Source organism: Lysobacter sp. P5_B12 (genome assembly GCF_056400425.1).
On the sequence record NZ_JBFULG010000006.1, the window covers coordinates 163,675 to 218,812 of the forward strand.

A 55,138-nucleotide genomic window follows, 5' to 3' on the forward strand; every position below is an offset into this window, starting at 1 on the left:
CGCCCACAGGAAAACGAAGAACCCGAAGTACGCGGCGACCAGCACGCGCCCCAGGCCGTTCTCGACGGCAGCGACATTCGCGCCCTGCCCCATCACCGCCGCGATCGCCGGCGTGGCCGCACCCGCACCGATCGCACCGAGCAACACGAACGCCACTGCGAACATCCCCAGCGCGACCTTGTACCCAAGCCCGCGATACCGGATCGACCGCACCTTCCCGCGATCCAGCCACGGCATCGCGAACAGCGCACCGATCGCGCCGAACATCACCACGACGCCGAGCAGCTTGTGCGGGATCACCCGCAACATCGCGTAGAACGGTGTGAAGTACCACACCGGCTTGATGTGTTCGGGCGTGACCAGGCGATTGGCCTGCGCGAAGTTGTCGTGCTCGAGGAACCAGCCGCCGAAGGTCGGCACGAAGAAGATCACGAAGGCCGCGAAGACCAGGAACACGCTGGTGATCATCAGGTCTTCGAACGAGTAATACGGATGGAACGGAATGCCGTCGAGCGGGTTGCCGTCGGGGCCCGGCGTGTCGCCGATCTCCACGCCCTCGGGATTGTTCGATCCGACTTCGTGCAGCGCCAGGATATGCATCACCACCAACAGCAACAGCACCAGTGGCAAGGCGATGACATGCAGCGCGAAGAACCGGTTGAGTGTCGCGTCGCCCGGCAGGTAGTCGCCCATGATCCATTCGGTCAGTCCGTGGCCCACCACGGGAATGGCGCCGAACAAGGAGATGATCACCTTCGCCCCCCAGAACGACATCTGGCCCCAGGGCAGCACGTAACCGACGAAGGCCTCGGCCATGAGCACGAGGTACACCACCATCCCGAGGATCCACACCAGCTCACGCGGCTTCTTGTACGAGCCGTACAGCAGTCCGCGGAACATGTGCAGGTAGACCACGATGAAGAACAGCGACGCGCCCGTGGAGTGCATGTAGCGGATCAGCCAACCCCACTCCACGTCGCGCATGATGTGCTCGACCGAATCGAACGCGCCCGCCGCCGAGGGCGTGTAATGCATCGGCAGGAAGATGCCCGTCAGCAATTGATTGACGAGCACCACGCCCGACAGCACGCCGAAGTAGTACCAGAGGTTGAGGTTTTTCGGCGCGTAATAGTCGGTCGTGTGCGCCGCGGTGAAGGACAACAGCGGGAGGCGTTCCTCGATCCAGGCGAGCACGCGGTTGTTCGGGCGGATCTTCCTGTAATGCAAACTCATGGCGACACCTGGGGTTCGGGTGCCAGGACCACGGTGTGTTCGATGCCCTGGCGGAACATCTTTGCGTAGGGGCAGAAGCGCTCGGCCTGCCGCACGAGTTCGGCGGCCAGGCCGCGCTCGACGCCTGGAAGATGCGCGCGCAGCTCCGCCGACAACAGGAACAGGCCGTCGATCGGGTCGCGCGCGAAGGTCACAGACGCTTCCACGCTCGCCTCGTGCACCACCAGGCCGCAGCGCGTGGCGAGCAGGCTCATCACGCCGTGGAAGCAGGCCGCGTAGCCCGCGGCGAGCAACTCCTCGGGATTGCTGCCACCGCCCTCCCCGCCCAGTTCGACGGGCAGCCGCAGGTGCGCGAGCAATGCGCCGTCGCCGGTATGCACCACCCCCGACGCACGCCCATGCTCGGCCTCGCCACCGGTGACGACCACGCGCCCCGTGTACAACGGCTGCGCTTCATTACCGAAGAACTTTTCCAGCAGTTGCGTCGACGGGGGCGTGGGCCGGGTCATGCGTTGGCCGAGGGATTCCGCTTGCCGTAGTCGGATTGGGCGAACCAACGGTCGAAATCGAGCGCACCCTGCCACGCCTGTCCCGCGGGCACGAGCGTTTCGTCGGTCAGCTCGCCGCCGAAGTACAGCGCGTGCGGATCGGCGATGACGTCGCGCGAATCCTTCACGCGATCCATGAAGCGATGCGCCAGCTCCGACAGCGGTGCGCGTTCCGGGCCGGCGATGTCGAGGCTCGCATTCGCCGGTGGCTGCAAGGCCGTGCGCGCGACGGCATCGGCGACATCGTCCGCCGCGATCGGCTGCACGAGCGCCGACGGCAGGCGCACGCTGTCGCCTTCGGTCGCCGACTGGATGATGCCCGGCAGGAAGTCGAAGAACTGCGTGGAATGGACGATGGAGTACGGAATGCCCGATGCGCGGATCAATCCTTCCTGCGCATCCTTCGCGCGGAAGTAACCATTGGCGCGCGTGCTGGTGCCGACGACCGAGAGCGCAACGTGATGCGCGACGCCTGCGCGCTTCTCGGCGGCCAGGATGTTCTTCCCGGCCGTCTCGAAGAACGACGTCGCGGAAGCTTCATCGAATGCCGGCGAATTCGACAGATCGACGACGACGTTCGCCCCTTGCATCGCGGCCTCCAGGCCGTTGCCGGTGAGAATGTCGACGCCCGTCTGCGGCGAGGCTGCGATCACCTCGTGCCCCTGGTCGCGCAAGCGTTGCACGACCTTGCTGCCGATGCGTCCGGTGCCGCCGATGACGAGGATTTTCATGTGCGCACTCCGTGTGGTTCACAAAAGCCGATGCTAGGAATCGTTGGCGCTGGCGAGTAGCCCCGCGATCGGCGCCAGCGTGTTGCTTTCCGCGCACCAATCGCGCGGCAGCGTGTCGAGGTCGATCCGCCGGATCTCCGTCGTCATGAAGTCGATGAACGCGCGCACGCGCTTGGGCAACTGATCGCGGCTGAGATAGCAGAGGTAATGACCGCGATCGTCGGGTGCGAACTGGCGCAGGCAGCTCACCAGGCGGCCGTCGTGCAAGGCATCGCACGCCTGGTAAGCCGGCAGCTGGGCCAGGCCATCGCCGCGCAACACCGCTTCGAGCGACAGCTCGGCATCGTTGAAGGTCAGCGCGCCGTGCGGCGCGGCGCACGTGGCCTTGCCTTCCACCTTGAACCACCACGGCTGCAGGCGACCATTGGCCGCACGCTGGTTGATGCAGGGATGTTGCGCGAGATCGTCGATCGTCTCGGGCAAGCCGCGGCGCGCGGCGTACTCCGAAGAGGCGCACACCACCAGTTGCATCGGGATCAACTGTTTGGCGATCACCTGGCTGTCTTCGAGCGCGCCTTCGCGAAACGCGACGTCGATGCGATCGTTGACCAGGTCCTGGGGCCGCTCGTCCAGCACGAGTTCGACTTCGACCTCCGGATACAGCGCGCGAAACCGCGACAGCAACGGTGCAACGACCTTGCGACCGAAGCCGCACGTCGCCGCCACCCGCAGTTGCCCTCGCGGCGCGCCTTCGCGCAAATCGCGCATTTCCGCCATGGCCAGGAGGATGCGCTCCACGCCGGGACGGCAGCCGTCGTAGAAGCGTTCGCCTTCGGCGGTCAGCGAAGTCGAACGCGTGGTGCGCGAGAACAAGCGCGCACCCAACTGCCCTTCCAGTTTCTGCACGCTGCGGCTCACCGCCGACCGGCCGATGCCGAGCCGGTCGGCCGCGCGCGCAAAACTGCCTTCGGTCGCCACCGCGAGGAAAGCCACCACGCCTGCATAACTCGTCGACAGGCTGTGGGTGAGCAGATCGTGCGCCGGGTCGTGCGCCTGCAACAAAGGACTCATGGGGTCTCACCTTTCGAATCGGTTTCCGCGCGCGCAAATGCACGCACGACGCGTCGCGCCTCCGCCAGGTGCCGTGCGCAGTCGTCCCTGTGCACGCCGGTCAGGCGTTCGACTTCCGTATCGCTCGCATCGAACACCGCGTGCAGCAGGAACACCACGCGCGTCACCGGCGGCAATTGCGCCAGCACAGCGAGGAATTCGGACCACACGCGTGCTGAGGGAGGCTGGTCCATGCCGGGAAGACGATTGGGCGCACGCACCTGTGACAGGCGATTGATGCAACGTACGCAACAGCCCGTATCCGGACGAACGGCTACCGCGCGCGCCGTGCCGGGCCTAGATTGCATCCCATCTTCACGATGGAACCATCGCCATGTCCCTGCGCCTCGATTACAACGCCATCTCGCCGGAGCTGACCAAGAAGTTCGCCGAAGTCAGCCTGCTCGCCCACAAGGGCGCGATCGAAACGGCGATCATCGACCTCATCAATATCCGCGCCTCGCAGATCAACGGCTGCGCGTTCTGCGTCGACATGCACAGCAAGGAAGCGACCATCCACGGCGAACGGCCGCTGCGGCTGTACCACATCGCGGTGTGGCGCGAATCGCCGCTGTTCTCCCCGCGCGAGCGCGCCGCGCTGGAGTGGACCGAAGCCCTCACCACGCTGCCGCCGCACGGCGTGCCGCAGGCGACCTTCGACGCGGTGCGCGAGCACCTGACGGAGAAAGAATTGGCCGACCTGACCTACTGCATCGTGACGATCAACGCATGGAACCGCATCAGCGTCGGTTTCACCGCCGTGCCCGGATCGATGGACAAGGCCTACGGTTTGACGCGCGCCAACCTGTCCTGATCGGAGAGCCACCATGCGCACCCGCACCCTCGTCTCCCTGCTGCTGACGGCCGGCCTGGGGATCGGCGTCGTGTCCGCATCGCAATCGGCAAGTAACGGCGCGCCGCCCGGGCCCAAGGTCACGCCGCTCATGACTCAGCCGTTGCCCGACGCGCCCGGCAAGGAAGCGCTGATGCTGCTCGTCGAATATCCGCCGGGCGCCGTCGAACACAAGCATCGCCACGACGCGCACGCTTTCGTCTACGTGCTCGAAGGCAACATCGTGCTGGGCGTGCAAGGCCAGCCCGAAGTCCCGCTGGGGCCGGGCCAGACCTTCCACGAGGGCCCGAACGACATCCACACCGTCGGGCGCAACGCCAGCCAGGACAAGCCGGCGAAGTTCGTCGTGACCCTGATCAAGGACAAAGGCAAGCCGGCGCTCATTCCCGTGGAATGAGGGCGCGCCGGCCCGGCGCCGCGGATGTCACAATGCGTCTTTCCAGATCGTCGATTCGAAATGGAAGACGCCACCGAACTATTCGGCCAACTGCGGCCGCGCCTGGTGGGCGCGGCCTATCGCATGCTCGGCTCTTCGGCGGAAGCCGAAGACATCGTGCAGGACGTCTGGCTGCGCTGGCACGAAGCCGACAAGGCTGCAATCGACAACCCCGAAGCCTGGCTGATCGCCGCCACGACGCGCCGCGCCATCGACCGCCTGCGCGCGGCGCACGTGCAACGCGAACAATACGTCGGCATGTGGTTGCCCGAGCCGGTCCTCACCGACGGCCCCGCTACGCCCGAACAGGTGAACGAGATCTCCCACGACCTGTCGATCGCCTTCCTCACCGTGCTCGAACGCCTCGCGCCCGACGCGCGCGCCGCGTTCCTGCTGCATGAAGTCTTCGAGGCCGACTACGCGGACATCGCGAAAACCCTCGGCAAGACCGAAGCGGCGACGCGCCAGATCGTGCATCGCGCCAAGCGGCAACTGGCCGAAGACCGCAAGCGTTACCTGGTGACCGACCAGGCCCACCAGAGCCTGATGCGCCGCTTCGCCGATGCGCTCTCGCGCGGCGACTTCACCGGCTTGAAGGACATGATGTCCGAATCGGCGGTGCTCGTCGGCGACGGCGGCGGCTTCGTCAACAGTTTCCCGAAGCCGCTGGTCGGCGGCGAGCGCGTCGCGCGGCTGTTGTTCGCGCCGACCTTGCGCCGCGCCGAAAACGGCCTGCGCATCGAGCTTGCGGAAATCAACGGCACCATCGGCGTGCTGCGCTACCTGGATGGCGAACTGGAGTCGGCGCAATCCTTCGTCAGCGACGGCGAACGCATCCAGCGCGTCTACGTGCAGCGCAATCCGCAGAAGCTCGCCCGCATCCGCGCGCACCATTCCCTGCAGGTCGCCTGAGTTTCACTCATCCGTTTCATTGATGCGCTGTGCGCAATGCATTGCATCACGCGCAAAGGCTACCGATGGTCACCCCGCGGGATTACGTTACCGGTGTCGCCCCACGCGACTAACCCGAGGAAACGCACATGTCCCATGTCACCACCCAGGACGGCACCCAGATCTTCTACAAGGACTGGGGCCAGGGCCAACCCATCGTCTTCCACCACGGCTGGCCTCTGTCGGGCGACGACTGGGACGCGCAGATGCAGTTCTTCCTGCTGCAGGGTTACCGCGTCATCGCGCACGACCGCCGCGGGCACGGTCGCTCGACGCAGACTTCCGGTGGCCACGAGATGGACACCTACGCCGCCGACGTCGCCGCGCTGGTGCAGAAACTCGACCTGCGCGATGCGATCCACGTCGGGCATTCGACCGGTGGTGGCGAAGCGGTGCATTACGTGGCGAAGCACGGCAAGGATCGCGTGGCCAAGCTCGCCATCCTCGGCGCGGTGCCGCCGATCATGGTGAAGTCGGACAAGAATCCGGGCGGGACGCCGATCGAGGTGTTCGATGGGTTCCGCAAGGATCTGGCCGCGAATCGCGCGGAGTTGTACTGGAACGTGCCGATTCCTTTCTACAGCTTCAATCGCGAGGGCACGCCGATCATCGAATCGGTCCGCCAGAATTGGTGGCGGCAGTCGATGATGGGTGCGACGAACGCGCATTACGAGTGCATCAAGGCGTTCTCGGAAACGGATTTCACCGAGGATCTCAAGAGCATCACGGTGCCGACGTTGGTGATGCACGGGGACGACGATCAGATCGTGCCGATCGCGGATTCTGCGCTGTTGTCCAGCAAGTTGCTGAAGAACGGGACGCTGAAGGTTTACAAGGGGTTCCCGCACGGGATGGCGACGACGCATGCGGACGTGATCAACAAGGATCTGCTGGCGTTTTTCAAGAGCTGACTTTGGCTGGCCCCTCTCTCGTGTTGCGGGAGAGGGGTTTGTAGTAAGGCCCGCCTGAAAGTCATTGGCGCGTCGCCCGAACGTTGATGGTTCCAAATTTTTTTGGGAAAAAAATTTGAAACCATCAACGCTGGGGCATCACCATTCGTGGTCGCTTCGATCAAGGGGCTTCCGCCCGAGCGTTCATTGGGGGCTGCAAAGCAAAGCTTTGCAGGAAGCCGATCGTTCTCACAAAGCGCAAAGCCACCCCGCTCTCAATGATCGGCTGTCTGCAAAGCTCGCTTTGCAGCCCCCAACCACTGCCCCAGCGAAAGCCCCTTGATCGAAGCGACCCGCAAGGTGATGCCGCAGCGTGGAGAGTTTCAAATTTTTTTCCCAAAAAAATTTGGAACTCTCCACGTTCCCGGCGGCGCGCCAATCGGTTCCAGGCGGGCTTTACTACCGGACCCAACCCCAATTCTGTGAACCAAGTACGAATCGACACCCGAGATCCACCCGAACCACACCTGTCCAATGCCATTAGTCCGGTCGGCGTTTCGGCAGCCCCGGCTAAAATGGCGGGATGACCATCCTCTTCCGCCTCTCCGACGACGCGCGCCTGTTCGAAGTGCGCTACGTCGGCGCACTCGACTACGCGACGCGCACGCGCGCCGTGGAGGGCACGCAGCGGCGGCTGAAGGATTGCTGGGTCAAACAGATCCTGATCGACTTCACCGACGCCTGGACCGTGGACACCCCCGAACAGGAGCAGGTCGAGCACTTCCGCAAGACCCTCTCGCGCGCGACCTACCCGCGCGGCTCGCGCATCGCCTTCCTCAACCCGCCGGCGCAATACGACGACGAGGCCATCCAGGTGGGGCGCGTGTCGGCGCATTTCGTGGGCCGGCGCTTCCATGACCGGTCGCATGCATTGGCGTGGTTGCGCGGGCGGCTCTGACTGCGCGTGGCGAGTGGCCGCTGGCCGGGGCTGCTTGCGTCAAATGAGGTTCAGTCTCCCCGGGCAACCATCCCTTGATGACCACGCTGCTGCGCCTGTCCGATGACGCGAAGTTGTTCGAAGTTTGCTACATCGGTGAAATCGATCACCGCGTGCGCGTGCGCGCGGTGCATGAGATGCAGCAGCGCCTGAAGGATGGCTGGGTCAAGCAGTTGCTGATCGACTTCACGCGCGCGATGCCGACCGGCCCGGTCGATGCCGAGCACGTCGATGCCGTTCGCGAAGCCTGGCAGCAATCGACCTTCCCGCGCGGTGCGCGCATCGCGCTGCTCAATCCGCCCGACGATTACGACGGGCCGATGCTGCAGGCCGGCGAAGCCGCGCACTTCACCCTTCGGCGATTCCACGAACGCCGGCATGCGCTGGCGTGGTTGAAGGGAACGCTCTGAGCGCCTAGTACGACTGGTTCTCGTACGGCGCCAGCGACCACGCGGGGTTGACCGCCGCCACGGCCTGCGTCGTTGCGTTGGAGCCCTTCTTCCAGATCACGTTCTGCCCGCTCTGCGGGTGGCGCCAGAAAATGTCCGCGAAGCGATCGCCATCGTAGTCGGCCACGTTCGCCACGCGCCACGCCGTGGATACGGTCGCCACCGCGATCGTCGTTGCGCTGTTGCCCGCGCGCCAGATCGTGTTTTGCCCGGTCGCGGTGTTGCGCCAGAGAATGTCGGACGCGCCGTCGGCATCGAAGTCGCCGATGCCCACGACTTTCCAGTCCAGGTTCGTGGAAGAGATCGCCTGCGCGGTGGCGCTGTTCGCCGATCGCCAGATGACGTTCGCGCCGGTGTTGGTATTGCGCCACAGGATGTCGGCGCTGGCATCGCCATTGAAATCGCCCACGCCGACGATCGTCCAGCCTGCGCTGCCCGAGGCGACCGCGCGCGGCGTCGCCGCATTGCCCGACAGCCACAGACTGTTGGAATTGTTGGGGTTGTGCCACAACACGTCGGTGCGGCCGTCGGCGTTGAAATCGCCGAAGCCCGCGGGTTCCCAACCGGCGCCGACGGTCTTGACCGCGATCGTCGCGGCGCTGTTGCCCGAGCGCCAGATCACGCTCTGCCCACTGGAGGATTGGCGCCAGAACAGATCCGAATGTCCGTCGCCATCGAAATCGCCCTGCCCGGCCAGGCGCCAGCCCGCCGCAGTGGAAGTCACCGCGGTCACCGTGGCTTTGTTCGCGCGGCGCCAGATCTGGTTCTGGCCCGTGTTGCTGTGCCAGAACGCATCGGAGCTGCGGTCGGCGTCGTAGTCGTCGTCGGGCATGTGGTGGCGCACGGTGAAGTAGACCGCGCTCGGCGTCCCGAACTGCCCCGAGGCATCGGTGCCGCGCACGTACACCACGTGGCGCCCGAAGGACAGCGCGCTCGTGGCGATGTTGACCACCGACTGCTCACGCGAGGTGTTGAAGGCGCCATCGACCGCGCGCATCGCCAGCGGCGCCGCGCCGCTCGCCCAGGGCGCGGCATCCAGGTAGGCCGCGCCGCTGGTGACGGCTTGCACGGCTTCGGCGCCATTGCTCTGGTTGTAACGCGTGTCGTCGAACCACGCCGAGGCCGCGAAGGCCTGTCCGCGCTCGACCGATTTCGCGGAGGCACCGACCGACGTGGTATCCGGCCCGCCCGGCGAGGTGTAGGGATTCATCAGGTTGCGCGCCGCGTATTTGAGCGCGTTGAAATTCTGCGGATAGGTCGAGGATTCGAACGTCGAGCAGTCTTCGAAGAATTCCTGCCCCAACTCGATGGTGTAACTCGGCGCGCCGCTGACGCCGTACACGGTGTCGGTATTGGTGCCATCGGCCGCGTACATGCCGATCCATTGCACCGGGCGATAGTTGTTGAAATACGCCAGGCGGCGGCCGAGGGTGCGCAACGCCGGCCCATTCGGCGCGTTGGTCTGGGTGTTCGCCCACGGCCACAGCACCAACTGCGAGAAGCTGTGGATATCGAGGAACATGCCGCGATAGTCCGCCGGCGCCATGCCCGTGTCGGTGCGACGGTCGGGAAAGATGCCGCCGCTGTAAGTGCCGCCCGCGCCCGGGGTGCCGAGAATGTAGCGCACCGCGTTCGCCACTTCGTTTTCCGACTGCGCCGACGGGCCGCGGTAGGTAACGTTGCAAGGATCGGGGCTGGAACCATTGGCCACCGTGCCGAAGCTCCAACCGAAGTTGCGGTTGAGGTCGACGCCGTAGGCATTCGCGCTGCACGGGCCGTTGTCGGTGTCGGTGTTCTTGCGCCAGGAAATGCCGGACTCGGCCCTCTTGCGCCCATCCGGATTTGCCTGCAGCAGGAAGTGGAAGCGGAAGTTGTCGAGCATCCACGTCGCTTCGGGGTCGGTGCCGTAGCCCTTGACCAACCATTCGGCGAAGCGCGTGGTGAGTTCGGCGGTGGTGTATTCGCGCGCATGGATGGCGGCGAGCACGACCATGTTCGGCTTGTTGGGGATCGTCGCGTCGGTGGCGGCGTTGTTCAGGCGCAGCACGCGCATGCGATAGCCCTGCGCACCGCCGGTCTTCGCCCACGTCCATGTCGGGCCGATGTCGACCACGCTGGCGAGCGAGGGATAGCTCGCCGAGAGCTGGTCCATCGTGGAATAGGTTTCCTCGACCGTGCGATAGCACACGAATCCGGGAATGGCGTTCTGCGAGGTCAGGGTCGCCTGCCCTGCCAGTGCCTTCGCCATCTTCGACTCGCCCATGCGCATCTTCTGCGTGGCGGCGGCGTCGATTTCCGCGCGCAGGCCCATGCCGCGCAGCATCGCCAGGTCGGCCGCGTTGGCCTCCACCTGCGCGACGTGGCGCTTCTCGTCGATCCGCAAATGGTCGAAGCGGCCGGCGATCTGCTGCAGCTGCGCCCGGTTGGCCCAGTGCACGTTGACCAGGACGAGGCGATCGGGATCGCCGTTGAACCCGTCGACCGGCGTGGCTGCGGTGAGCAGTCCGACCGCGGGGATCAGGGCCAGGGCGGCCGCGATGCGAGCGGCGAGGAAGCGGCGACGGGGCTGGCGAGCCGGCATGCAGGGACGTCCGCGGGAGGGTGCAGGGGCACGTACTCTTCCGCTGAGCTTGGGAAAGGGAGGTGAAAGCGGCGCCGATCCCGTTCAGGCGGGCTGGGGCGCGCCCTACACCGCGTTGCCGGCGGCATGCCCCGAGGCCCAGGCCCACTGGAAGTTGTAGCCGCCCAGCCAACCGGTGACATCGACGACTTCGCCGATGAAATGCAGGCCGGGCACCCGCTTGGATTGCATGGTGCTGGACGAGAGTCCGTCGGTGTCGACGCCACCGAGCGTGACTTCCGCGGTGCGATAGCCCTCGGTGCCGCTCGCCACGAGCGCGAAGTCGCCGAGCACTTGCGCGATCTCCCGCAACTGCGGCGCGTTGAACTGTTTCATCGGCCGATTGGGCAACCAGTGCTCGCACAACCGTTGGGCGAAACGCTTGGGCAGCACGTCGCCGAGCACCGTCTTGAGTTCGGCGGCGGGGCGATCGCGCTGCCAGTGTTGCAGCGCTTCCAATGCATCCCGCCCCGGCAACAGATCCAGGCGCAAGTCGTCTCCGGGTTGCCAGAACGAAGAAATCTGCAGGATCGAGGGACCACTGACGCCGCGATGCGTGATCAGCAAGTAGTTGCTGAAGCTGGTCCCGTTGCACTGCGCCGTCACCGGAAACGCGACGCCGCTGAGATCGGCCATGCGCTCCTGGTGTTTGCCGCTCAACGTCAGCGGCACCAGGCCCGCGCGCGTCGGCAACACGGCGTGGCCGAATTGGCGCGCGAGCTCGTAGCCGAACCCGGTGGCGCCCATGCTCGGAATCGACAAGCCACCGCACGCAACCACCAGCGCCGGCGCCGAGAACACGCCGTGCGTGGTGTGCAGGCGGAAGCGCGCTTCGTCGCTGTCGCCGTGCCCCACGCGCTCGATGCTGCAATTGGTGTCCACGCGCACGCCGGCGGCATCGCATTCGTCGAGCAACATCTTGACGATCAGCTTCGAGGAGACATCGCAGAACAACTGGCCCAACTCTTTCTCGTGATACGCGATGCCGTGCCGCTCGACCATCTCGATGAAGTGCCGCGGCGTGTAACGCGCCAACGCCGACTTGCAGAAATGCGGGTTGGCGGACAGATAGTTGTCGGGCGCGGCGCCGGTGTTCGTGAAATTGCAGCGCCCGCCACCGGACATCAGGATCTTCTTGCCGACACGATTGGCGTGTTCGACGACCAGCACGCGCTTGCCGCGTCGACCCGCGGTCAACGCGCACATCAGTCCGGCGGCGCCGCCGCCGATGATCACGACGTCGAAATGCCCGCTCATGCGTGGGGCCCGCGATCAGGCCGCTTTCGCAGCCGGGGCCATGCGCACGCGCGGGCGCAGGTTCACCGTGCCCGCATCGCCCATCAATTGCAGCTCGCCGTCCTGGAGCAGCGCGTTGAGTTGCATGCTGCGCTGGAACATCGCTGCCAGTGCGTCGACCGTCGCACCGTCGATGTCGAGGACGGTCAGATTGCCCAAGCGCGAGAGCCCGCCGGAAATCTTGTCCCACCACAAGTCGGYGGCGCGACCGGCGTAATTGACGACGATCACCTGCCGCGCGCGGCCGCAGGCCTTGCGGATCCGCGATTCGTCCGGCTGCCCGAGATCGATCCATTGCTCGATCTCACCGGTGTAATCGCGCCGCCACAGATCGGGCTCTTCCTCGTTGCTCAGGCCCCGGCCGAATTCCAGGCGCTCATCGGCATACAGCGCGAAGGCGACCAGCCGCACCATCAGCCGCTGGTCGGTCTCGGAAGGGTGCTGCGCCACGGTGAGCGGATACGTCGCGTAGTGGTGCCGGTCCAGGTCGCTGAGCTGGAGCTCGGCCTTGATGACGGTGGCCTTGAGCGCCATGGGCTTTGGGTGCTTTGCGGGAAACGGGACGCGGAGTTTAGACGCTTGGGGGTGAGGGCGTTCATTCCGCCCACCCCATCATCTCCGGCGATCCGTCCGGCCGCGCGTGCCAGATCACGTCGTTGACCCCGCCGGCGCACCCCACGCCGGTCTCCGAGGTCGCCAGCACGCCCATCGCCGAAGTGTTCTTCGCCCGGAAGCAGCTGGCGAGCGAATCGACGAACGCGTACTCGCGCTGCGTCTGCCACGCACTGTCGGTGCCGGCGAGGAAATCGTGGAAGCGCTGCCCGTAGAAGTGGTCGTGCAAGTTGCTGGTGTAGTGCACGGCGCCGCGCCAGTGTTCCGCGCGGATGTCGCGGGTCTGGTCGGCGACGACCGCGCCCTGGTGATACGCGCCCCAATAGCCGCCCTCGTCCGTCGGCTCCATGTGGCCGGTCAACGCGTAGTACAGCTGCAAGGGCTGATGGAGCGAGCGCGCGTCGAGCGCGAGGATCGAAGCACCGGACATGCGGACGCTGACCTGGTCGGCCCAGCTGTCCAGCACGGTGTATTGCGCGTAGCCGCGGAAGTTCGGATACGTATCGCCATCGACGTACAGGGCCTGCCAGTTGTCGAAGCGGTTGCGCCCCAACACGCGCGTGGTGATCAGGCCCGCGCTCGTGTTGACGTTGCCTTCGGTCATCCAGGTGCGGTCGTTGTGCGTGACCACCGTGCCCTGCAGCACGTCGCCCGTGCGCGTGAACGATTGCGCACCCGTCGGGCTGGCGATCGCGGGCTCCATGACGTAGGCGGTGAGTTTTCCCGGCACGATCGCCAGCTTGGGATCGCGATAGATGAACATCTTCCCGCTCAGCGTCTGGTTCGACGCGAAAGTGCCCCCGGTGTCGCCGAACATGCGCAGCGTCAACATGTGGCGCGTGCCGGAATTGAGCAGCGCGGCGAAGGGCGTGACGTCCACGTGGTACGGCATGAAATTGAGTGCCTGCACGGCGGGCAGCGGCGGATCGAGCGTGTCGGGGAACCGCCGATGCACGTTGTTCGGCAACCACGGCATCAATGGCGCGGTGCCCACCGGCACGCCGTCGATCAGCACGATCACCTGCCGGTAACTGCCGCCCCCGCAACCGTTGTTCGAGCTGCTGAGCACGCCGCCCCAGACATCGCCGATGGCGAAGGGATTCAGCAAGCCCGGATGCGTCGCCAGCACGCGATCCGGCAAGCAGGTGTACCAGTAGCGATCGCTGGTGACCGAGTCGGTGTCGTCGTTCCCTTGCGCGATCACCTCCACGTAGGCGCGCACGATGTTGCGCGGCATCAGGTACGGGAACTGATCCGCGAGCACTTCGTCGGGAACGCGCGGTGCGGGATTGGCGACGCTCGGCGGATAGAACAGGATGCGCGCGCTGCCGTGCACTTCGTCGTCGTCGATGCCGACGCCGCTGTTGTCCCAGGTGTGCGAGACCGAACCGAAGAGGTCTTCGGGTTCGGCCAGCAAGGCTGCGTAGTGCGTGAGATCGCGTTCGACGTGCCACCTGGGCGTGGACGCACTGATCTGCGGCGCGCCGACGAAGAGGTCCCAGTGGCGCGAATAGAACGTGGAACCGAGGAACTCACCGCCACCATCCAGCGAAATCTTGATGTTGGCGATGGTGCCGGTGCGGCGAACCGGCGTCATGTCCATCTCGAGGACGACCTTCGACCACGGACGCGGGCAACCCGCCGGCGGGCTGTAGTCGAAACCCGGATACCCCATCAGGTTCTCGTCGGTGAACAGCGTCACGACGCATGGTTTGGTGTCGGGTCGCGGCACGGTGGGCTCGACCGAGAGCGGGCCTGTCGGAGAACTCAGGATCTCCGCGATCGTGCCGGTCACGCGCGATGGCGCGCCCGGCGCGTTCGGCGTGCGCGGTGTCACGACTGCGCTTCGTGCCGCGGCTGGTGTACGCGTTGCGTCGCCATCGCGAAATGCAGCGAACGCAACCGCCGCCACGATCCCTGCGCATGCGCATGCGAGCGCGGCGCGCGTCGATCCATTCATGTTCACTCCTGACCGCAGCTGCGGAACGATGGCTTAGTCCGCACAACGCCGCACTCGAGGCGCGGCGGTCAGGGGTGAACGATTTTCAACAGGGTGAGCTCAGCGTTTGTCGCTTCCCCGCGATGAAAGGTTCGACATGGTAGCGGCGCGTGCTTCCCTCGCAATCGCCTTCAAACGATTGTGCTGCATTCGCGCCCTCCGGTAGCCTGCGCACTCTATCCAAGTCGACGCCGCCGCGGCACGACTTGTCGATTCATCCCCGGGGGAAACCAAGTGACCGTTCCTGCACGTCGTTTCATGCTGCTCGCCTTCCTGCCGACCATGGCCGTCCTCGGCGTCGGCTGCACCGTCGCCCAGCCCGACCCTGGCAACGTGGCGGTCTACCAGGACCGTCCGTGGTTCGTCGGCCACGAAGGCATCCGCCCCGAGGTGCTGACCGAAGGCCGCGACATGACGTGGGCGTCCACCACGATCATCTACGTCACCACCGCGCCGCAGACCCTGCACGTGCCGTTCCAGGATCTGTCTTCGATGGACAACATCCTGCTCGACTTCGACACCAGCGTGCAGCTGCGCGTGATCGACGCGGCGGACACGTTGAAGCGCTTCGGCCCGCAGTGGTGGGAAAACAACGTGCTCTCGCCCTACAACTCGATCGTCCGCAAGGCGGTCAAGTCGGAGAAGATGGCGCAGATGATGTCCGACCCCGTGGCCGCCGAGAAGGTCGACCAGGAAGTGACCGAGCAACTGCGCGAACTGGTCAAGGCCTCGGGCATCCGCGTGGAAGTGATGGCGGTCAACCTCGGCAAGGCCAAGCCGAACGAGAACGTGCTGCAGCAGATGAACAACACCGCCGCCGAGCAGCAGCGCAACCTCACGCTGGTCGCCGCGACGATCGCCGAACAGCAGCGCAAGCTGGAGCAGGAAGCCAAGGCCGACGCCGACAATGCCTATCGCAACAAGATGGGCCTGTCGCCCGAGCAGTACCTTGCGCGGCAGTTGGCGGAAATCCAGGCCGATGCGTGCAAGAAGGCGGCGGCGTGTTATCTCGTGCCGCAAGGGACGAACGTCGTTGCCAAGTAACGATTATTCACATCAAAGGGAAGTCATGCGCGTCATGAAGATCGGGTTGTCCCTGCTCCTGCTGGTCACGGGCTCGGCAATGGCAGCAAACTGCGAAGGACCCGCAAACCAGGCGGAAATCGCGGCCACCGCGCGCGATCGCGGCATTCCGCAGGCGATGTTCACGGCGCAGATGCCGCCGCTGGACGCCACTGCGTCGGGCCCCACGAAGCAAGGTTGGTCGATCCTGCGCGACGTCTACACGCTCAAGGACCTCGACCCCGCGACGCACACTTTCGTGCGTGCCCGGATCTGCGAACTTGGCGGCCAGTCGACCTCCGCCGCCGATTTCGACAAGTCGGTGAAGAAGGCGATCCTGGATTGCCAGACGGACAACGCCGATCCCGCGGACCGCGCGGCCTGCATCCGGGAAGCGATCCCCGCAAGCGCTGTCTCCGGCTGACTGCCCGCCGCCACGGGCCACTGGCCGAGGCCGACGCCAGCCCGCGTTGCTAGTGGGCTGTTGGGGAACCCCTGGCTTCGGAGGACGTCCCGTGCGCGAGCGCACACGTGGCTGGATCGCCGCACGACGTGCCTTGCCGCTCGCGGCCATGGCGCTCGCGCGCGTTGCGTTCGCGCAGGACGCCGCGCCCGCGACGACCGACGCGAACGCAACGCCCACCGAACTCGACCGCGTCATCGTCACCGCGCGGCGTCGCGCGGAGGATCTGCAGGACGTTCCCATCGCCGTCACGTCGCTGGACGGCAACGAATTGCGATCGCGCGCGGCCGAGGACCTGGGCGCGCTGTCCGCGGCCACGCCGAACCTCGTGCTCTACAACGCGCGCGCATTCAATAGTGCGGTGACGGCGACCATCCGCGGCGTGGGCCAGTTCGATCCGGTCTGGGGCGTCGAACCGGCGGTCGCGATCTACATCGACGATGTCCATCTCGCGCGACCACAGGCCGCGTTGCTCGACATCCTCGATGTCGAGCGCATCGAAGTGCTGCGCGGGCCGCAGGGGACGCTCTACGGCAAGAACACCATCGGCGGCGCGATCAAGTACGTCACGCGGGCGCCGGAACCGTACTTTTCCGGAAACGTGGTCGTGACGGCAGGCAGCTACGATCGCCTCGACGGAAAGGCGCTGCTCAACATTCCCTTCGGTGAAACCCTTCGTTCCCGCTTCGCCTTCGGCCGCTACACGCGCGATGGCTATGGCACCAACCTGGTCACGGGCGAAGACGTCTCCGATCGCGACGCAAGCGTGATGCGCGCGACGTTCGACTGGCTGCCGGCCGAAAGCGTCGACGTGCGCCTGGCGTGGGATCGCTATCGCGACCGCTCCCACGTCATGGGCGGGCGTCGCTTGTTGCCCAGTCCGATTCCGCCGTACACGCCGCCCGATCCCGGCCGTTTCGACGTGCGCAGCGATGCCCCGAACCGCGACGACACCGATGCGCAGGGCGGCGCGCTCACCGTCGATTGGGCAATCGACGCGACCTGGCGCTTCAAGTCCGTCACCGCGCGCCGCACGGGCGATTCCTTCGGCTACATCGACTTCGACACGCTGCCGCAACCACTGGCGACGCTCAATCGCGATTTCCACGACGAACAGACTTCGCAGGAATTCCAGTTGCAATTCAACCGCGGCAGCGCGCACGCCGTGGCGGGCCTGTATTGGTCCGATGGCGAAGCCGCCGGCGCCGGATACGTCATCAGCGGCGGCGTGCAGTTCGGCGTCAGCAGCGGCGCCGTCTGGACGCGCACCAACGCGCTGTACGCCGATGTGACGTGGGATATGACCGCGCACACGAGCGCGGAACTCGGCCTGCGTTACACGCAGGAGGACAAGCGCGCGGCGGTGATCACGCGCGGCACCGATTCGACGTTCCTGCACACCTTCGGATTCCGCGCGTACTTCGACGACGCGACGACCTTCGATGCGTTTTCGCCGCGCATCGCGCTCACCTGGAAGCCGACCGATGCGGCGATGTATTACGTCCAGGCCACCCGCGGCTTCAAAGGCGGCACCTATAACATCCGTGCGGACACGGTCGCCGTGCCGTCGTCCGCCCTGCCCTTGCAGGATGAGAACGCCACCTCGCTCGAGCTCGGCGCGAAGACGCAATGGCGCGAGGGGCGCATCACCCTGGATGCCGCGCTGTTCCATACCGACTACCGCGACATCCAGCTCAGCGCAGGGGTGCCGTACGACAGCAATGGCGACGGCGTCATCGACGATGTGTTCGGGGATTTCCGCAACGCGGGCCAAGGCACGATGCAAGGTGTCGAACTCGAGGCGTCGGCGCGCATGGGCGACTCCCTGCGCCTGCTCGGGCACGCCGCCTATCTGGACACGCGCTACGACGAATACATCAGCGGTGGCATCGACATTTCCGATACCGCGCGTTTCCCCAATGCGCCGGATTGGACGGCAGGCGCAAGCGCGATCGGCGAATGGCCGCTCCCCGGCGGCAGCGCCTTCGACGCGCGCCTCGACGTCAGTTACCAGGGCGCGCTGTATCCGACGACCGACGTCGACCCGCAAGTCCTGCAGCCTGGGCACACGGTGTGGAACGCGTCGCTGACCTGGCAATCACCGCAACACGATTGGGAAGTCGCGCTGATCGGGCAGAACCTTTCCGACAAGGTGTATCGAACGGGGAGCTTCTGGCTGCCTTACATCGGCCTGGGGACCGCCTACTACGGTGCGCCGCGCACCTTCGCGCTGTCGATCACGTATTCCTTCTGACCGGGCGCCGGCGTGGGCGGTGGATCCATCGCGCGGTCGCCGGTGAAGTTCATGCGCGCCATCAACGCGGCGAACCGCGCGTCCTTGCGCAGGTTGTCCCAGGTCGGATCGGCGGCGAGGAAGGTCATGCGCACGTCGCGTTCGCGATAGCCACGCTCGAGTTGCGCCAACGCCCCTTCACTATCGCCGAGCGCGTTGTAGACGATCGCCAGGTTGCTTCCGGGGATGTAGCCGGTGCGCGCGCGTGCATCGAGCGCATCGCGGATGCGCTCGGCAGCCGCGCGATCCCCCGCGGCCAACTCACCCTGCACGAGCCCGGCGAGCGCGAGCGAGCAATCGGCGCACAACACCACCGCGCGGCGAATCTGCGCCAGCCCGCCCGCGCGATCGCCCTGCTGGATCTTCATCATGCCGCGCCCGACCATGGGGACCCAGTAGTCCGGTTCGATCTCGAGCGCGCTCTTGCGAATGCGTTGCGCCTCGTTCGCGAAACCGGCCTCGTCGAGGAAGGAGGACGACAACATGCCGACCAGCGGCGACAGCGGATTCAGCGCATAAGCCTGCCTGGCCTGCACCGCCGATTCCTGGTGGCGCCCGATGTTCGACAACAAGTGTGCGTAGGCCAGGTGCGCCTCGGCCAGGCTGGGGTTGAGTTCGATCGCGTGCTTCAGCGACGCCTCTGCGGCCTGCCAATCCCAGTCGTACCAGAACTGCACGAAACCCCGCGACGAATACGCTTCGGCGAGCCGCGGATCGATGGCCAGCGCGCGCCCAATGGCGGCCTGCGCCAGCGGGAAGGCCTCGCGCGGATCGGCGTCGCCGGTCATCACCGAGGCGCGATACGCATACGCCATGCCCGCATAGGCGCGCGCGCACGTCGGATCCAGGTCGATGGCGCGATGGAAAGAAGACAGCGCCTGTCGCATGCGCGGTCCGCTCGGCCGATCCAGTTGATAGCGACCCGCGAGATAAGCGCGATAGGCCACCGCGTTCTCGCCGTCGCACGGGCTGTGCACCGCGACATCCGTGCGCGTGAGCGCGAGCGCATCGGTCATCGCCGAGGCGAGTGTGTCCTGCAGCGTGAAGACATTCCCCGAGCGTTCGTCGAACGTGCCGGACCAGAGCGTCCGCTCCTTCTGCACATCGATCAGGCGTGCGCTCACCCGGATGCGATCGCCACCACGCTGCGTCGTGCCTTCGACGACGTAACGCGCGTTCAATCGACGCCCCGCGTCCAGCGGATCGGCATCGCCGAAGCGTCGGCTCGAGGCCAGCGAGCGCACCTGCAGCGACGTCGAACTGCCGATGCGCGTGATCAACGCATCGGCCAGGCCGAGCGAAAGCATCTCGTCCTGCGGACCGGTGGACAGCGAGCGGAACGGCAACACCGCCAGCGTCGCGTCCGCCTGCGCAGGTTCGACGTCGCCGGGTGTACGCAGGCGCCACGCGGCGACGCCACCGATGACGGCCACCAGCAGCAGCGCGACGCCGATGAGCATCGGACGTCGGACGCGCCTGGCGGTCGTCGGAACGGCAGAGATGGCGTGATACTCCGCCATGTCCTCGTCCTGCACATCCGCGACGAACCGATACCCGCGCCCCGGCACCGTCACGATGAAGCGATGCTCTCCGCCTTGCGTGCCCAGCGCGCGGCGCAATGCCGCGATCGCCTGGGTCAGCGTGTTTTCCTCGACGACGCGCCCGGCCCAGACCGCACCCAGCAGTTCGTCGCGCGAGACCACGTGGTCGCGGTGCTCGATCAGGAAGACGAGTGTGTCGAAGGCCTTCGCCGTCAGCGGCACGGGCGCGCCGTCGCCCTCGCGCAGTTCCCGGGACCGGGTGTCGAGGCGGTACGTCGCGAAGCGGTAGCGCCGGGCGGTCGCGGGAGGCATCGATTCACCTGATTTCAGATTCTTTCACCGGAAATCGATGGCGATGCAGGCCAGCGGAGGCGACCTTCGCCCCGCGCCGAACGGCGCCCCTGCCCTCCCGTGGAGATCGACCATGTCACTGAAAGTCGTCCTGCTCGGCCTCGTCGCGGCCGCCACCGCCACCACTGCCCTCGCCGTCGACCCCTGGACCACCGGCGGCCTGGCCACGCCGGCCAACCACATCGTCGGACTTTGGCGCACGCAGGCGGCCGTGGGGCCCTGCGGCAGCGGCGTGTATCCGATCCAGATCCGCAACACGCTGCAGTTCCATGCCGGCGGCACGATGATCGAAAGCGTCCCGCCCAACCCGGTGCGCGTCGAAGGCCTCGGCACCTGGAAGTACAACCCGAACACGCGGCAATACCGCATGCACCTGTTGTTCGACTGGTTCCTGCCCGATGGCACCTACGACGGCTACTCGACGGTCGATCGCGTGCTGCTGATGAGCAACGACGGCCGGCGGATCGCGGGCCCCGTGCGCTCGGTGCGTCACGCCGCCGACGGCAGCGTGTTGGCCGAATTGTGCGGGCACGGCGTTTCTACCCGGCAATAGCGCGTTTCGCGCCACGAACCGCTGCGGCTGCAGCGATTCGTGGCCGCGCGTCGACGGCATGGCCGGCCATGGCAACCCTGCGTCGTTAACTCGATCGGGCCCGCACGGGGAACGACGATGCGCCGGACTGCGTTGGTTGCGATCGCTGCACTCATCGCCTGTGGCTTCAGCACGGCGCTGTTCAAAGTCGAGCCGGGGCCGGTCGATGTCGGAGCACAAACCGTTTCGGGATCGTTTCGACTGATCAATGCGCCCGACGGCGATCTGGAGGCCCTGATGCCCGATGGAAAACGGGCGTGACAGGGGGCGGTTGCCTGGTGTTCCAGGATGCGCTCGTGCAACTCACCTGCACCGCGCAAGGGCCCGAGTGCGACAGTCACAAGCCCGCCGCGGCCGATTCTGCGTATTGCGATTACGGCGCGACGGCAGCGCCGAAAGGCACCTGTTGGTTCAGGCCGACGTCCGATCCCTGTTACAGGTCCAAGCTGGATCGCCTGGCATTGGACAAGCCCCACGCACTCACTAGCAACGCATCACCATTGCCGCCTCCCGCGAAAGTCCGTTGGCGCTTGCTGACCTGCCAGGGCCTGGCGACCGGCGGATGCGGGAAACCGGACCATGTCGAGAACCTCGACTACCGACTGCGCTGGGGACCGGTGACCGAACCGCAATGACGCGTTGCGGGCGTGAGACCGGCGCAATTGCCGGTGGGGGATAATGCGCGCCCATTCCAGCGCAAGCGCCCATGAAAACCCCCGCTGGACTGCAAGCCCTCCTCGACGATGGCGTGATCGACGCCGTGGTCCGCCAGCTCAAGAGCGGCAAGGAAGCGTCGGTCTATGTGGTGCGTTGCGGCGATCAGTTGCGCTGCGCGAAGGTCTACAAGGACATGGCGCAGCGCAGTTTCCAGGCGCGCTCGCAGTATCAGGAAGGGCGCAAGGTGCGCGGGAGCCGGCAGGCACGCGCGATGGGCAAGGCCAGCAAGTTCGGCAAGAAGGCGCTGGAAGAACAGTGGAAGAACACCGAAGTCGATGCGCTGTACCAGCTCAGCGCGGCGGGTGTGCGCGTGCCCAGTCCGTTCGGGTATTTCAACGGTGTGCTGGTCATGGAGCTGGTGGTCGACAGTGAGGGGCACAGTGCCCCGCGGTTGAGCGAGGTGGAGCTCGATGCGGATCGTGCGCGCGAGTTTTTCGTTTTTCTTGTTCGGCAGGTCGTGCGGATGTTGTGCCTGGGGATGATCCACGGCGATTTGTCGGAATACAACGTGTTGGTGGATGCGCACGGGCCGGTGATCATCGATTTGCCGCAGGCGGTCAGTGCCGCGGGCAACAATCATGCGCGTGCGATGTTGTTGCGGGATGTCAACAAGTTGCGTTCTGCTTTGGCGTTTTTTGCGCCGGAGCTCGACATGTTGCATTTCGGGGAGGAGATGTGGGCTTTGTACGAGGCCGGCGAGTTGTTGCCGGAGTCGGCGCTCACGGGGAAGTTCCATTTCAGTACGGACGAGGCGGACGTGGGGGCGGTGTTGATGTCGATCGAGGATGCGCGGCAGGAGGCGGTGATTCGGCAGCAGGGGCGGGAGGCTGCTGCGGAGAGCGATGATTGATTCGCTCGAAAGCGCGCTACACCATCATTTGCGCGCCGCCCGAACGTGTGAAGTTCCAAATTTTTTTGGAAAAAAAATTTGAAACTCCCCACGCTGGGGCATCACCTTGCGGGTCGCTTCGATCGGGGGCTTTCGCCCGAGCGGTGGTTGGGGGCTGCAAAGCGCGGCTTTGCAGGTGGCCGATCGTTTTCGCGAAGCCGATTCGCGTTAAACGTGGAATAGCGCCGGAATTTCCGGAGCGCTCTCTCGTTCGGGATGCTTCGAGGGCGCAGGTGCTTGCAGGTGCTGCCTGCGACGCCGCTGGAGGCGCTGCCGGAAGCGGTGATGGCGGCCTTCAGACACTGGTGCGTGTTCGTCGACGTCGGGGGTCGGCGCCGCGACCTCAACGCGCTTCGCGCCCGTCAGCGCCATCTCGCACTGCACAGGCGCAAGCGGAAGGTCCTTCAGGACGGCTTCCACTTGCGCGAGCGCCTGCATCAGGGTGGCCGCCTGTTCGGGGGTGAGGGTGATCGTGTGCGACATGGCGATGACTCCGCGCCGGTTGGGGTGCGGTAGTCATCGCATGCGCCGCGCACGGCGACCATTGCTCCTTGGTGCAAACCGCGATGTCTTACGGGCATTCTGGGGCGGTGTACGTCAAGGACGACGGGTTGGTGAGCGAGGAAACGTTGTTGGTCAAGTCCGTCAGGGTGATGTTGGTGAAGACGGCGGAGACCACGCCCACGACCTGGTTGCCGGGGCACACCAGATTGCTTTCCGGCGCCGGAATGGTCAGGGTTCCGGTGATCCTTCCGGTCTGATCGACGTCGAAGGTGCCGCCCACGGAGACGTTGGCCATTACGTCGGCCTTGTTCGACGCGGCCGGGCAATTGTTGCCGCGGTTGACGCATTGGTAGCGGGCGCCGGCGGTTGCGCTTGCCGTGTAACTGACGCTGTCGAGGCCGCCGAGGCCGACTTCGGTCCACTTCACGATGACCTTCGGCGAGCCGAGGGACGCGCTGGGCGCGCGCAGGAACTTCGGGTTGCCGGCGATGACCGCTGTTGCGACGAGGCCCAGGCCGATCAGGCCCAGCGTGCGTTTGAACTTCATGTCGTGCTCCCTTGTTACTGACTAGGGACATTCAGGCCCGTTGTATGCCAGCGACGACGGGTTGGCCGGCGACGAGATGCCGTTGGTCTTGTCCTTCAGGGTGATGTTGGTGAAGACGACGGAGGCGATGACCACGTGCTGGTATTGCGGGCAGACCAGCGTGCTTTCAGGCGCGGGGATGACCAGTGTGTCGCTGATCTTGCCGTTCTTGTCGACGCTGAAAGTGCCGCTGACGTGGACGTTGTAAAGCACCTCTTCCTTCGCTCCCGGCTTCGGGCAAACATGCCCGGTCTTGACGCATTGGAATTTCGCGCCGGCCGTCGCGCTCGCGACGTAGGTGATGCCGCTGCCGGTGTTGCCCAGGCCGGCTTCGGCCCAATTGATGATGACCTTGGGCGAGCCGAGCCGCGCACTGGGCGCGCGGAGGAAATGGGGATGACCGAGGGCGTAAGCCGCCGCCGTCGCGATCAGGCCCAGGCCGAGCAGGCAAAGAGTGCGTTTGACATGCATGTCGTGTTCCGTCCGCTGCGCGTGAGTGGGTCCAATCAGTTAGAACGACGGAACCGCGCAGGTGGGACTCCCCCGATCGGGTGGGGTTAACCCGTCACGTTCCCGGCTTGGGGACCTCGATCCGGATGGCCGAGAGCTGCTCGGGCGCGTAACCGATCTTGCGCAGGAACGGCGGCCAGCGCGGGTCGTCGCGCAGCGAGTCGGTCAGCACGTCGAAGGCCACCGACGTGGCGGCGGGATCGTGGATGCGCGCGGCTTCGTCCAACCAGTGAAAGGCCGCGTCGCGGTCGACGCGATAGCTGTAAGCAAGCGCAATCAGCGTGGGCTGCTGGTCCCCATAGGTCCTGATGAGCTGCTGCAGGGCCTCGTTCGACTCGCGCGTGCGGCCGAGCGCATGGAAGGCCAGGGCGCGCACCTGCAGCCGCGAGGCTTCATCCGGTTCGCCCGCGATCTCGCGCAGCGCACCGGCCGCATCGCCCTTCCCCACCAGCAGCGAGACGGCGATGCCGTTGCGTGCGCCGACGAAGGCCGGGCTCAGGCGCAGCGCGGTGCGGAAGTCGTCGATGGCCGCGTCCCATTGCCGCGCGTAGTAACGGGTGATGCCGCGATTGTTGTAGGCGGTCGGGTTCGCGGGATCGTGCGCGACGCGATAGTCGTACAGCGGCAGCGCATCTTCGAAGCGGCCCACGTTGCTGAGCAGGATGCCGAGCGTGTTGATGGCCACGAGGTTGTTCGGTTCGATCTGCAATGCGCGCTTGTTGTAATCGGCCGCGGCCTGCGCGTCGAAGTCGAAGTCCGCGGCCAGGCGCGCCAGGCCGGTGATGGCGATGACGTTGCGCGGATCGATGCGCAGCGCCTTGTCGAGCGCTTCGTGCGCCAGCTTCGCCGCCTGCGCCGGCGGCATTTCGCTGTAGATGGATTGGTTGATGTACACGCGGCCCAGGCCCGCCCATGCGCGCGCTTCGTTCGGCGCGATGGACAGTGCCTGCTTGAACACCAGCAGCGCCTGCGCGCGTCCTTCCTTGCTCTGCTGGTCGAGCAATGCCTGCGCCTGCAGGACCAACGCGTAGACCCGCGGATCCACGGGCGTGACGGTCGGCGCCTTGAGCAGTTTGATCTTCAGTTGGTCCACGACGGACGCGGCGATCTCATCCTGCACCTGGAAGATGTCGTCGAGGCTGCGGTCGTAGTTTTCCGACCACAGTTGCGTGCCGTCGGTGGCGCGCACCAGTTGCACCGAGATGCGCACGCGGCTGCCGGCCTTGCGCACGCTGCCCTGCAGGATCGACGCCACGTGAAGGCGGCGCGCGATGTCCGGCACGGACAGGTCCTGGCCCTTGAACGCGAAGCTGGAGGTGCGCGCGATCACGCGCAGTTCGGGCACCTTGTTCAGCACGTTGAGGAGTTCTTCGGAGATACCGTCGGAGAAGTATTGCTGCGCTTTGTCGGCGCTCATGTTCTCCAGGGGCAGCACGGCGATCGAGGGGTCCTTTTCGATCGTCGGGATGCCGTTGTCGGCGGTGGTCGCGACCGATGTTTCCGACGTCGTGCGTACGGTCTGCCAGAGCCAGGCGCCGCCCACGATCACCACGATCGCGATCAACGCAACTTCCAGGCGTGTGACTTTCTGTTGGCCGCGTTCGCCCTGGAACCACGCGACGACGAGGGTGATGAAGAAGCCGAGGACCGCGAGCGCCACGCCCACGCGCATCGGCATGGCGGACCAGCCGTAGGTGCCGGCGAGCATGCCCACGCCCTGCAGCAGGGCCCACGCGACGGCGGTGTAGCCGAGCACCCATTGCGCGACTTTGCGTTTGCGGAGCTGGCGGATGGTCAGCATGGGGGTGCACTGGGGGTCATTCGGACTGGAACGCAGCAAGCGGCTGAAACGGGCCGTGGGGTTGGGTTCGGGGTGTCTTGGGGTTCAAGAGCGGGCCTCCGGTATTGGCGCGCCGCCCGAACGTTGGAAGTTCCAAATTTTTTTGGGAAAAAAATTTGAAACTCCCAACGCTGGGGCATCGACCTTGCGGGGTCGCTTCGATCAAGGGGGTTTCGCTCGCGCGTTCATTGGGGGCTGCAAAGCAAGCTTTGCAGGGGGCCGATCGTTTTCGGGGTAGCCTCTGCGCAAACTCTCGAGGTGAAAACATGCCCCAGGTTTTCGTGAATATCGGGCTGAGTCTTGATGGCTACATGGCGCCGGAAGGGATGGCCATCGAACATTGGGAGACGCCGGAGTACCTGGGCTGGGGCGCCAAGTGGGGGGCGTTGATGGGGTGGCTGCTCAAACAGCAGGCCTTTCGCGAGAACCATGGGTTCGGCGCGGGGGGCGAGACCGGGCCGGTCAATGACATGGTGCGTCGGACGATGGAGCGCATCGGGGCGAACATCATGGGGAAGCGGATGTTCGAGCAGGGTGCGGCTTCATGGCCCGAGGAGGCGCCGTTTCACACGCCGGTGTATGTGCTCACGCACGAGAAGCGGGAGCCGTGGGTTCGGCCGGGTGGGACGACGTTTTATTTCGTGAACGATGGGCCGGAGTGTGCGCTTGCGCAGGCCAGGGTTGCTGCGGGAGACCGCGATGTCCGGATTTCGGGCGGGGCGGACGTGGTGCAGCAGTATTTGAAGCTCGGCGTGGTCGATGCGCTCGAGATTGCGTTGGTGCCGGTGATGTTCGGCGGTGGGCGGCGCTTGTTCGAAAATCTTGGTGCGTCGGTGCCGGGGTTCCGCATCGACAGGGTGATCGAGAGTTCGGACGCTACGCATTTGCGGTATGTGCGTGCGTAAGCGCGAAATTGCTCGCGAAGCTGCGCTCCTCTCCGCTGAGCGGATCGACGAACGCAATCCGCTTGGCCAGCAGTTGCAACGGCGCGGTGTAGTCCCCTGCCCTGCGATGACGCACTGACGGATAGAGCGCGTCGTTTTCGATCGGTGCGCCCAATGCGGCCATGTGCACGCGGAGTTGGTGCGTGCGGCCGGTGACCGGTGTCAGTGCAAAACGCCAGTGCGTGGCGCCGCGCGCAATGACGTCGATGCGGGTTTCGCTGTTCGGCGGTCCTTCGATTTCCTGCATGCGATAGAACGGTTCGCCAGCGGCGATGCGGCTGGACCGCGTGCATGGAAAATCGATGCCCGGCAACGCCGGTGCGATGGCTTCGTAGTGTTTTTCGATGCGTCGCTCGCGGAATAGCGCCTGGTACTGCGCTCGGGTTTGCGGGTTGGTCGAGAACAGCACCAATCCCGCGGTCTCGCGGTCGATGCGGTGCAGTGGCACCAATGCGGGGTTATCGGTCGCGCGGATCAGGCGACCCAGCAGGGTTTCATGGACATGCACGCCGGTGGGCGCCACCGGGAGAAAGTGCGGTTTGTCCGCCACCAGCAAGTCGGCATCGGCGTGCAGTACGACTTCTTCGAAAGGGATGGTCGTCTCGTCCGGAACTTCGCGGTAGTAGTGGACTTCGAGGCCCACGCGATATGGGGTTTCCGGCGTCAGCCAGGCCCCGGTGTCGTCGACGACGCGCCCGCGTGCCATCCGCTCCAGCCATTGCGAACGCGTGATCGACCGGAAGCGTTCGCACAGGCAATCCAGCACGGTCGGCCATGGGCCCGGTGGGAGTTGCAGTGTGCTGGCAGGGAGCCCGTCGAGGATGGGGGGGCGTTTGCGCATCTCGACAGTGTGGCATCCGATGGCGCCGAGGCCGTACGTCCTACGTACTTTTACGCAGACGACGCCCGCGGTTTTACCGGTGTCCCGATCGGCCACATGCGCCACGATCATGCCGACTGGTTGTTCTCATCCGTAGCTTCGCAATGCGTCGGAACCCCAACGACGAACTTGCACGACACAAGTCCCCGGCTCGTGAGCGAAGCGCGATCTTCGTCTCCCGCGTGGGGTGGCTTGTCGTTTCGATCGGCCTGTTGTTGCTGCTGGCGGCGGTGCCGACTGCGCTCTACGCGATGGTCGGCTCCCACGTGCCGCGGTGGTCGGGTGCGCAGATCGCTGCGCTGGGGGTCGGTTTCTGCCTCTTGGGTTTGTTGCTTGGCGTGGTTGCGACCCTGCTGGGTCGAAGCCGATACCTTTGAAAAGTTGGACGCGCAACGTTTCGGAGGTCACGTGGGCTTTACCGCCCGACTGGAACATGACCGCGTCATGGGCGGCCCGGAGTCACTGCCATGGACCATCGTTTGCAACACGTCCTCGTGCTTGCCGCCGCGCTTGCCCTGACCGCCTGCGCCAGCGATCCGGGCACCCGCGAGAGCCAGAAACAGGGCGGTTCGGTCGTTGCCGGCGCTGTGGTCGGTGGGCTGGTCGGCAACATGTTCGGCAGCGGCACCGGCAAGGTGTTGATGACGGCGGCCGGCGCGGTGGCCGGCGGGTTCGTCGGCGACCATCTGTACAAGCGGCACGCGAAGTCCGAGTACGAAAAGGACGCCGCGCAGCGTGCGCTCAACAACGGTGCGTCCGGGCAGAAGATCACCTGGAACGATCCGCGCACGCAGGAGTCGGGTTACTTCGTCGCGCTCAATACCAAACGCATGTCCGATGGACGGCTGTGCCGGGATTTCCGACGTGGCCTCAGCGTGGGCGGCGAGTCGGTCGACGAAACCACCGGCACCGCCTGCAAGAAATCCGACGGGGCGTGGGACGTCTGAGCGAAGGAGTGGCGATCATGATCAAGCTGGCCCTGGGGTTCGCCCTTCTCGTCGCGGCCGCGCTTCCGGCGGCGGCGCAGGTCAAGCCGGACGCGCAACCGGCGCGTTTCGATGTCGCCGACGCCAACCACGACGGCAAGGTCGACCGCACCGAGTACGGAAATTACGTCGAAGAAGTGGTCCTGCTCCACGACGAAGATCGCGACGGCAAGTTGTCGCGAAGCGAAGTCGCCGACGCGCCCGACCCGAGCAAGTTCGACACGATCGACGCAAACCACGACGGCTTCCTGGCGCCCGAGGAAGTGACCGCCTACTCCGACAGCGACTTCAAGGCCATGGATGCCAATACCGATGGCGCGATCGATCGCGCGGAGAGCGCGCAGCGGAAGTAACTACGCCGCGCGCGTGGTGCGCGAAAGAATATCGAGCGCGACGGCTTCGGCTGTTCGGATGCCATCGACGCCGGCCGACAAGATGCCGCCCGCGTAACCCGCGCCCTCGCCTGCAGGAAACAAACCGCGCGTGTTGCGGCTGTGGCCGTCCTCGCCGCGCGTGACGCGCACGGGTGAAGAAGTACGGGTTTCGACGCCGGTCAGGATCGCGTCGTGCATCGCGAAGCCGCGGATCTGTTTGTCGAAGGCCGGCAGCGCTTCGCGGATCGCTTCGATCGCGTACTCCGGCAAAGAATCCGCGAGATCGCCCAGGCGCACGCCGGGCTTGTACGAGGGAAGCACGCCACCGAAGGAGCTCGACGCGCGAGCTTTGAGGAAATCCCCCACCAGTTGCCCCGGCGCTTCGTACTCACCGCCGCCGAGTTCGAACGCGCGCGCTTCCCAGTGCCGTTGCAGTTCGATTCCGGCGAGCGGGCCTTCACCATAAGGCGCGTAATCCTCGGGCGAAATACCGCACACGATCGCCGCGTTCGCGTTGCGTTCGTTGCGCGAATACTGACTCATGCCGTTGGTGACCACGCGACCAGGTTCGCTCGCCGCGGCGACCACGGTGCCGCCCGGGCACATGCAGAAACTGTAGACCGAGCGTCCGTTGCGGCAGTGGTGCACGAGTTTGTAATCGGCCGCGCCGAGCAGCGGATGCCCGGCCTGCGGACCGAAGCGCGCGGTATCGATCAGCGATTGCGGATGTTCGATGCGGAAGCCGATCGAGAACGGCTTGGCTTCGACGAACACGCCGCGTGCATGCAGCATCGCGAAGGTGTCGCGCGCGCTGTGGCCCAGCGCGAGCACGACGTGGTCGGCGCGCAGTTGTTCGCCGCTCTCGAGCGTCACGCCGCGCACGTGGCGCGTGCCGGCGCTGTCGGTTTCGACGAGAAGATCGTCGACGCGCTGGCTGAAACGGATTTCGCCGCCCAGCGACTCGATCGTCGCGCGCATCTGCTCCACCATCGACACCAGCCGGAACGTGCCGATGTGCGGCTTGCTGACGTACGCGATCTCCTCGGGCGCGCCCGCTTTGACGAACTCGTCGATCACCTTGCGGCCGTAATGCTTCGGGTCGCTGATCTGGCTCCACAACTTGCCGTCGGAGAACGTACCCGCGCCACCTTCGCCGAACTGCACGTTGGACTCGGGGTTGAGCGTCTTCTTGCGCCAAAGGCCCCAGGTGTCCTTGGTGCGTTCGCGCACGGCCTTGCCGCGCTCGAGGATGATGGGGCGGAAGCCCATCTGCGCGAGTACCAAGCCGGCGAACAGGCCGCACGGCCCCATGCCGATCACGAGCGGGCGCAGCGGGAGATTGTCGGGGGCGCGCGCCACGAACTTGTAGTTCGTGTCCGGCGTGGGCATCACCTTGCCGCCCTCCCCTGCGTGGGCGTACTGCGCGGCTTCGGCGTCCAGGTGCAGGCGTTGCAGGATGTCGGCTTCGCGCGGGGTGTCGACGTCGACCGCATAGATCAGCACGATCGCGCCGCGCCGGCGTGCGTCGTAGCTGCGCTTGGCGACGGTGAAGCCGGTCAGCTCGTCGCTGGCGATGCCCAGCCGCGCCAGGATCGCCTTGCGCAGCGCTTGTTCCGGGTGGTCGAGCGGGAGCTTGAGGTCGGTCAGTCGCAACATGCGGCGGATTCGGTGGCGGGGTCGTGGCCGGCATTTTAGGCGGCGGGAGCCGATAACATCGTGTTTCCCGCGGAGACCGGCCATGCATGCACTGACTTTCTCGCGTTTCGGAGGGCCGGAGGTCCTGGAATGGACCGCCCTGCCCGATCCGCAGCCCAGCCCCGGCGTGGCCGTTGTGCGCACGGAGGCGATCGGGCTCAACTTCGCGGACATTTATCGGCGCCAGGGGCGGTATTACCTCGCAGGGTCGCCGCCGTGGATCGCCGGTTACGAGGGTGCGGGGGTGATCGCTGCGCTCGATCCCCAGGATGTTGGCGGTGCGTTCTCCGTCGGGCAGCGTGTCGCGTTCGCCGACAGTGCGTTCGCCAATGCCGAATTGGTGGCGGTGCCCTTGGATCGGTTGATCGTGTTGCCGGACGACATCGATTCGGAGACGGCGGCGGCGTTGTTGTTGCAGGGGCTGACGGCGCAGTTTTTGCTCGAGGACAGTCATGCGGTGCAGGCGGGTGAGACGCTGTTGGTCCACGCGGCCGGTGGCGGTGTCGGGCAGTTGTTGGTGCAGTTGGCGTGTGCGAAGGGGGCGACGGTGATTGCGTTGGCTTCGTCCGAGGAGAAGCGGCGTTCTGCGCTCGCTTCGGGTGCGCGGCATGCGTTGGATTCGGGGGCCGGGTGGGTCGATCGGGTGCGTGCGGTGGCGCCGGAGGGTGTCGACGTGGTGTACGACTCGATCGGGCGGACGCTCGGGGACAGCATGGGGTTGGCGCGGACCGGCGGGACGGTGGTGTTTTACGGGATGGCGGCGGGGGATCCGGATCCGGTGGATCCTCGGGTGTTGATGGATCGGTCGTTGACGTTGGTGGGCGGGGATTTGTGGAATGTGCTGACGACGGCGGAGGTGCGGCAGGCGCGCGCCGATCGGTTATTCGGTGCGGTGCGTGCGGGGGCGTTGCGGGTGGGGGTTGCTGCGCGGGTGCCATTGCGCGAAGGGGCACGGGCGCATGCGATTCTTGAGGGGCGTGGGAGTGCCGGGAAGGTGTTGTTGATTCCGTAGTGAAGCGCGCCACTCCATCATTGGCGCGCCGCCCGAACGTGTGAAGTTCCAAATTTTTTTGGGAAAAAAATTTGAAACTCCCCACGCTGGGGCATCACCTTGCGGGTCGCTTCGATCGGGGGCTTCCGCCCGAGCCGGTGTTGGGGGCTGCAAAGCGCTGCTTTGCAGGGAGCTGATTGTTTTCGCACAAGAGCAATGGCAGATGACCAAAATCTTCTCCAAGTGCCTCAAGAGATACGTCGGTGCCGTTATCTTGCTGGGGGCGTTGGCGGCTTCGGCTTGGGCGGCATTCGTGTTTCTCGTGCCCCACGCTCCCGGCTTTGCGCCCGAGATCGGCCCGCGGGCAGCCTTCCTGGCTTTCTTGATCATGGGATCGATCTCGTACTTTTTCTTTGCTGTGCTTGTTGGCGTCGCGGTGTTGGTGAGCACCTCCAGCCCTGAGCGCGACGCATGAAATTCATTCGTTTTGCAAACCAGGGCTCCCGGCGATAACGTCGGCGGCATGGACCTCCACAAGGCGCCACCAGCCAAGCCGGCGTTGATGACGTCCTGGCTTGTTTTCGCCACCTTGGTGGCATGCCTGCTCGTCGCGATGGCGGCGTCGGCGATGCTAGGCATCTCGATGCCGCGATCGGGTTGGTACTTTCCGCCTGAAGTCATGCCGGCGAGTCTGCATCTTATGTATCGCGGGCAACTCGATGCCATGAGGGAGCCGGAGTTGCGTATCGAAGCGGGCGGAACGCGAGTCGCCGCGTTGCGCATCCTTTGCGTGGGAGCGTTCGGCCATTCGGCCGCGGTGCGCTATCAGTTCGACGATGACGGGGCGGACAGGCGCACCGTGTTACTGCAGAGACATGACGTGCCGGCCCGGATCACGGCGGATCGCTCCGACCGATTGACGCGTGCGCAGGCCGACGCGCTCCTCGCGTCGTTGGATGCCTCCGGGTACTGGAACATGGCGGCTGAAGGCGGGGGCGACGGCAATGATGGTCTTCGGATCGTCGTCGAAGCGATCCGCGGCAGCGAACACCGCGTCGTCGATCGTTGGTCGCCCGATTACGACACGAACGAGCGGAATCTCGCGGGATATCACGCTTTTTATCGGGCCGCGTTCGACGATGCGGGCATTCGGAAGGTCTGCGTCGGGTAAACACCGGCGCGCACGGAGGCTCCAACGATGCAGCCGGCCAACGCAATCATCTCCGTCATGCTCGCCGTTCCAAACGCGGCGGAAGCCACGGCGTGGTATCGCCGGGCATTGGGCGCGGAGGTGTCGTGGGATCTGGGTTCGGTCGTCGGTCTGACGATCGCCGGCGCACCGGTGTTTCTCGGCGAGCCGGCAAACAATGGTTGGGCCTCTCCCGAGCGGCTCGGGATGCCGTCGGTCCGAGTGGAAGTGTTCTGTGATGATCCGGATGCGTTCCTGTCCCGCGCTATCGGCGCGGGAGGCGTCGGTCGCACTTACCCGGCGCGCGTGCACGACATGCCGTGGGGGCCGCATCGCCAGGGCAGTTTCGTGGATCCGTTCGGGCACATTTGGTTCGTGGGGGATCGGTCGCCGCTCAACGCCATGGTCGACGCGAGTCGGTAGGAGGCGCTTTCAACCCCATCGCTTGCAAGCAGGGTCGACGACCTTCTGCCTGGTGGCGACCCCACCCCGCTTCAACGCATCGGTGTAAAACGCGACGAACGCATCGAGCCCGCGCGGGCCGGCGTCGTATTCGGGGTACCAACGCACCCGCACGCGATGTTCGCCGTCGCGCACTGTTTCGATGATGACCTCCGAACCATCGGCGCCAAGGAAGTCCTCCTTCGCGGGCATCGACCAGAACCCGCTCGCGTCTAGGGAGGCGAGGATCGCCGCGGACTCGGTCGGCGTGAGCGTCGTGGTGTGGTCGATCCCGATGTTCCCCGGCGTGTCAGCGCCGGCATGACACAACTTGATCGCGCGCCTGGTCGTGGCCGACTTGTCGAAGGTGTAGCGCACCGCCGCAGGGTGTCCAAAGGCCGGCAGCACCAGCACGCGCAGTTCGCTCACGCCAGGCGCGGCGTCGGCGCGCGACGCACCGAGCACCGGTTCTTCCATCGCGAACAGTTGTTTTCCGTACCAGTCTTGCTCGAGGTCGCTCACCGCGCCGGCCGGGAAAAAGTTGCCCGGGTACTCGCGCGGGAAAGGGGCGCCCCTGGTGTAAGCTAGGGAGGCAATCGCGCCGACCACGACGAGGGCGACGAGGCATCCAAGCACCGTTGCCACCATCGGCAAGCGGTCGATGGGTTTGCGATCACGATCCGGCAGGCGCATGCGTCACTCCCCTGTGGTGCGCCGGGCCACGATAGCGTCGGTTGAAGCGTCTTGCCACTCGAGCCAAGTCGGTCGGTTCGTCGGTTAATCTCAGGCGCATCAGCCGAATCGTTGGGCGCACGCGCGATGGACATGTTCGCCACCTTTGGATCACTACCTTTGCCAGCGACCACCGCCATCGTCACAGTGGCGTCGATGTTGGTTGTGCTCGCACTCTCGCGAGTGCTGCAGGTTCGCTGGCTGTGGGCGTCGGCATTCGTCGCGCCGCTCGCCCTCGCCTACTGCATCTATTGGTTACCGGTGTGGATGGACGGAGGCGATCCATCCCAGGCGTCGGCCTGGGCGATGCTGGTGATGACCGTTTGGGGTGGAAGCGGAACGGTTGCCTGCTTGATCCTGGTCGCACTCCTGCGCTTGCGCCGCAAAGCCGCCCCGTTGCGCATGAGTTCGCCCAGCGCCAATGGTGAGGATCGCCGCCGCCTTCAGGAACCCAAGCGACCGTAGACTCTAAATTCACCCGGAACGAACGAACCCGGTCGCCCAATCGGGCGACGCGGCCACGAGGGAGGTGGCCGTGTCCGTTCGCTGGTTTCCCCCACCCCTCCGGGAGTTCCTTCCATGAAAATCCTTGCATCGACCTGCGCGGTCGGCTTGCTCTCCGCTGCCGTCGCCCTCGCCGTCCAGGCGGCCGCCATCTCTCCGTCGGCGCGCGACGACCGCGCCGCCACGCGCATCACGCGCGCCACCAATGGACAAGCCTTGACCGCGCCCTCGCAAGCCGCGGCGTCGACGATCGTTTCGAACTTCCTGCGCGGCAAAGGCCATGGCGCCGGCGCCGTCAACGCGTTGCGCGTGCGCTCGGATGCGCGCGACAGCAAGGGCGTTCGCCAACTGCGCATGCAGCAGGAAGTCGGTGGGCTCGAAGTGCAAGGCGCTTACGTCAAGGCCGCGATCGGTCGCGATGGCAGATTGCTGAGCGTCGTGGAAAATCTTGCGGCCGTTCCTGCCACTGGCCTGCAAGCCGCGCGCGTCGATGAAGCCGCCGCGCTGCGCGTCGCGCTAGTCGCGCGCAATATTGCCGGCGGTCCGCCCGCACGCGTGCAGAAGATCGGTGCCGCCACCAAGTTCGCGAAGGCCAAGGGCTTCCACGATGGCCCGATCGTGACGCGCGTCGCCGTGCCGCTGGCCGATGGCCGCCTGCAAGTCGGGTTCCGCGTCGAGACTTGGCGCGAAGCCGGCAACGACCTCGTCGAAACGCTGGTCTCCGGCGACGGCCGCGTGCTCGATACGAGCCACCGCACCGCGCGCGACGACTATCGCGTGTTCACCGTGGATCCGATCAAGACGCCGCAGGCGATCATCAGCGGGCCGACGAATTGGCTGTTCAACGGCAGCCACCTGAGCGACAACATCACCGGCAACAATGTCCATGCCTACCTGGACACCGACAACGACGGCCTGCCCGACGCCGGCGGCACGCGCGTGTCGAACCGTCGTTTCCTCGCGACCTTCGATCCCGCCACGCAGCCCTATGACGGCGCCAACCCCGACGTCGCGGTGCAGAACCTGTTCTACCTCAACAACGTCATCCACGATCGCCTGTACGCAGCGGGCTTCGACGAAGCCGCGGGCAACTTCCAGGAAAACAACTTCGGCCTGGGCGGCACCGGCAGCGACTCGGTGAATGCCGAAGCGCAAGACGGCGGCAGCACCGACAACGCCAACTTCGCCACGCCGCGCGACGGCCGCAATCCGCGCATGCAGATGTACCTGTGGTCCTCGCCGGAACCGGACCACCAGGTGATCGCAGGCGGCGTGACCTACGCGGCGCGGCGCGCGGAGTTCTCACCGCCCTTCACCCCGGCGGGCCTGCAGGGCACGGTCGTCGCCGCACTCGACGGCGGCGGTGCGAGCAACGCCGATGGTTGCGAAGCCATCACGACCAACGTGAGCGGACAGATCGCACTCGTCGATCGTGGTACGTGCGACTTCGTCGTCAAGGCGGCGAACGCGCAGGCCGCGGGCGCGGTCGCGCTGATCGTCGCGAACAACCGCGTCGGTGATCCGATCGTCATGGGCGGCACGACGCCGCAGATCCCCGCGGTCATGGTGACGCAGGCGGCGGGCGCCACGCTGCGCGCGGCCTCGCCGATCGCAGCGACGATCCGCGTGATCGATCCGCCGCTGATCCGTCGCGACGGCGATCTCGACTCCGACATCGTGTGGCACGAATACGGCCATGGCCTGACGTGGCGCATGATCGGCCGCATGGAAGGCCCGTTGGGCGGTGCGATCGGCGAAGGCATGAGCGACGTGCTTTCGGTCATCGTCAACAACGACGACAAGGTGGCCGAGTACTCGACGGGACTCGTGAACGGCCTGCGCACCGAACCGTATGCGAACTACTCGCGCACCTATGGCGACGTCCAGGGCACCGAAGTGCACTTCGACGGCGAGCTGTACGGCGCGATCGGCTGGCAGGTGTGGAAGAACTTCCAGACCGCGGGTTTCACCGCCGACCAGACGCTGGCGGTGCTCGTCGACGGCATGAACTACACGCCGGCCGAACCCACGTTCGAAGACATGCGCGACGGCATTCTCGCATCGCTCACCGACGTGGGCCAGGAATGCCTGGTGTGGCGCGCGTTCGCGAAGTATGGCGTCGGCGTCGGCGCACGTGGGTCGGCACGCGGGACCAAGGTGGTCATCCGCGAATCCTTTGCGCTGCCTGCGGCGTGTGCCGCGCCGAAGTAAACCTCATCGCGTGAGGCGGAAAACGACGGCGACCCGAAAGGGTCGCCGTTTTCGTGCGCGAGGTTCGAAGCTCCCCAACTCGGGCATCACCTCGACGGGTCGCATCACAAGTCGAACGCGCGAGCGACACGCGGTCGGCCAATCTTGATCTCACCTCCACGAGCGATTCCTGCGAGCGGCAGTCGGGAAGATGCTCCGCGGGCCGTTGCCGGTCCCCCGCGGTCAGACGGCGTCGTCCTTCTTCCAAGGGAATTCGGACATGCCAACCTCCACATCAAGCAAGCGAAACAAACTTAGCGGTCGCATCCTCGCCCTGCTCCTCGCCGGCGCTGGCGTTGCGATCCCCATGATCGCCTTCTCGGTCAACGACGACACCATCTTCGAACTCGAAGGCAACGCGCTGGACAACGCCCCGACCGGCGACGACTGGCAAAACATCGCGGATGATCGTCCTGGTGGCCCCGGACTGATCGCGCAAAACAATTCCAACGTCCAAACGTTCATCACCGACGGCCTCGATGCCACGGACACCGCGTTCACAGGCGGCGGCTCGAAGGACGTCAACAACGTCAATCAATGGCAACAGGTCACCTCCGCGGTCTCGCCCATCAAGAACGAAATCGGCCATGCGTTTGCCGCGGCGTACACCGATCCTTCGAACGGTCACTTGCTGGTCTATTTCGGGCTCGATCGTTCCGGCTCCGGTGGCACCGCCGCGACCGGCTTCTGGTTCTTCAAGGACAAGATCAGCCTCGGCGCCAATGGACAGTTCATCGGCACGCACACCGTCGGCGACATCCTGGTGACTTCCGACTACGTCACCGGTGGCAAGATCGGCGAGATCAACGTCTTCCGGTGGATCGGTGGACAGAAACCCCTGCAGGTCGTGGGCTCCACCTCGACGGGCGGCGGCTTCACCGTCGGCGATCGCTACTGCCTGAACAACGTCGCCGGCCAGACCACGCCCATGGCGTGCGCGGCGTCGAACAGCAATGCCGAAACCGTGCCCTCCTCCTGGTCCACTTACTTCTTCAAGTCCGGCAGCACGTTCGATCCATCGAGCAGCTTCCCGGCGCGCACCTTTTACGAAGGCGGCGTCGACCTGACGCAAATCTTCGGCACCGGATCGACGTGCTTCGCTTCGTTCATGGCGATGACGCGCACGTCCGCCTCCACTTCCGCACAGCTCAAGGATTTCGCACTTGGTGATTTCGCCTTGTGCGACATGTCCGTTGCCAAGGCCTGCAAGGTCGAAGCCGGCGTGAGCCCGGTGGTGAACGACGACGGCGTCAGCGTCCATACCAACTTCACCGTGACCTTCAACAACCCAAGCGGTGGCACCTTGCGTGACGTGCAACTGGTCGAGACGGTCGGCCTGGGCGGCACGACCGGAAACGCCTGCAAGATCACCGCCGTCAACCTCGGATCGGGTGGCACCGCCGCAAACCCGGCGCTGACCTTGAACACCAACCTGGTCAAGGACACGGCGTATGAAATCGCCAACACCATCACGGGCCATTCGTCGGTGACAGTGACGCTGTCCTGCGACAGCCTGGACAACCCGTTCCTCAACAAGGTCCAGGCGCGCGCCAAGACCTTCGTCGGCACGGGCGATCCCGACTTGATCCGGAACTATGAGATGAAGTCCGACGACGACGTCCTGGACGAGTGCGTCGCCCCCACCAACACGGCGATCGACGTGGTCAAGGATTGCGTCGGCAACAAGGTGACGCTGGTGAACACCACGGGCGGCATGAAGGCGCACGCCTGCTTCAGCATCGAAGTCACCAACAAGGGCAACGTCGCATTGAAGAACCTTGTCGTGGCCGATCCGAAGATCAGCGCCAACTCGCTGGTGCCGACCGGGACGACGCTGGGACCCATGGGCTCGGCGACCGACTCGATCCTGCTCGGTGACACCGATGGCAACGGCACGATCGAAGACGACGAAGGCCTGTGCTTCAACGCGATCGCGCCCGACGACGGCGAAACCGATACGGACCTTGCGGTCTTCGGAAACCGGGTGGACGTGAGCGCCGATACGGCCATTCCCGTCCCGAACTTCCCGAACCCGCAGACCGACTACAGCACCGACAGCTGCCCGCTTTGCCAATGACGGCAAGCGACTGCTGAGCAGTTGAACTTCGGGGCGACGGCAACGACCGTCGCCCCGTTTCTTTGCCGTATCAATCAAGGGAGGCCCGCCATGCGTACACGTGATGCTGTTGCCTGGTTGCTGCTGGCGGTGTTGGCCTGTGCCGCCTGCCAACGGCACAGCGACGGCACGTCGGCGTTCGGCGCGGCAGACACGGCGGAAGACACCGGCGACCCGATCCCGGAGCGCTACCGCGAGAACGTATTGAAGTCGGTGAGCGTGCAGCCCAGGCCCGGCAGCATCACCGTCACCTACCTCGGCACCGCGATGCTGCTGGTCGACGACGGCGAAACGCAGCTGTTGATCAACCCACGCGTGAGCCGCTCCACCGACGCCGACACCCGCGCCGACGACACGCGCATCGACGAAACCCTGCACCTGCTGCAAGCCAACCGCCTCCGGGCGATCTTCCTCGCCGGCGCGAACGACCGCATCCGCGACGCGGCCTACATCGCGCACAGGACCGGCGCGACCGTCTACGGCCCGAGCGCATCCCTCGAGGTCGCGCGCGCCGACGGCGTGCCGCAACAACAACTCACCGCGTACATGCCGGGCGGCACCATCAAGGTCGGGAAATTCCGCATCCAGCAGATCGCCTCCAAGGCGGCGCCCTTGCCGAAGGGCAAATCAGGGCGAACACGCCCGGGCGGAAGTTCCACCGACTTCCTCATCACCAAAGGCGCGCGATCGATCCTGATCAAGTCGTCGACGAACTTCCTGCCGGGTGCGCTGGATCATGTGAACGCTGATGTGCTGTTCCTGCCGACCGGCGGGCTGGCGGAACAGAGCGAATACTTCCAGGACCTGTATTACCGGCAGACGGTGGACCAGGTGCATCCGGAGCTTGTGATTCCGTTGCAATGGGACGATGCCACGCGGCCGTTGAGTCGCAAGTTGAGGCTGGCGGAGGGGACGCCGGCTGCGTTTGATTTTCTGATTGATCGACTGCGACAGCACAGGATCAAGTTCGGGTTGTTGCAGGGGTATCAGACGACGGAGTTGTTTGATGCGAAGAGTTGTGCGGTTCCGATTTCGGAGGTGGCGATGCCGGTTCGGCAAGGGGGATAAGGGCGGGCGCTGCTGTTTGCTAGGATCTAAGCCGCACAACCTGCTGGGGGCAGGAACGCATGCGATCGATGAACCGTGGCACCCCGTTCGCTGTTCGACCCATATCCGCGCATGAGCGTGCCGTGCTGGAGCGTGTCGTCCGGCTCGCCCCGTGCGACGACGTCGACATGCCGCCGCTCGAGCAGCTCGACTCGCTTCAGGTTGTGGGGACGTGTGCGTGTGGCTGCGCGACCGTGAACTTCCAACCTTACAAGCAGGGAGAGGTGCCCGAGCTGGTGGCTGACGGCGTCGCTGAGACGCCGAGTGGCGACCACGTGGGAGTGCTTGTGTTTGCGCTGGATGGCGCGTTTGTCTGTTTGGAGATCGTTGGATATGGGGACGATCCTGCGCCGTTGCCGGTGGTGTCGTCGGTGAGTGGGTGGAATAGCCTCGCGACGAAATTCTCTGGCCGATAGTGCTTGCGGGTCCCTGCCCCTCTGGTTTGCTTACTGGCTTGTTGGGCCAATCCGATGTCGATAGGCTCGATTCAAAAGGGCGCTCGGGGGAATGCTATGCGATGTTCAATGACGGGCAAAGAGATGACCGACTCCTCAGATGGCATCTGGGATGACGGCGAGTGGATCAGTTGGGACTACATCAATGAACAGTTGGAAGAGCGGGAACTTCTTGCGGAGTATCCAGGGGCAAGCATCGAGTTGATCAACGCCTTCGAGGCTTTGCTGGACGCTGCCATCTACTACAAGCAATTGACTGGCCGTTACCTGCAGATATGGGGAGAGCTTGGCGAGTTCTATGCGGAGATCAAACTTGGCCTCAAACGGCACAGAGCGCACGCCGCTGGCTCCGATGGACGCATTGGGAACGACTTCATCGAGGTCAAAACGATCTCTCCCGAAAAAGGTGACGACCTGGTCCTGGTCAAACGAAGCGGGAACTTCAACAAACTGATGGTCGTGAAGGTTTCGAAGGACTTCGAGTTTGAATCTCGCACCATCGACCGTAAGTACATTCGAAAGGGTCCGGGCGCATACGCCAAGGTTCGTTGGGCCGACTGCCCCAAGCCGCCCAACGCTAAACGTGTTCACGTGGTTCACTCGGTTGCTTGGCTGCAACCCACCGGCAACTTGGTAGGATCGCCGTAGCTCGTTCCTGCAGGGGGCAGGATGTCTCTCAAACGTGTTTCCCAAAGGCGCGACGATGCGCTTGCCCGCACTGACTGGGCGGAAGTCGAACGACTGCTCGCCAAGCACTACGGCTACGCCGGCTATGAGGTCGACCATTGCGGCACCGGCAACGGTGGGTCCCGTTACGACGGCGGCATCGATCTCAAGCTGCGACGCGCTGAGGAATACATCGTCGTTCAGTGCAAGCACTGGAACGCGATGAAGGTGCCTCACAACGATGTGCACCAGTTGATTGGGGTGATGGTCAACGAAGGCGCGACCGGTGCGATCCTGGTGACAAGCGGCGAGTTCACGCGCGCGGCGGTGGAAGCGGCGACGAAGCAAGGTCATGTGCAGTTGGTCGATGGCGACGATCTGCGCGCGATGTTGGGGCCGTTGCCCGAGCCGTTGCCTGCGCCACCTTCCGGGTTCACGGACTCGATGACCTCGAAGCTGGGGCCGCACGCAAAGGGAGCTGCGGCTTATATCGGCGAGCGGTTGCTTAGCGCCGCGGAAGATCGGATTCGCGGCGGCGGGCGGAGATCGGTCGCGTCCAGGTCAGTTGGCTTCACCGCGAAGGCCTTCATCTTCAAAACATTGTTTGCGGTGCTCGCTCCAATCCTCATCGTGATTGCCTTCCTGACTTGGTTCAACCGCGTGTTCGTACCGGAGCATCTGGTGCCGATGGGCCCCGCTACGTCCGCTCGGATCCAGCAGCAGCGCCCTGTCATGCAGCCGCAGCCACCGGTCATCGAGCAAGTAGAGACGGCGCCGCCCGCCTACACGTTACGCACGCCCACACCCGAGGAAATCCGCGAGCAGCAACGCAGGGCCGAGGAATCCATCAAGGTCCTCGAAGCCAACACGCCGGAGTTGTACGAAGGCCGGCCCGGGCAAGTACGGGGACAGTAACGAAGGGCGCCCGCGCTCTAGATGAGCTTGACCTTGTCGAGGATCTTGTCCACTACGCCGAGGAACTTGCTGATCGCTTTGATCAAATCAACCAATCTCGCGATTGAGTTGATTGAGGCCTGCAACTGATCTGACGCTGCTAACACGCCCTCGATCTGGCGGTCGATGGCTTCCGAGGTCTGCCGGAACAACAGCCGGCCGCAAACGCGGATTCGTAGGTACACCTCATCCATCTCCAGGGAGATCGCACTGGCATCCTCCACGGACTCCGTCGTCGAAAGCCTCTCGAATAAAGCCCTGTGTTGGAGGACAAGCGCTTGCTGTAGCTCCTGCAGACTCATGTTCTTCTGAGCGGCATCGTTGGCGTTGTCGTTCATTTGCCTGCTCCCTCAGCCTCGGCCGCTGCTTCGCGTGCTTCTTCAATCGTGCTCTTGGTGGTACTCCAGCGCGCATACTCCGCGTTTACCAGCGCGAGCAGGCTGGCAGCGCTCTGCGTGCGGCCTTCGGCGAGCTCGGCATGCGATTGACCGAGCAGTTCCAGGGAGCGGCGAATGGAGTCGAGCGATCGATCCTGCGCATCCCGCTCATCCATATTTGATGCGTATAGCGTTGCAATCTCGCGTCTCTTCGTGAGGTCGGACGTCTTGGTCTCGCGGAACGCGGCGTCACGCTCTTTCAGCACTTGCAGCCATGCGGCCGCGTTGACTGCGCGGATACCTTCGGTGTCGTTCTCGCCGATCGCGGAGGCCATCGACGCAAACGTTGCCTGGATGCCAGGGTCCGCCGCGCGAATCGCGGCCAATGCGTCCTTCTCGGCCTTCATCTGCACAAGCAAGCCGCCAAGCGTCGCGAACCCAGATGCAACGCCTGCGGGCAATTCGTTATTCCTGACTTTGCCGAACTGCTCCCCAAGCGCGACGAGCTCTGTATGAACCCCCTCGCGAACGTTCGGATCGAGGAGCTCTTGCAGAAGCTTGGAATATTGGTCAATCAGCCCGAACGCACGCTTCCATTTGTCTGTGGCGCCCTTCTCCAACACTTGTTCGAACAGCGCTTCGCCAAGGGCCTTTTGGCTTGATGCATACTCAACCATGCGTTGCCGATCGAATGCGTTGATCTCGGCGAATGCCTGTTCTGTCCTTTGGTCAACAGAAGCCACGCCTTGACGGAACTGCGGAATCTCATCGGATGCCGGCACGGTCCTGCAAGCTGCAAGGACGAAGAGCCAAGCGAGCGTCAGGACTCGGGTCATGATGGCGAGTTGGGAACCCGATGACGATGCCCTTGGCGAGCCACGATCGAGCAGCATTGGAAATCTCCAGATGATGAAAGGAACTCCCCTCAGACGATCAAGCGGCGGCCAGGAACCCCGTGTGGCAATAGCCATCCGCCGATCCGTCACCCTCGATATCGACGAGCGCCCAGCCGCCTTCATTCCTGAGCGAGAAAAGCATCTGATTGAAAGGCAGGCTGCGAACGGTCGGGAATTCCGTGCCGGGCCCGGATCGTACCCAGAGGCCACCGCGTGCGATCACCTTCAACGCAACGGGTGAGCCGCCGACATTAGCCCCCTCGAGAGGAGGGCGCTGAATTCCACCAGGCAATGGCGGTGATCTTGGCTCGCTGCTCCACGACTCGATGGTGGCTTCCAGATTGTCAGCCCATGTGGTGTCTCCACCTCCTGGGTAGTCCCCGGCAAGAAGCGAGTCAAGTCGAACACCGGTCATCTGCACGTGCGGCCTTTCGTTGCCAAGAGGTTCAAGCCCTTCTGCGCGCGCGATTTCGTGCATCGCATTCCAGCGTTGCAGGAAGCTCCCATCGTCCCGCCACGACCAGTTCCCATGGCCATCGCTCAATACGATGTCCGCAGCCAATCCGTATTGGTGATACGAGCGCCACGGCGGCGCATCCGTCACGATGGGGCCGCGACGAGTTCTCCCCTGTGCGTACAACTCGCGCTGGCGCTGGGGTGTTCGGAAAGCTTCGAACAATGCGAAGTTCCACTCATCAGCGCTAGCCGGCAACTTTCCGAGGAAAGCATCAAGTCGGCGGCGAAATTCAGGATGCAGTCGATCCTTGTCGATGTTTCTCGGCATGTCGCACCCCCGCAGGTGTCTGCCGAATGCCAACGATGGCGTGCGAAGTTGTCGGACAACGCGCCGACGAACGGCGGCAACATCTGTCCGTGTGCTCAAAGATTGGGCGTTCGATTGGTGTAAATCCAAAATGCAGATGCGCCCTTCAGTTCACCTCGTGACCAAAGGTGCGCGTCGGAAAATGGAGAGCCCGCATGTACACTATGTCGAAGTTTTTGATTGCCTTCGCGTTACTGTTGTTGCCGTGCAGTCACGCCATCGCCGAGCAAGAAAACAAGGAAGCAGACAAGCAATATGTGGACTCCGACTTCTTGAAGCTTCGTGAAGACAGGCGCGTGGCCGTGGATGAAATCGCACGTCGCGAGAAGGTCCTTGCCCAGCAAAAGCAGCAACTCGATAAACTCACCGCGGAAGCTGCTGACGACTTGAGGCTGCACCAGGCCTATGCAACCAAGAAGCAGCGGATCGAACAAATCATAGAATCAAGGAAGCGTCCCGGAGCAGTGATTCCACCACCAAAGGGGAATCTCCCAATCGAGGTCCTCAACACGCTGGTTCTTGAAGACCTTCCCAACCAGGACCTTGCGCGCGTACTCACGGACACAAACGACGCAATTGCGAAAATCAATGCGCGCACCCAACAGAAAGGGGCGTTGGAACAGAGAGTACAGGCTGCCTCCGAAGACCTGGACAAGGGCAAGAACGCACTTCGCAAGTCAGATGACGAAATTGGTTTCGCGCTTGCCTTCCGAGATGCCCAGAACCAGTACCGAATGATCATCAGCCTGACTTTTGCGGCGATCGTGATGCTACTTGTCGCTTCCTTCTTCAACGTTGTCCGCGACAACAACACTGTCATGGAAAGCATATTCTCCGGCGACGCCGGCATTCAGTTCATCACGCTGTTCTCAATTGTCGTGGCTGTCATTTTGTTCGGCATCCTGGAGATCCTTGGCGCCAACGAATTGTCCGCGTTGCTTGGCGGCCTGTCTGGCTACATTCTGGGCAAGACCGGCGCCGCTTCTCAGAAAACCGGCGCACAGCCAATTCCTCCCGCTGCGAAAGAAAATGTAGAGGCTGTTGGTGTCGTCGGGTAGCCCATCGACACGCGCGTAAGGACCCGTCACCTTCCGAGCTCGGAAGCGCGATTTCGTGGCGTATTTGAAAGTTTGTCGCTCCATCGTCAACGCACGCGAATGCCGCTCACTTGTTCAAGAACTCGCTTTCGTTCCGTTCAAATCGAATTCGCCAATCGGGAGTCGCAAAGTCATGTTGATCCCAAACGGACTTCAGCGCGTCCTGCAGGGACCTGACGCATGGCATCAGGCTGTCCCACACGCGGTCCATCAGCATCTCGGCATCTTGAGACGACTGACTGTCTTCGTCGCAACCACCAGGACCCTCTAGATCATTGAGCCCTTCGACTACATCGTCTTGGATGAGTGCGTCCAGATCGCCTGCCGAAATCTCACCCACGGCATAACGTCGCAGCAACAGTTCGCACTCCTCTAGCACTCGATCTAGTGACTCGATTGAACGCAACAAGGGGGCAAACGTAGGCATGCCCGAGAACTGATCGTGTCGCTCCTTGAGCAGATGCCTGAAAAGCCTGACAACGCGGATCCGGCTGCGCACGAATCCGAAATGCTCTTCGTTCGCCAAATCTTCGAGTCTCAGCCGCAACAACTTGTTGGACTTGTTGTGTAGAAACCCACTGTCCGCCATTGACACTTCCCCCAAAGGTCTTGTGGCTAAGATACTCTAAACCGATACAGGGGTCGGCGGTCTGCAAGTGGTCACCTTGCGGCTACCGAAAGGGGACAAATGGGAATTCATACCGGTTGGCTTGCGCCACCCGTCGCCATTGGCGGCATCGACCACTTGGGCACGCAGTCACCGTGCCAGCTCGTGTACGCACAGTTGATGCCTGGCATCACCAACGTGACGGATCGCGCGAGGTATTACTCGCTCTACCCTTGGGTGATCTGGTCGTTCGACGAACGCTATCCCAAAAGCGACGTGACCCATTTCATCAGTCGCTTTCGTCGTGCGGACTTTCTCTTGACGCTCGTTGCCGAGCGCCACGCACGCAAGCTGGATGAGCCAGATTTCCTCCACGGCGCCGCGATGGCCGGCCGCACGCAGCTAAACGCAGCAATGACGCAGCTGAAGACCGAAGGCTCCATCGACTTGGACACCTTCGCGACGCGTGCCAACGAGCCCACCCGCTACTTCAAGAAGACACTCGGGGGCTTGGGCCAGTACTACGTCGGAACGCTCGCCGATCTGCAATTGCTCAATACAAAGCATCACGGCTGGGTCCGCTACACCGACAAGCTTGGGGAACCACTCGCACGAGCAGTCGATGCTGCCACCCCAGCAGATCGCTTCTGGGATGTCGTCGAGGCGGGCCGCGTCAACTCCAACGACCTCGATGCCCTGTCGAAATTTTGCCCATGCGGTCTGCGTGCTGGCACGCAGGAATACACCCTCCTCGAAGAACTGTTCTTCGGTGAGGGGGAGCATTACACCAAGGCGGAAGGAGGCCGCCAGCGAAGACTGTCGCTTGCGTTGCAGTTGCACCTTGCCGATTCCCTCGCGGAGGCCGGCGACTCGGCCTTCGACGTGGACCAGTTCCGTGGCGCTGTCTACTCCGCGCACTTGCCGAACGGCCAGCCCTGGCAGCTCCCGGCCTCATTGCAGGCAACCAGGGAATGCTGGGGGGTGTATCAGGCAAACGAGCTTCTATCGGTTGCCTTCCTCAGCGTATTGGCATCGACATTGGATTTACTCGCCGATCGCCAGGGGAATGGCTATGCGCCCTTCCCCACGATCGAAGCGCTCGCCTCGCACTTCGCCGGGGGCGCGTTCGGCGCTGCGTTGGAATCAGCGTGCAATTCAGAGTCATTTGGCGACTTCATCGCCAACCTTAAGTCCGCGGCGCCGGTTCTCGGTGACTGGATGCACCCGGACCACGAACACCAGCTCTGCGATGCTTTGATCGGCTCGGCGCGAGGCGATCTTTCGGCGGAAGCGCTGGTGGTTCGCGCCTTCCAGGTGATTGCTCTGCTTGCCAGTCGCCTGGACGAACAGCGCCCTGCCTATGAGGGCATCCTGCTGGCCCACGATGATCTCAAGCGTTACCCCATCAATCTTGAAAGCTTCCGGCTGCGGGTCTCGCAGTGGCGCCATGCCAGCGTCAGCGACGTACTGCGGGATATCACACAGTGGTGCCTCACCACGCACCTAACGGTTGCGCTCCGCAAACTGCGCGAGACGAGCCGCTCAACGTTTAGGTTTCGCGTAGGCGAGCGCGGAGTTGAGATCGTGGACGAAACGCCGCTCCCGACACGCACGACGCCGCGCTTCAACCAATCCACGCAGGTGCTGGTCGACATGGGTGCATTGCGCCCGCAGGGCGGCGACCGCCATGAGGATGTCGTAGTCACCGAAACCGGACGCGCATGGATGGCACGCCATGGCGATTGAACAAATTTCAATCCTCGACGCGATCAAAGCGGGTGACATCCAAGCCTCCTTGTTCACGACATTCAACGCAAACCTGAAGTTCTACGAGGATCTGATTCTTCGGCGTTTGATGGCAGGTGGATGTCGCAACAACGTCGTGGTCATGGACCAACAGCAATGCGCGATTGCCTGCGCCAGTGCGGCAACACGGCCAAGCTTGGCCGGCGTCGCATACACGCTGGCGCCGATTTCCGTAAGTGGTGCATTCCATCCGAAGATTTGCCTGCTTGCAGGGAAGCGACGAGCGAGCCTCTTCGTCGGGAGCCACAACCTGACGATTTCGGGGTTCGGCTATAACCGGGAGGTCACGGCCTTCAACAGCTTGGCCGGATCGCCCGGATCGGAAGCGCGCAACGCCCTGTCCCATGGTTGGGCGACCGTACGCCAATGGCTCGCCACTTCCGGCCTGCCCGACGCGCTTCTCGAATCGGCCTACAAGCTCGACAAGGCCTTTGGCGTCCAATTCGACGCGGCCCAGGACCCCGAGGTGCGTCTCCTGACGCAGCACCCCGGCTCGATCGGATTGCTGGATCAGCTTGCCGCCCTGGCGCCCGAGCAGGTCCGTCGCATCTGCGTCGTCGGCGCATTCTTCGACGCCGAAGGCCGCTTTGTCGGTGACCTGCTGCGGCGCTGGCCCGCGGCGCAAGTCGTTCTCGGCGTCGAACCCGGAACAGTCTGGTTGTCGCGCCTTCCCGAAAGCGAACGTCTCAAGGTCGTGGATGCCGGCAAGCTGAGTGCCGAACGCCGTGGCTATCTGCACGCTAAGGCGCTGTATCTGGAGGGAACTTCGGGGCGCGCCCTGTTCGCGAGCGGAAGCGCCAATCCGAGTGCTCCGGCATGGACGACGGGCGGCGCCACCGTCAACACCGAAGCGATGCTGGTGCGCATGGACGACGCGGCGAGGCAATGCGCGGCGGCGCTGGGCATGGACGACCTCCAGTCGAAACGTCCGTTGTCGAGCAAGGTGCTCGCCGACGTGATTACGCGGTCGCATGCGTTAATCGACATTCCCAAGGACGACGCTTCGCGCGTACTCATCGGCATTGCAAGCCACGCGGCGCAGATCATCTCGCTCGACGTATCGAGCCTGCCTGTCTTCGATCATGTCGAAGCGCGAGACGACTCAGATCATCCTTTGACAGATGTTGGTCTGGACTGGTCGACACCCGGCGTCCTGCGCGTCGCCGAAAAGCTTGCTCAGATTCGGTCATTGATTATTCGCAATGGCGACCTGCTGGCTGCGCGCGTGCTTGTGCATCACCCCGAGGTCATCGATCGCCAGATCAGGCACGCGGCCCAGGAACCCACGGTCGATCTCCTGCGCGCATTGGGCTCGGAAATCGAAGATATCTCTCGTGTCCTCCCCGCGCTCGAACGCCTCATCTTCTCCGACGGCGTCGCCCAGGTGTTGCGCATCCCGGCGCAACGAGGCGATGTGCGAGACAACGCAGATCCACCCCCTGCCCCGCGGCCCGAGACCTTGCGCGTCCCATTGGCCGAAACACATAGGAAGGCGGCCCCCTCCCTTTTCGCCGCTTCGCACGATCTCGCCTACCTGATCGAAATCCTGACGCGACATATCGATGTCGGAGCCGAAACCCGCGCACGCGGCGTGGATCGCGCCGGGCGATCGGAAGAAGAGCAGATCGGGCAGGACGACGAGGACGAGTTGACACCTCCTCCGCAGTCGCCGCAGGCCTCTGATGCGGAGATCGGCGAGGCAGTGTGCAGGCGCGTGGGCAAGCTGTGCAGGCGCATGGCAAAGGCGATCGAGATCGCCCCGCGCTCACCGCTCGGCACTGCAGGCATCATCGTCCAACTCGTGGCCGTCCTTGCATTGCTCCAAGAGCTGTCGAAGCTTGAGCTTCGGGATCGCTGGCGCCAAATCGCCCTGTTCTGGGACGAGGACCTCGAGAGCCTTGTCGATGCCGCACTCGAACGCATCTTCGTATCAGACGATGGCGTTCATTCGCTCTGCGCTAGCGAGACCCCCGAAGAGGTCATTCACTTGGTTAGCGTCATGTTGTGGGCCACCTGGCAGCTCGGATTCGAGTGGTGGTCCCCGCCGGGGCGTGACCTCGATGCCGAGGAACAGGAAGAACGCGCAGGGCGCAACGCCAGCATGGTCCGCCTGCTTGCCCTGGCGGCCGAGCATGCCGTTTGGAGCGAAGTACGCTCACATATCGAACGCACGCTGCCGCCCGATCCATTACCGCTACGCAATGCACTTCGGTGGCTCGAACGCCATACGAGCGTTTCGCAAGCGCTGATGGCACTGTCCCAATCGAGTAGCCCCGCCCAAACGCAGATTGGCGCGGGCGATGTCGTCGACGTGCCCGCGGTCATCGACCGCCTACTGGTCGCAATCARCACCGATGGTCGAACCGTGAAAGTGGGATCTGGCGGTGAAGGGCGCAGCTTCCTGCTCAAGTGCGTGCGATTCCTGGCTCGTGTCTGACCCTGCCGTCTGTTCCGTCACTACAAGGGGTACGTGATGATTGAAAAGCACACCTTCGCGTTTCTGATTTGCGCGATGACCATCTCCGGCACCGCGCTTGCTGGCAGCACGTCGCAGGTGGTCCCAATCGGCGAAGGCAAGTACATGCTCACGGGCCGCAACACGACCGTGTTTGGCAGCTCCGACGGTATTGCGGCCAAGCTCATGCAGAAGGCCAATGCGTTCTGCCAAGACGAAGCGAAATCCGAGGCGGTCTTGCTTGACGTATCTGGCGAATCTGCTGCCGTAGGCGTCCGCACGGCCTCGTCAACAATCTATTTCCGATGTGGCGCTTCACCGGCTGGCAAATCACGTGAAACGGCCGAGGCGAGCGCACTACCCGATTCCTACTACGCACGCGTGGAGCAACTTCAACAAGGGATCCTTAGCGGAGATATCCCGGTCGTAAAGGGGTTCTTGTCCCCTTCGGTCTCTCCCGCGTTTACGCCAATGAGCGAATCCGATGCCGCATTGCTGGAAGGGCGTTCAACCTGGTGGTCGGGTAGCAAGGACCACTGGTCCATGCATTTGAAAAATGTGACGGGCGCAGGCGTGGAAGCATTTGAATTCACTCTCGCCAATGGCACGTGCAGCGCTCCAACTTCAAATCCGGTCAAGGCAGTCGTGCAGCTTGCTCGGCCGATCCCATCAGGGCAAAGCGCGGTCATCAACTTTTCAGGGCCACTTGCCGCCACCGTAGATGGCGAACAGATGTGTGGTGTGGTTTCTGCAGCATGGGAATCAAAGCAATAACGGCGTCGATAAACGGGGACACTAAATGCGACACACGAGAATCGTTCTTTTGGCGCTACTGGGGGTCTGCGGCACGGCCTCCGCGTATGTGATTGGCGGCTCCARCCTGGGGTTCTCAGGCTATCCCGATCCGACCTGTTACAAACCGAGCCGCCCATACGACCTGTCGAACGAGTACGCCGTGGACAGTTACAACCGTGGGATCAGGGAATACCGCGAGTGCCTTGAGACCTATTTGGACAATGCGCAGAACGACATCAATCGCATCAAGGAAAAAATGCGGGAGACCGTGGATAACGCCTGAACTCGGCTAGGCCCGACGTTGTCGCGCCACGGCGCTACCATGCCCTACCCGCTCGAAAATCGGCAGCGACGCATCCAGCGCAGCGACATCCGCCTGCGCGCCGGCGATGTCCAGGTTGGGTGGCATGACGTCGGGGTTGTTGGTCGCGGCGCGGATGGTGGTGCGCATGAAATCCACGGTCTTCGGGCCGGCGAAGGTCATCTTCTTGCGCTGCGGGGGCGCGAGCGTGATCAGGTCCTTTAGCACGGCCTCGATCTGCGCGAGCGCCTGCATGACGGTGGCCACCTGCTCGGGGGTGATGGTGATCGAAACGAGGTTTTGCGACACGGGAAGACTCCGCCTTGGTTTGTGTGCGGAAGTCTTCGCATGCGCCATGCGCGTCGAACATTGCTTCTTGGGGCAAACCGGACCTGCACTTCGGGGCAATGCCGACGGGCGGTCGTGGTAGCCGCTGCATCGATCGGGTTGCCTCCAGGCCCCCGAGGAGGCACCCGATCCAATGGGCTTTCAGTTCAGTTGCGGTCTCCCCGCGACGATGACCGCGTCGAGGTCGCGCGCCAGGGACGTGAAGCACCACGCCATCGCGTCGGGGCGCAGGCTGTAGGCGCCATCGCTGGCGACGGTTCCGTACTCGGAGAGGGACGCCAGCAGGCGCAGGTGATCGCGCATCTGGATCAGGCACAGTTGCGCTGCGGGAGGAATGATGACGTTGGGCATCTCGCGTTTGCCGCGGGTGCGCGGGGACTTCTTGCGCATGGTGACCTCCATGTGAGTGGGCGCTTGCCTGGCGTTGCGCTGGGCAAGGACATTCGGAGGTTCGAAGTCTGGTCGGAGAGAGCTTCCCCTTGCGGAGTGTTGCGTCAGCTACCTCCGACGCAGGTCCCACTAATCGGTTGTGCATGAAGTGCTTGCACAAGTACCCACCTAGGCGTCGGTGGCGGGGCCGATATGTGGGAGCTTCTACACTCCGTAACGCAACTCTGCTCCGTTCACTGAACAAGATCAAGTCGGATCCGGTCGCCGCCAAACGATCTCGGCAAAAACGCTTCGGAAATACGACGGAAGCCCCGTAATAGTGCCCCGGAGCTGCTCCTCCCATTCCAATATTAGATTTCTCGCGGTCTCAACGGACGTTGCTCGGCCCCACACAACTTCGTCTATGCCCTGCGCAACTTCGCGATCCGCGAAGCCAGCTTCAAAGAAATATGTAGCGTTGGATGTCGGCAGCCCGTACTTCAAGCGCCTTTGATAGAGGTCGATAAATCCTCGAACCCTTATCACGATCTGTGTTGGTTCCGTTTTAGCAGCGTAACTATTTCTGATAGCTGCAACTATCAGTGGAAGCTCATAAGCAAATGATTGCTCACAAAGCGAGACGACGTCATCCAGGCTGAAGCGGCGTTGCTGCGTTTCACCCCAAGCGTGCCTTACCCCCCGATCATCTAGCAGCTCTCTGAGTTCGACGTAAGGGCGCCCCGCAAGCCAAGCCCTGACGAATTCTCGCATTTCTTCACGGGGATCTGCCGTACGAAACAATCTGCTAGAGGACATCTCAAACAGCAAATCGAGAACTACCTCGCCGACCTCATCATCGCTATTGCACGCAAGCAACCGAATCAAATTCTGATCGAGCCATTGTTCAACGCGAAGGGAATCGCGAACGCCTAGAAGCGAGCGTCCGAACCGCTGTCGGTCAACTGATGCAGGCACATCGGCGACTATAAGCCTTGCGACTGCGGCAAAAAGATCTCGCAAGACTTCACGCTCCACAGTACTGGCCAAATTGTATGCGAACGTCTCCTCGACTAATTCGACAGAGCGGCGCACGAACGCGTCATCATCCTCGCCTTCCAACCCATGGGACATCAGATAACTTTGAATAGCGTTCATGCCGACGAGCTTCGAACGCAACTGGAAGAGAAAATCGGCCGCGGTGAGTCTGGCCACTCTAAGCTGAGCGGAATATTTCCTAACTAGGTCATTCCCCTCGACAAGCAGCATTTCCTCAAACGAAATGCCAGAGAAGTGTCGACCAAAAGCGCCAGAAAAAGGCTGGATCAACGCCAGCAACGAGCTTCCCGTCGGCTCCGAGTTTTCAGGAAACAGAAGTCTGTTCGCCTCGCTCCACCTCCACCGATCCGAGCTCTCATTACGAAGATCGTAAGGCTTTGTATCAGTAAAAATTACCGTACCTTCTCCATGAATGCCGGCCCTTCCTACCCTCCCCATAAGGTTCTGGAAGTCGCGCACCTTCATAGGAACCTGACCTTGCCTTGTCGACGTGACTAGCAAATATCGGATCGGCAGGTTCACGCCCTGCGCTAGCGTCGACGTGCATGCGACAAATCGAATGAGTCCGTCACGCATAGCATGTTCGATCGCAAGGCGAATGCCGTGAGGTGTATCTCCATGATGGGCGAATATTCCAAGCGCGGCGCTGCGTGTAATATCGCTTTTCTCACCAAAGTGACGCACATAGAGGGCATGCAGTTGCTCTATTTCTAGCGGATCACTAACTAAGGCAGGGCTACCGAATGACACGCCTTTTTGAATGACATCGATCGCCTGCCGAAGAAAACTAGGTATTGAATCTTTGCGACCGAAGAACACGGCCACCGCGCCATTCCCTACCAACTTGAGCGCAAGATACAAGGCGTTCGAAATACTGTCGCTACTGGAAGGGAACATCTGGACACGACCGCCACGCATCCGACTGTTCAAGGGCTCTGGCTGTATCACTCGCGGAACAAAGTAGGATAGCTGGGCGCCAGGCGAGTCACGAAACTGGAGGCGACCGAACGGGCCGCTCCAACTCGCGAAAGCGACGTTTCGGAATGTCTGCAATCGCGTATCGGTCAGCAGCGCCCCCTGATCACCCATAAGCCACTCCGCCAAAGCAAATGCGTTTTGGATGACCGCCGACACCAGCAGAATCTGTGCGCCGCCCGACAACGTTGCCTTGATCGACGTGATCAACAGCTCGTAGACGATGCCTCTCGATCCCGAGTCAAACTGGTGCCCTTCATCAAAGATGAGCAAACCGACGTCTGCGACGAAGCCTGGGTCTCCGCGAAGCAGGTAGACGAGTTTCTCAGGCGTCACTACAACTACTCGAGGCGCAACTTCGATGTCATCTAGAGCCACGTCCTCCGACAGATCATCCGGCGCCAAAACATCGCTCACGTAATTTATGTCGACGTTCTCTCCGAAAAATGCTGCGCGCAGTGTCTGGGCAATCTCCTCGCACAACGCGCGAAACGGGGCGACGACAACGGAAATATTCGACCTTCTGCTTAGCATTGCCGAACGGAGAACCAACTCAATTGCTTTGGTCTTGCCTGCGCTTGTTGGGAGCTGAACGACGCTGGAGGAACCCGCGAACACTCCCACGGAACCCAAGAGCCGTTGCGAAGGCCAAAACTCCTTAAGACCGGAGCTTTTGCCCAGATAGTCTTCCCACGAGCTAGCCGGTATCCCGCTAAACTGCGGAAGCAGCGTTCGCGCTGAATTCTGAATTCTCGTAATCGCGACCGCGCACAGAATGTCTGTAAAAAGCAGCTCGCGGTCATCGCCGCCTCTGTATGCTCGCTCGCGCAGTTCAGAGATACTTTGGCGTAGATCTGCCTCATCGCTGCTTGCGTA

58 protein-coding genes (2 of these 58 running past the window's edge) are annotated in these 55,138 nt (G+C 63.8%); 33 read left to right on the forward strand and 25 right to left on the reverse strand.

The genetic code is table 11. From position 1 onward, the window contains the following. The 5 genes in view from AC1DOM_RS11425 to AC1DOM_RS11445 are tightly spaced (at most 33 nt apart) and all read right to left on the reverse strand, a layout consistent with a single transcriptional unit that may run on beyond the window. Positions 1–1,233, reverse strand: partial view of a cytochrome b gene (locus tag AC1DOM_RS11425; protein ID WP_498963351.1) — the 5' portion only. 60 nt of this gene lie to the left of the window's left edge; 1,233 of the gene's 1,293 nt are visible here — the first part of the coding sequence; it begins with the start codon at positions 1,231–1,233; its stop codon lies off the left edge, out of view. Next, positions 1,230–1,742, reverse strand: coding sequence for an OsmC family protein (locus AC1DOM_RS11430; protein WP_498963353.1), 513 nt, complete (start codon positions 1,740–1,742; stop codon positions 1,230–1,232). The genes AC1DOM_RS11425 and AC1DOM_RS11430 overlap by 4 nt, the downstream gene beginning before the upstream one ends. Beyond that, positions 1,739–2,512 (reverse strand): SDR family oxidoreductase, encoded by a 774-nt coding sequence (locus tag AC1DOM_RS11435; protein WP_498963355.1) that lies wholly within the window; start codon positions 2,510–2,512, stop codon positions 1,739–1,741. Before AC1DOM_RS11435 ends, AC1DOM_RS11430 begins: the two co-directional genes overlap by 4 nt. Before the next feature lie 33 nt (positions 2,513–2,545). After that, a complete protein-coding gene (locus tag AC1DOM_RS11440) occupies positions 2,546–3,583 on the reverse strand; it encodes a LysR family transcriptional regulator (protein ID WP_498963357.1) in 1,038 nt (345 codons plus the stop codon). Further along, entirely contained in the window at positions 3,580–3,816 is a 237-nt protein-coding gene (locus AC1DOM_RS11445; protein ID WP_498963359.1) for a sigma factor-like helix-turn-helix DNA-binding protein, read from the reverse strand. Before AC1DOM_RS11445 ends, AC1DOM_RS11440 begins: the two co-directional genes overlap by 4 nt. Positions 3,817–3,956: 140 nt before the next feature. Here AC1DOM_RS11445 and AC1DOM_RS11450 point away from each other — a divergent pair, with 140 nt between their 5' ends. The 6 genes from AC1DOM_RS11450 (at position 3,957) to AC1DOM_RS11475 (ending at position 8,159) form a co-directional block, all read left to right on the forward strand. Beyond that, complete coding sequence (locus tag AC1DOM_RS11450; RefSeq protein WP_498963361.1) at positions 3,957–4,436, forward strand: carboxymuconolactone decarboxylase family protein; 480 nt, start codon at positions 3,957–3,959, stop codon at positions 4,434–4,436. A 13-nt stretch (positions 4,437–4,449) separates the two neighbouring features. Continuing rightward, positions 4,450–4,872, forward strand: a complete 423-nt coding sequence (locus tag AC1DOM_RS11455) for a cupin domain-containing protein (protein ID WP_498963363.1) — start codon at positions 4,450–4,452, stop codon at positions 4,870–4,872. A gap of 60 nt (positions 4,873–4,932) precedes the next feature. Continuing rightward, on the forward strand, positions 4,933–5,823 hold the full coding sequence (locus AC1DOM_RS11460; protein WP_498963365.1) for an RNA polymerase sigma-70 factor: 891 nt from the start codon (positions 4,933–4,935) through the stop codon (positions 5,821–5,823). A 128-nt stretch (positions 5,824–5,951) separates the two neighbouring features. After that, positions 5,952–6,773, forward strand: coding sequence for an alpha/beta fold hydrolase (locus AC1DOM_RS11465; protein WP_498963367.1), 822 nt, complete (start codon positions 5,952–5,954; stop codon positions 6,771–6,773). A 562-nt stretch (positions 6,774–7,335) separates the two neighbouring features. Next, the gene (locus AC1DOM_RS11470) at positions 7,336–7,710 is read left to right on the forward strand and encodes a hypothetical protein (protein ID WP_498963369.1); all 375 of its coding nucleotides are present in this window, start codon (positions 7,336–7,338) and stop codon (positions 7,708–7,710) included. Between the two features lie 77 nt (positions 7,711–7,787). Then, positions 7,788–8,159: a hypothetical protein gene (locus AC1DOM_RS11475; RefSeq protein ID WP_498963371.1), complete on the forward strand. Its 372-nt coding sequence runs from the start codon at positions 7,788–7,790 to the stop codon at positions 8,157–8,159. A 4-nt stretch (positions 8,160–8,163) separates the two neighbouring features. On the opposite strand, the gene AC1DOM_RS11480 is transcribed toward AC1DOM_RS11475, so the two are convergent. From AC1DOM_RS11480 to AC1DOM_RS11500, 5 genes are all read right to left on the reverse strand, one after another. Continuing rightward, positions 8,164–10,779: a M14 family zinc carboxypeptidase gene (locus AC1DOM_RS11480; protein WP_498963373.1), complete on the reverse strand. Its 2,616-nt coding sequence runs from the start codon at positions 10,777–10,779 to the stop codon at positions 8,164–8,166. Between the two features lie 105 nt (positions 10,780–10,884). Further along, entirely contained in the window at positions 10,885–12,075 is a 1,191-nt protein-coding gene (locus AC1DOM_RS11485) for a BaiN/RdsA family NAD(P)/FAD-dependent oxidoreductase (protein ID WP_498963375.1), read from the reverse strand. Between the two features lie 15 nt (positions 12,076–12,090). Then, positions 12,091–12,648, reverse strand: a complete 558-nt coding sequence (locus AC1DOM_RS11490; RefSeq protein ID WP_498963377.1) for a YaeQ family protein — start codon at positions 12,646–12,648, stop codon at positions 12,091–12,093. 61 nt (positions 12,649–12,709) lie between these two features. After that, positions 12,710–14,563 carry a hypothetical protein gene (locus AC1DOM_RS11495; protein ID WP_498963379.1) on the reverse strand — a complete coding sequence of 618 codons (1,854 nt, stop codon included), beginning with the start codon at positions 14,561–14,563 and terminating at the stop codon, positions 12,710–12,712. Next, entirely contained in the window at positions 14,560–14,682 is a 123-nt protein-coding gene (locus tag AC1DOM_RS11500) for a hypothetical protein (RefSeq protein ID WP_498963381.1), read from the reverse strand. Before AC1DOM_RS11500 ends, AC1DOM_RS11495 begins: the two co-directional genes overlap by 4 nt. A gap of 325 nt (positions 14,683–15,007) precedes the next feature. On the opposite strand from AC1DOM_RS11500, the gene AC1DOM_RS11505 reads away from it, so the two are divergent. The 3 genes from AC1DOM_RS11505 to AC1DOM_RS11515 all read left to right on the forward strand — a co-directional run bounded on the left by AC1DOM_RS11505 (position 15,008) and on the right by AC1DOM_RS11515 (position 18,504). After that, positions 15,008–15,769 (forward strand): SPFH domain-containing protein, encoded by a 762-nt coding sequence (locus AC1DOM_RS11505; RefSeq protein WP_498963480.1) that lies wholly within the window; start codon positions 15,008–15,010, stop codon positions 15,767–15,769. A gap of 25 nt (positions 15,770–15,794) precedes the next feature. Continuing rightward, positions 15,795–16,211, forward strand: coding sequence for a hypothetical protein (locus AC1DOM_RS11510; protein ID WP_498963383.1), 417 nt, complete (start codon positions 15,795–15,797; stop codon positions 16,209–16,211). Positions 16,212–16,302: 91 nt separating this feature from the next. Beyond that, a complete protein-coding gene (locus tag AC1DOM_RS11515) occupies positions 16,303–18,504 on the forward strand; it encodes a TonB-dependent receptor (RefSeq protein ID WP_498963385.1) in 2,202 nt (733 codons plus the stop codon). Here the strand turns inward: AC1DOM_RS11515 and AC1DOM_RS11520 are convergent. Continuing rightward, complete coding sequence (locus tag AC1DOM_RS11520; protein WP_498963387.1) at positions 18,456–20,396, reverse strand: winged helix-turn-helix domain-containing tetratricopeptide repeat protein; 1,941 nt, start codon at positions 20,394–20,396, stop codon at positions 18,456–18,458. The two genes, AC1DOM_RS11515 and AC1DOM_RS11520, sit on opposite strands and share 49 nt — an antisense overlap. Before the next feature lie 112 nt (positions 20,397–20,508). On the opposite strand from AC1DOM_RS11520, the gene AC1DOM_RS11525 reads away from it, so the two are divergent. The 4 genes from AC1DOM_RS11525 to AC1DOM_RS11540 all read left to right on the forward strand — a co-directional run bounded on the left by AC1DOM_RS11525 (position 20,509) and on the right by AC1DOM_RS11540 (position 22,594). Then, entirely contained in the window at positions 20,509–20,988 is a 480-nt protein-coding gene (locus tag AC1DOM_RS11525; protein WP_498963389.1) for a hypothetical protein, read from the forward strand. A gap of 117 nt (positions 20,989–21,105) precedes the next feature. After that, on the forward strand, positions 21,106–21,288 hold the full coding sequence (locus AC1DOM_RS11530; RefSeq protein WP_498963391.1) for a hypothetical protein: 183 nt from the start codon (positions 21,106–21,108) through the stop codon (positions 21,286–21,288). Then, positions 21,285–21,662, forward strand: a complete 378-nt coding sequence (locus AC1DOM_RS11535; RefSeq protein ID WP_498963393.1) for a hypothetical protein — start codon at positions 21,285–21,287, stop codon at positions 21,660–21,662. The genes AC1DOM_RS11530 and AC1DOM_RS11535 overlap by 4 nt, the downstream gene beginning before the upstream one ends. A gap of 71 nt (positions 21,663–21,733) precedes the next feature. Continuing rightward, positions 21,734–22,594 (forward strand): PA4780 family RIO1-like protein kinase, encoded by an 861-nt coding sequence (locus AC1DOM_RS11540; protein ID WP_498963395.1) that lies wholly within the window; start codon positions 21,734–21,736, stop codon positions 22,592–22,594. A gap of 207 nt (positions 22,595–22,801) precedes the next feature. Here the strand turns inward: AC1DOM_RS11540 and AC1DOM_RS11545 are convergent, their stop codons facing one another. From AC1DOM_RS11545 to AC1DOM_RS11560, 4 genes are all read right to left on the reverse strand, one after another. Beyond that, positions 22,802–23,116: a hypothetical protein gene (locus AC1DOM_RS11545; protein WP_498963397.1), complete on the reverse strand. Its 315-nt coding sequence runs from the start codon at positions 23,114–23,116 to the stop codon at positions 22,802–22,804. Between the two features lie 88 nt (positions 23,117–23,204). Continuing rightward, positions 23,205–23,684: a hypothetical protein gene (locus tag AC1DOM_RS11550; RefSeq protein WP_498963399.1), complete on the reverse strand. Its 480-nt coding sequence runs from the start codon at positions 23,682–23,684 to the stop codon at positions 23,205–23,207. A 21-nt stretch (positions 23,685–23,705) separates the two neighbouring features. Continuing rightward, the gene (locus tag AC1DOM_RS11555) at positions 23,706–24,194 is read right to left on the reverse strand and encodes a hypothetical protein (RefSeq protein WP_498963401.1); all 489 of its coding nucleotides are present in this window, start codon (positions 24,192–24,194) and stop codon (positions 23,706–23,708) included. A 94-nt stretch (positions 24,195–24,288) separates the two neighbouring features. Beyond that, complete coding sequence (locus tag AC1DOM_RS11560) at positions 24,289–26,034, reverse strand: tetratricopeptide repeat protein (protein ID WP_498963403.1); 1,746 nt, start codon at positions 26,032–26,034, stop codon at positions 24,289–24,291. Between the two features lie 305 nt (positions 26,035–26,339). On the opposite strand from AC1DOM_RS11560, the gene AC1DOM_RS11565 reads away from it, so the two are divergent. Further along, a complete protein-coding gene (locus AC1DOM_RS11565; protein WP_498963405.1) occupies positions 26,340–26,978 on the forward strand; it encodes a dihydrofolate reductase family protein in 639 nt (212 codons plus the stop codon). On the opposite strand, the gene AC1DOM_RS11570 is transcribed toward AC1DOM_RS11565, so the two are convergent. Continuing rightward, complete coding sequence (locus tag AC1DOM_RS11570; RefSeq protein ID WP_498963407.1) at positions 26,950–27,858, reverse strand: pseudouridine synthase; 909 nt, start codon at positions 27,856–27,858, stop codon at positions 26,950–26,952. The genes AC1DOM_RS11565 and AC1DOM_RS11570 overlap by 29 nt on opposite strands. Positions 27,859–28,001: 143 nt before the next feature. Here AC1DOM_RS11570 and AC1DOM_RS11575 point away from each other — a divergent pair, with 143 nt between their 5' ends. The 3 genes from AC1DOM_RS11575 (at position 28,002) to AC1DOM_RS11585 (ending at position 29,236) form a co-directional block, all read left to right on the forward strand. Beyond that, positions 28,002–28,274: a hypothetical protein gene (locus tag AC1DOM_RS11575; protein WP_498963409.1), complete on the forward strand. Its 273-nt coding sequence runs from the start codon at positions 28,002–28,004 to the stop codon at positions 28,272–28,274. 90 nt (positions 28,275–28,364) lie between these two features. Then, the gene (locus tag AC1DOM_RS11580; protein ID WP_498963411.1) at positions 28,365–28,844 is read left to right on the forward strand and encodes an RT0821/Lpp0805 family surface protein; all 480 of its coding nucleotides are present in this window, start codon (positions 28,365–28,367) and stop codon (positions 28,842–28,844) included. A gap of 17 nt (positions 28,845–28,861) precedes the next feature. Continuing rightward, positions 28,862–29,236, forward strand: coding sequence for an EF-hand domain-containing protein (locus AC1DOM_RS11585; RefSeq protein ID WP_498963413.1), 375 nt, complete (start codon positions 28,862–28,864; stop codon positions 29,234–29,236). On the opposite strand, the gene AC1DOM_RS11590 is transcribed toward AC1DOM_RS11585, so the two are convergent. Then, positions 29,237–30,913 (reverse strand): NAD(P)/FAD-dependent oxidoreductase, encoded by a 1,677-nt coding sequence (locus tag AC1DOM_RS11590; RefSeq protein ID WP_498963415.1) that lies wholly within the window; start codon positions 30,911–30,913, stop codon positions 29,237–29,239. An 82-nt stretch (positions 30,914–30,995) separates the two neighbouring features. Between AC1DOM_RS11590 and AC1DOM_RS11595 the strand changes: the two genes are divergently transcribed. The 4 genes from AC1DOM_RS11595 to AC1DOM_RS11610 all read left to right on the forward strand — a co-directional run bounded on the left by AC1DOM_RS11595 (position 30,996) and on the right by AC1DOM_RS11610 (position 33,555). Further along, on the forward strand, positions 30,996–31,964 hold the full coding sequence (locus tag AC1DOM_RS11595; RefSeq protein WP_498963417.1) for a quinone oxidoreductase family protein: 969 nt from the start codon (positions 30,996–30,998) through the stop codon (positions 31,962–31,964). A gap of 202 nt (positions 31,965–32,166) precedes the next feature. Next, the gene (locus AC1DOM_RS11600) at positions 32,167–32,418 is read left to right on the forward strand and encodes a hypothetical protein (protein WP_498963420.1); all 252 of its coding nucleotides are present in this window, start codon (positions 32,167–32,169) and stop codon (positions 32,416–32,418) included. A 48-nt stretch (positions 32,419–32,466) separates the two neighbouring features. Continuing rightward, a complete protein-coding gene (locus AC1DOM_RS11605) occupies positions 32,467–33,114 on the forward strand; it encodes a hypothetical protein (RefSeq protein WP_498963422.1) in 648 nt (215 codons plus the stop codon). Between the two features lie 27 nt (positions 33,115–33,141). After that, positions 33,142–33,555, forward strand: coding sequence for a VOC family protein (locus AC1DOM_RS11610; protein ID WP_498963424.1), 414 nt, complete (start codon positions 33,142–33,144; stop codon positions 33,553–33,555). 9 nt (positions 33,556–33,564) lie between these two features. On the opposite strand, the gene AC1DOM_RS11615 is transcribed toward AC1DOM_RS11610, so the two are convergent. Beyond that, complete coding sequence (locus AC1DOM_RS11615; RefSeq protein WP_498963426.1) at positions 33,565–34,266, reverse strand: hypothetical protein; 702 nt, start codon at positions 34,264–34,266, stop codon at positions 33,565–33,567. Positions 34,267–34,392: 126 nt separating this feature from the next. Here AC1DOM_RS11615 and AC1DOM_RS11620 point away from each other — a divergent pair, with 126 nt between their 5' ends. The 7 genes from AC1DOM_RS11620 (at position 34,393) to AC1DOM_RS11650 (ending at position 42,318) form a co-directional block, all read left to right on the forward strand. Continuing rightward, complete coding sequence (locus AC1DOM_RS11620) at positions 34,393–34,770, forward strand: hypothetical protein (RefSeq protein ID WP_498963428.1); 378 nt, start codon at positions 34,393–34,395, stop codon at positions 34,768–34,770. 114 nt (positions 34,771–34,884) lie between these two features. Next, positions 34,885–37,020: a M36 family metallopeptidase gene (locus tag AC1DOM_RS11625; protein ID WP_498963430.1), complete on the forward strand. Its 2,136-nt coding sequence runs from the start codon at positions 34,885–34,887 to the stop codon at positions 37,018–37,020. Positions 37,021–37,366: 346 nt separating this feature from the next. After that, on the forward strand, positions 37,367–39,136 hold the full coding sequence (locus AC1DOM_RS11630; RefSeq protein ID WP_498963432.1) for a hypothetical protein: 1,770 nt from the start codon (positions 37,367–37,369) through the stop codon (positions 39,134–39,136). Positions 39,137–39,253: 117 nt separating this feature from the next. Next, a complete protein-coding gene (locus tag AC1DOM_RS11635) occupies positions 39,254–40,243 on the forward strand; it encodes an MBL fold metallo-hydrolase (protein ID WP_498963434.1) in 990 nt (329 codons plus the stop codon). Positions 40,244–40,311: 68 nt separating this feature from the next. Then, complete coding sequence (locus tag AC1DOM_RS11640; protein ID WP_498963436.1) at positions 40,312–40,698, forward strand: hypothetical protein; 387 nt, start codon at positions 40,312–40,314, stop codon at positions 40,696–40,698. A 108-nt stretch (positions 40,699–40,806) separates the two neighbouring features. Further along, a complete protein-coding gene (locus AC1DOM_RS11645; RefSeq protein ID WP_498963438.1) occupies positions 40,807–41,385 on the forward strand; it encodes a hypothetical protein in 579 nt (192 codons plus the stop codon). A 21-nt stretch (positions 41,386–41,406) separates the two neighbouring features. Continuing rightward, positions 41,407–42,318 carry a restriction endonuclease gene (locus tag AC1DOM_RS11650; RefSeq protein ID WP_498963440.1) on the forward strand — a complete coding sequence of 304 codons (912 nt, stop codon included), beginning with the start codon at positions 41,407–41,409 and terminating at the stop codon, positions 42,316–42,318. A gap of 17 nt (positions 42,319–42,335) precedes the next feature. On the opposite strand, the gene AC1DOM_RS11655 is transcribed toward AC1DOM_RS11650, so the two are convergent. The 3 genes from AC1DOM_RS11655 to AC1DOM_RS11665 are packed head-to-tail and all read right to left on the reverse strand — an operon-like array spanning position 42,336 to position 44,414. Then, entirely contained in the window at positions 42,336–42,695 is a 360-nt protein-coding gene (locus AC1DOM_RS11655; RefSeq protein WP_498963442.1) for a hypothetical protein, read from the reverse strand. Beyond that, positions 42,692–43,627: a hypothetical protein gene (locus AC1DOM_RS11660; RefSeq protein ID WP_498963444.1), complete on the reverse strand. Its 936-nt coding sequence runs from the start codon at positions 43,625–43,627 to the stop codon at positions 42,692–42,694. The genes AC1DOM_RS11655 and AC1DOM_RS11660 overlap by 4 nt, the downstream gene beginning before the upstream one ends. Before the next feature lie 40 nt (positions 43,628–43,667). Beyond that, positions 43,668–44,414: a D-alanyl-D-alanine carboxypeptidase family protein gene (locus tag AC1DOM_RS11665; RefSeq protein WP_498963446.1), complete on the reverse strand. Its 747-nt coding sequence runs from the start codon at positions 44,412–44,414 to the stop codon at positions 43,668–43,670. 194 nt (positions 44,415–44,608) lie between these two features. Between AC1DOM_RS11665 and AC1DOM_RS11670 the strand changes: the two genes are divergently transcribed. Continuing rightward, positions 44,609–45,511, forward strand: coding sequence for a hypothetical protein (locus AC1DOM_RS11670; protein ID WP_498963448.1), 903 nt, complete (start codon positions 44,609–44,611; stop codon positions 45,509–45,511). 106 nt (positions 45,512–45,617) lie between these two features. Here AC1DOM_RS11670 and AC1DOM_RS11675 read toward each other — a convergent pair whose 3' ends face one another. After that, positions 45,618–46,139: a hypothetical protein gene (locus AC1DOM_RS11675; protein ID WP_498963450.1), complete on the reverse strand. Its 522-nt coding sequence runs from the start codon at positions 46,137–46,139 to the stop codon at positions 45,618–45,620. Between the two features lie 198 nt (positions 46,140–46,337). On the opposite strand from AC1DOM_RS11675, the gene AC1DOM_RS11680 reads away from it, so the two are divergent. The 4 genes from AC1DOM_RS11680 (at position 46,338) to AC1DOM_RS11695 (ending at position 51,496) form a co-directional block, all read left to right on the forward strand. Then, entirely contained in the window at positions 46,338–47,903 is a 1,566-nt protein-coding gene (locus tag AC1DOM_RS11680) for a hypothetical protein (protein WP_498963452.1), read from the forward strand. Next, a complete protein-coding gene (locus AC1DOM_RS11685) occupies positions 47,893–50,400 on the forward strand; it encodes a hypothetical protein (RefSeq protein WP_498963454.1) in 2,508 nt (835 codons plus the stop codon). The genes AC1DOM_RS11680 and AC1DOM_RS11685 overlap by 11 nt, the downstream gene beginning before the upstream one ends. A gap of 36 nt (positions 50,401–50,436) precedes the next feature. Next, positions 50,437–51,192 carry a hypothetical protein gene (locus tag AC1DOM_RS11690; RefSeq protein WP_498963456.1) on the forward strand — a complete coding sequence of 252 codons (756 nt, stop codon included), beginning with the start codon at positions 50,437–50,439 and terminating at the stop codon, positions 51,190–51,192. Positions 51,193–51,373: 181 nt separating this feature from the next. Next, positions 51,374–51,496, forward strand: coding sequence for a hypothetical protein (locus tag AC1DOM_RS11695; protein ID WP_498963458.1), 123 nt, complete (start codon positions 51,374–51,376; stop codon positions 51,494–51,496). Positions 51,497–51,502: 6 nt separating this feature from the next. Here the strand turns inward: AC1DOM_RS11695 and AC1DOM_RS11700 are convergent, their stop codons facing one another. The 3 genes from AC1DOM_RS11700 to AC1DOM_RS11710 form a co-directional block, all read right to left on the reverse strand. Next, the gene (locus tag AC1DOM_RS11700) at positions 51,503–51,823 is read right to left on the reverse strand and encodes a hypothetical protein (protein ID WP_498963460.1); all 321 of its coding nucleotides are present in this window, start codon (positions 51,821–51,823) and stop codon (positions 51,503–51,505) included. A 180-nt stretch (positions 51,824–52,003) separates the two neighbouring features. Beyond that, complete coding sequence (locus tag AC1DOM_RS11705; protein WP_498963462.1) at positions 52,004–52,252, reverse strand: XAC0095 family protein; 249 nt, start codon at positions 52,250–52,252, stop codon at positions 52,004–52,006. 246 nt (positions 52,253–52,498) lie between these two features. Continuing rightward, on the reverse strand, positions 52,499–55,138 hold the 3' portion of the coding sequence (locus AC1DOM_RS11710; RefSeq protein WP_498963464.1) for a DEAD/DEAH box helicase. It continues 498 nt past the right edge of the window; only the last 2,640 of its 3,138 coding nucleotides appear in the window; its start codon lies off the right edge, out of view; the stop codon is at positions 52,499–52,501.

What these genes read in the sequence shown, in the direction of transcription:
- AC1DOM_RS11520 (WP_498963387.1), bottom strand. Translation starts at nt 20,396, where the DNA reads ATGCCTCCCGCGACCGCCCGGCGCTACCGCTTCGCGACGTACCGCCTC.
- AC1DOM_RS11660 (WP_498963444.1), bottom strand. Translation starts at nt 43,627, where the DNA reads ATGCTGCTCGATCGTGGCTCGCCAAGGGCATCGTCATCGGGTTCCCAA.
- AC1DOM_RS11655 (WP_498963442.1), bottom strand. Translation starts at nt 42,695, where the DNA reads ATGAACGACAACGCCAACGATGCCGCTCAGAAGAACATGAGTCTGCAG.
- AC1DOM_RS11630 (WP_498963432.1), top strand. Translation starts at nt 37,367, where the DNA reads ATGATCGCCTTCTCGGTCAACGACGACACCATCTTCGAACTCGAAGGC.
- AC1DOM_RS11590 (WP_498963415.1), bottom strand. Translation starts at nt 30,913, where the DNA reads ATGTTGCGACTGACCGACCTCAAGCTCCCGCTCGACCACCCGGAACAA.
- AC1DOM_RS11640 (WP_498963436.1), top strand. Translation starts at nt 40,312, where the DNA reads ATGAACCGTGGCACCCCGTTCGCTGTTCGACCCATATCCGCGCATGAG.
- AC1DOM_RS11505 (WP_498963480.1), top strand. Translation starts at nt 15,008, where the DNA reads ATGGCCGTCCTCGGCGTCGGCTGCACCGTCGCCCAGCCCGACCCTGGC.
- AC1DOM_RS11625 (WP_498963430.1), top strand. Translation starts at nt 34,885, where the DNA reads ATGAAAATCCTTGCATCGACCTGCGCGGTCGGCTTGCTCTCCGCTGCC.
- AC1DOM_RS11470 (WP_498963369.1), top strand. Translation starts at nt 7,336, where the DNA reads ATGACCATCCTCTTCCGCCTCTCCGACGACGCGCGCCTGTTCGAAGTG.
- AC1DOM_RS11560 (WP_498963403.1), bottom strand. Translation starts at nt 26,034, where the DNA reads ATGCTGACCATCCGCCAGCTCCGCAAACGCAAAGTCGCGCAATGGGTG.
- AC1DOM_RS11445 (WP_498963359.1), bottom strand. Translation starts at nt 3,816, where the DNA reads ATGGACCAGCCTCCCTCAGCACGCGTGTGGTCCGAATTCCTCGCTGTG.
- AC1DOM_RS11430 (WP_498963353.1), bottom strand. Translation starts at nt 1,742, where the DNA reads ATGACCCGGCCCACGCCCCCGTCGACGCAACTGCTGGAAAAGTTCTTC.
- AC1DOM_RS11500 (WP_498963381.1), bottom strand. Translation starts at nt 14,682, where the DNA reads ATGGATCGACGCGCGCCGCGCTCGCATGCGCATGCGCAGGGATCGTGG.
- AC1DOM_RS11465 (WP_498963367.1), top strand. Translation starts at nt 5,952, where the DNA reads ATGTCCCATGTCACCACCCAGGACGGCACCCAGATCTTCTACAAGGAC.
- AC1DOM_RS11540 (WP_498963395.1), top strand. Translation starts at nt 21,734, where the DNA reads ATGAAAACCCCCGCTGGACTGCAAGCCCTCCTCGACGATGGCGTGATC.
- AC1DOM_RS11550 (WP_498963399.1), bottom strand. Translation starts at nt 23,684, where the DNA reads ATGAAGTTCAAACGCACGCTGGGCCTGATCGGCCTGGGCCTCGTCGCA.
- AC1DOM_RS11645 (WP_498963438.1), top strand. Translation starts at nt 40,807, where the DNA reads ATGACGGGCAAAGAGATGACCGACTCCTCAGATGGCATCTGGGATGAC.
- AC1DOM_RS11680 (WP_498963452.1), top strand. Translation starts at nt 46,338, where the DNA reads ATGCCTGGCATCACCAACGTGACGGATCGCGCGAGGTATTACTCGCTC.
- AC1DOM_RS11670 (WP_498963448.1), top strand. Translation starts at nt 44,609, where the DNA reads ATGTACACTATGTCGAAGTTTTTGATTGCCTTCGCGTTACTGTTGTTG.
- AC1DOM_RS11605 (WP_498963422.1), top strand. Translation starts at nt 32,467, where the DNA reads ATGGACCTCCACAAGGCGCCACCAGCCAAGCCGGCGTTGATGACGTCC.
- AC1DOM_RS11595 (WP_498963417.1), top strand. Translation starts at nt 30,996, where the DNA reads ATGCATGCACTGACTTTCTCGCGTTTCGGAGGGCCGGAGGTCCTGGAA.
- AC1DOM_RS11530 (WP_498963391.1), top strand. Translation starts at nt 21,106, where the DNA reads ATGCGCCGGACTGCGTTGGTTGCGATCGCTGCACTCATCGCCTGTGGC.
- AC1DOM_RS11475 (WP_498963371.1), top strand. Translation starts at nt 7,788, where the DNA reads ATGACCACGCTGCTGCGCCTGTCCGATGACGCGAAGTTGTTCGAAGTT.
- AC1DOM_RS11440 (WP_498963357.1), bottom strand. Translation starts at nt 3,583, where the DNA reads ATGAGTCCTTTGTTGCAGGCGCACGACCCGGCGCACGATCTGCTCACC.
- AC1DOM_RS11650 (WP_498963440.1), top strand. Translation starts at nt 41,407, where the DNA reads ATGTCTCTCAAACGTGTTTCCCAAAGGCGCGACGATGCGCTTGCCCGC.
- AC1DOM_RS11620 (WP_498963428.1), top strand. Translation starts at nt 34,393, where the DNA reads ATGGACATGTTCGCCACCTTTGGATCACTACCTTTGCCAGCGACCACC.
- AC1DOM_RS11705 (WP_498963462.1), bottom strand. Translation starts at nt 52,252, where the DNA reads ATGCGCAAGAAGTCCCCGCGCACCCGCGGCAAACGCGAGATGCCCAAC.
- AC1DOM_RS11580 (WP_498963411.1), top strand. Translation starts at nt 28,365, where the DNA reads ATGGACCATCGTTTGCAACACGTCCTCGTGCTTGCCGCCGCGCTTGCC.
- AC1DOM_RS11555 (WP_498963401.1), bottom strand. Translation starts at nt 24,194, where the DNA reads ATGCATGTCAAACGCACTCTTTGCCTGCTCGGCCTGGGCCTGATCGCG.
- AC1DOM_RS11675 (WP_498963450.1), bottom strand. Translation starts at nt 46,139, where the DNA reads ATGGCGGACAGTGGGTTTCTACACAACAAGTCCAACAAGTTGTTGCGG.
- AC1DOM_RS11690 (WP_498963456.1), top strand. Translation starts at nt 50,437, where the DNA reads ATGATTGAAAAGCACACCTTCGCGTTTCTGATTTGCGCGATGACCATC.
- AC1DOM_RS11480 (WP_498963373.1), bottom strand. Translation starts at nt 10,779, where the DNA reads ATGCCGGCTCGCCAGCCCCGTCGCCGCTTCCTCGCCGCTCGCATCGCG.
- AC1DOM_RS11435 (WP_498963355.1), bottom strand. Translation starts at nt 2,512, where the DNA reads ATGAAAATCCTCGTCATCGGCGGCACCGGACGCATCGGCAGCAAGGTC.
- AC1DOM_RS11460 (WP_498963365.1), top strand. Translation starts at nt 4,933, where the DNA reads ATGGAAGACGCCACCGAACTATTCGGCCAACTGCGGCCGCGCCTGGTG.
- AC1DOM_RS11665 (WP_498963446.1), bottom strand. Translation starts at nt 44,414, where the DNA reads ATGCCGAGAAACATCGACAAGGATCGACTGCATCCTGAATTTCGCCGC.
- AC1DOM_RS11510 (WP_498963383.1), top strand. Translation starts at nt 15,795, where the DNA reads ATGCGCGTCATGAAGATCGGGTTGTCCCTGCTCCTGCTGGTCACGGGC.
- AC1DOM_RS11485 (WP_498963375.1), bottom strand. Translation starts at nt 12,075, where the DNA reads ATGAGCGGGCATTTCGACGTCGTGATCATCGGCGGCGGCGCCGCCGGA.
- AC1DOM_RS11610 (WP_498963424.1), top strand. Translation starts at nt 33,142, where the DNA reads ATGCAGCCGGCCAACGCAATCATCTCCGTCATGCTCGCCGTTCCAAAC.
- AC1DOM_RS11455 (WP_498963363.1), top strand. Translation starts at nt 4,450, where the DNA reads ATGCGCACCCGCACCCTCGTCTCCCTGCTGCTGACGGCCGGCCTGGGG.
- AC1DOM_RS11565 (WP_498963405.1), top strand. Translation starts at nt 26,340, where the DNA reads ATGCCCCAGGTTTTCGTGAATATCGGGCTGAGTCTTGATGGCTACATG.
- AC1DOM_RS11615 (WP_498963426.1), bottom strand. Translation starts at nt 34,266, where the DNA reads ATGCGCCTGCCGGATCGTGATCGCAAACCCATCGACCGCTTGCCGATG.
- AC1DOM_RS11570 (WP_498963407.1), bottom strand. Translation starts at nt 27,858, where the DNA reads ATGCGCAAACGCCCCCCCATCCTCGACGGGCTCCCTGCCAGCACACTG.
- AC1DOM_RS11450 (WP_498963361.1), top strand. Translation starts at nt 3,957, where the DNA reads ATGTCCCTGCGCCTCGATTACAACGCCATCTCGCCGGAGCTGACCAAG.
- AC1DOM_RS11545 (WP_498963397.1), bottom strand. Translation starts at nt 23,116, where the DNA reads ATGTCGCACACGATCACCCTCACCCCCGAACAGGCGGCCACCCTGATG.
- AC1DOM_RS11525 (WP_498963389.1), top strand. Translation starts at nt 20,509, where the DNA reads ATGTCACTGAAAGTCGTCCTGCTCGGCCTCGTCGCGGCCGCCACCGCC.
- AC1DOM_RS11575 (WP_498963409.1), top strand. Translation starts at nt 28,002, where the DNA reads ATGCGTCGGAACCCCAACGACGAACTTGCACGACACAAGTCCCCGGCT.
- AC1DOM_RS11585 (WP_498963413.1), top strand. Translation starts at nt 28,862, where the DNA reads ATGATCAAGCTGGCCCTGGGGTTCGCCCTTCTCGTCGCGGCCGCGCTT.
- AC1DOM_RS11600 (WP_498963420.1), top strand. Translation starts at nt 32,167, where the DNA reads ATGACCAAAATCTTCTCCAAGTGCCTCAAGAGATACGTCGGTGCCGTT.